The following is a 57,671-nucleotide window of genomic DNA, read 5'->3' on the forward strand; positions in this document are numbered from 1 at the left end:
CACCGCCCCGTCGGCCGCGGACGCCGACGACCTGGTGCTCGCCTACCTCAACCGCGCCGCGATCCTGTGCGACGAGGGCTACGCGAGCGCCCGGGACATCGACACCGCGATGCGGCTGGGCTGCGGTCTTCCGCTGGGCCCGCTGGAGACGCTCGACCTCTTGGGCATCGACTCGGTCCACGCGGCCCTGCTCGCCCGCTGGCGGCGTACCGGCGACTGCGCCTTCGAACCGTCCCCGCTGCTCAGCCGGATGGTCACGGCCGGCCGCCTGGGCCGCAAGAGCGGCGAGGGCTTCGCCGCGTACGACGAACTGGGCGCCGTGGTGACACCGCCGGCCGGCGGCCCGGGCGCGGGCACGGCCCGGCCGGTCACCCGCGTCGGCGTGGTCGGCTCGGGCGCCATGGCCCGCGGCATCGCCGAGGTCATCGCGGCCGGCGGCCGGCCCACGCTGCTGGTGGCGCGCGGCGCGGAGCAGGCCGAGCGGGCGCTCACGGCCATCGGCGACTCGCTGACCCGCCGGGTGCGCCGGGGCCGGATCACCCCCGCGGAGCGGGAGGCGGCCCTGGCCCGGCTGGAGACGTCCCACGACCTGGCGGCGCTCGGCGGCTGCGACCTGGTCGTGGAGGCCATCGTCGAGGACCTCGAGGCGAAACAAGCCCTGTTCGGCCGGCTCGGGGAGGTCTGCGCACCGGGCACGGTCCTGGCCACCACCACCTCGAGCCTGTCCGTCGCCGCCTGCGCCGAGGCCTCGGGCCGCCCGGCGGACGTGATCGGCCTGCACTTCTTCAACCCGGCCCCGGTGATGCGGCTGGTGGAGCTGGCCTACACGCCCGAGGCGCACGAGGACGCACTGGCGACCGCCCGGGCACTCTGCCGCGACCTGGGCAAGACGGCCGTGGAATGCCCGGACCGGACCGGATTCATCGTCAACCGGCTGCTGTTCCCGTACCTCGGCGACGCGCTGGACCTGCTGGAGCGGGCGGACACGGACATCGCGGCGACGGACACCGCCGTCGAGCAGGGCTACGGCTACCCGATGGGCCCGTTCGCCCTGCTGGACACGATCGGCCTGGACGTGTCCCTCGCCATCCAGGAACGCCTCTACGAAAGCTTCGCCCTACCGGAACTGGTCCCCTCGCCCGCGCTGTCCGAACTGGTCGCGGCAGGCGCCCTCGGCCGCAAGAACCACCACGGCTTCCGCACGTCCGAACGCCGCGGCTGACGAACGGCCTGCGCGCGCTCCACCGAGAAGGACCGTCAGACCTCCGCCGGGTGGCCGACCAGCCCGGCGAGGTCCGTGCGGGAGCGCACCTGGAGTTTCCGGTAGACCTTGGTGAGGTGCTGTTCGACCGTGCTCGCGGTCACGAACAGGCGGGCGGCTATGACCTGGTTGGTGCAGCCCTGGGCGGCCAGTACCGCGACCCTTCGCTCCGCCCGGCTCAGGCGGGCGGCGGGGTCCTGGTGACGGGCCGTCGGGGTGCTCCAGTCGAGGGCCTCGCAGGGGGCGATGCCCCAGCGGGCCATCAGGTCCCGGCAGGCGTGCAGGTCTCCGACGGCGGCCACCGGCTGTTCGGCGGCCAGCCGGGACCGGCCGCGGGCGAGCAGGTAGTGGGGGGCGACCCGGCTGCGGAACATCGCCTCCGGGACGGGCACGCGCAGCAGCCGCGCCGCCTCCTCGTGTTCGCCGAGACCCGTCGCGGCCAGCACCGCCGCGGCCAGCGGCATCCCCACGGCGATCCCCCAGGCTTCGGGCGACAGCAGGCCCAGTGCCCGCTGCGCCTCGGCAGCCGCCTCCGCGTGCCGGCCGAGGCGGCCGTGCACCAGGGCCGCGGCGGCCGCGGCCACCGCCCGGCGGGCCGGGGTGTCCAGGGCTCCCGGCGTGGTCCGCGTCTCGCGCAGCAGGGCGTGCCAGTGCTCGGCCCGGTCGCTCTCGCCCACGTACAGCAGGGCGCACAGGGCCGCCGTCACACCGGGAGCCGGGTGCTGGCGCGATACGAGGGCCGCCGCGGCCCGTTCCACCGCGGCCGTGGCGCCGGCTTCGCCGGGCGGTCCGGGTGCCGGGCCCAGTTCCGGGAAGACGTACCCCGCTTCGGCCCGCAGCCGCCCGGTTCCCGCTTCCCCGCCGAGGGCGTCGAGTGCGCGGGCGGCGGCCCCCGGGCGGCCGTGCCACAGCAGCTGACCCAGCGGGCCGGCCGCCCGGTCCGTCTCGAACAGACCCGATTCCAGGGCCTGTTCGAGGGCCGGAAGGTGGCGGGTGACGGCGGCCGGGTCGCTCTCCCATTCGGCGCCGGCCAGCGCGTCGAGCAGCCCCGCCCGGCGTACCGGGTCGGGGCAGCGGCGGTGCGCGGCGTCGAGGAAGCCCGCGGCCGCCTTGGGCCGGGCGGCCCGCAGCGCCTGCCCGGCCGCCTCTGCCAGTACGTCGACGGCCCACGGCTCCGCGGGGGCCGGGCCCGGCCCGTCGGCGGCGAGCAGGTGCCGGGCGACGGTCTCGGCTCCGGCGCCGTCGGCGCGCAGCAGCGCGACGGCCCCGGAGCGCAGCCGGGCGCTCTCCTTGGGCGGGAGCTCCTCCAGAACGGCGGCCCGGGCGGCCTCGTGGCGGAACCGTCCGGACTCCAGCAGCCCCGTGTCGGTGAGTACGTCCATCAGCGGCCCCACGGCCCGTTCGTGGACGCCGAGCAGCCGGGCGAGCGTGGTGAGGGTGGCGGAGGGGCCCAGTACGGCGAGGGCCCGGGCCGCGTCCAGGGTGCCGCCGGGGCGCAGGCAGCCGGTGACGGCCCGTTTGAAGGCGGCGGAGGCCACCGGCCGGTCGGAGCGCAGCGGTCCGCACTGCGGCCGGTCCTCGGCGAGGGCGTGCAGCAGCCGGGGGTTGCCGCCGGTGGCCCGGTGCCACGCGGGGGCGAGCCGGCGGGCCTCGGCGGGGTCCGCGGACCCGCCGTACGGGGCGCGCAGGAACGCCGCGACGCCGTCCTCGTCGAGGGTGGTGAGGGCGATGGCCAGGCACCGCGGGTGACGGGCGAGTTCGGCGACGGGCAGAGCGGCGGGCAGGGCGGCGCCGGGCGGGTGCGGCGGCTGGTGGGCGGAGCCCGTGCCCAGCAGCATGATGCGCGCGGCCCCGATCCGGCCGCACAGGTACAGCAGGCAGCGCGCGGAGAGTTCGTCGGTGTATTCGATGTCGTCGACGGCGACGACGACCGGGGCGGTGGCGGCCAGCTCCGCCAGGACGTCCCGTACGACGGGCAGGGCGGCGGCGGGCTCGGGGGCCGGGTCGGGTCCGGTGAATCCGGGTACGGCGCTCAGCAGCTGTCCGGCGACGCCGAGCGGGATGCCCTGTTCCGCCGGGGAGGCGGAGGCGTGCAGGACGAACGCCCCGGCGTCCGCCGCCTCGGCGGTGAAGGCCCGTACGAGCGCGGTCTTGCCGCTGCCGGGGCTGCCGGTGACCAGGGCGGCCCGGCCCTCCCCGCGCCGGGTCACGGCGAGCAGCTCCCGGAGCCGGCCGAGTTCCCGGTCCCGCCGCACCAGTTCCTGCGGCCTCGGTGTCATCGGCTCTCCCCCCGTGCGGTGCCGCTCCCGGCAGTGTGCCGGGGCGCGGGGAAGAGCCGCTGGTGGGCGGCCGGAGGCTCGCTCGAGCCCCGGGTGCGGGACCCCGGGTGCGGAGCCCCGGCCGCCGGCCCCCGGGTGCGGGGCACCGGGCGGGCCGGCGGTGCGGCCGGGTTCAGCGGTGCGGGCGCTTTTTCAAGGCGCGGGCGCGGGTGCGCAGGCGTTGCTTGTCCTCGGAGCGGGCGCGGGCGTCCTGGCGCAGTTCCAGCATGCGCTGTTCGCGCCGCAGCTTCTCCCAGTTGCCGAGCCGGTCCGCGTCCAGCGAGCCGGTGACGACCGCGGTCCGGACGGCGCAGCCCGGCTCGTCCTGGTGCCGGCAGTCGCGGAACTGGCATTCCCCGGTGAGGGATTCGACGTCCGCGAAGGCCTTGTCGATGCCCTCCTCGGCGTCCCAGACGGCCAGTGCCCGCATGCCGGGGGTGTCGATGAGCAGGCCGCCGCCGGGCAGCGGGACCAGTTCGCGGTGGGTGGTGGTGTGCCGGCCCTTGAAGTCCGAGCGGACCTCCTGGGTGGAGAGCACCTCCTCGCCGCGCAGCCGGTTGGTCAGCGTGGACTTGCCCACGCCCGACAGGCCCACGAGGGCGACGGTCCGGCCCGGTTCGACGTACCGGTCCAGGGCGCCCAGGCCCTCGCCGGTACGGGAGGACACCGTGTGGACGGGGGAGCCGAGCGCGATGCGCTCCACCTCCTCGGCCGCGGCCGCCGGATCGGGGTGCAGATCGGCCTTGCTCAGCACCACGACGGGCTGGGCTCCGCTCTGCCAGGCGACGGCCAGGTAGCGCTCGATGCGGCGCAGCCGCTGCTCGCCGGTGAGGGCGGCGACCACGAAGACGGTGTCGACGTTGGTGGCGACGATCTGGGACTCGGTCCTGCGGTTCGCGGTGCCCCGGACGAAGGCCGACCGGCGCGGCAGGACGTCGAGGATCAGGTGGGGGGCGGGGCCGCCCACCACGACCCAGTCGCCGGTGGCCAGCTGGGCCCCGCCGAGCGGCGGTCCGCCGTCCTTGAACAGCCGGGGTCCGAGCTGGGCGCGGAGCTCCCCGGCGGGCGTCAGGACGGTGGCGGCGCCCCGGTCGACCTGGCCGACGCGGCCGGGGAAGCGGGTCTGGCCGGGCACCTGGCCGCCGAGTGCGGCCAGGTGCCCGGGCCAGGCCCCGGCGAGGTCGCCGCGCCAGCCGAGCGGGGCGAGCGCGGCATGGTCGGGTTCCGGAGCCATCAGCTGTTCTCCGCGGGCGCGGGGGCAGGTGCGGTCGCCGACGCGGGCTTGGCCTGGGCGCTCGGCGCGGGCCGGCTCTCGCAGCCGCAGCCGCCGCGCTGGACGTTGAAGCGGCGGCGCGGCGCCGGGGCCGCGGCGGCCTCCGGGGTGCCGGTGGTGGTGCCGGTGGTGTCGGCGGCGGGGGTGGTGTTCTGCTCGGTCATGCTTCCTGCTTTCGGGTCGGTGCGGGGCCGCCGGTGCGGCTCCGTACGAAGGCGATCTGTGCTGACATGGCGTCCGCGCCGACGTCGGCGCGGGCACTGGCGTGGCCGGTGGAGCGCAGCCGGAAGTCGATGTCCGCGCCGCGGGCGGCCAGCGCCCGTGCGTACGACTCGATCTGGCCGACCGGACAGCGCGCGTCGCGGTCTCCGGCGAGCACCAGCAGGGGTGCGCGGACCGCGTCGGCGTACGTGTGCGGGGAGGCGGCGGCATAGCGCCCGGGGACCTCGTCGGGGGTGCCGCCGAACATGGCGCGGTCCACCCACCGCAGGGTGTGCAACTGCTCGCGGTAGGCCGCCGGGTAGTCGCCGACGGCCCCTTCGGCGAGCCCGCAGGCCCACAGCGCGGGCTGGGTGCCGAGTCCGAGCAGGGTCAGGTAGCCGCCCCAGGAACTGCCCGCGAGCACACAGCGGTCCGGGTCGGTCACGCCGGATGCGACCAGGTGGGCGCGGGCGGCGGCCACGTCGGAGAGTTCGGTGTGCCCGACGGCCTCGCGGTGGGCGAACTGCCAGGCCGTGCCGTTCTCGGCGGAGCCGCGGTAGTTGACGCGGGCCACCGCGTAGCCGGCGTCGTTCCAGGCGGCGGCGGGGCCGTTGTACTCGTCCCCGTCGGCGGTGTGCGGGCCGCCGTGCAGCAGGAAGACCGTCGGGTACGGGGCTTCGCCGGCGGCCGGCACGCTGAGGAAGACCGGGACGGTCAGCTCCCCGTGCGGGACGGGGACTTCGGTGACGGGCGCGGCCGGGACGGCCGGGCCGGGCACCGACAGCGGCTCCCGGCCGGCGAGGTCGCGCAGCACGGCCGGGGCGGACGCCGTGGAGAAGGTGTACCAGCAGTCGCCGTCGGGCCGGGCCGCGGCGGCGTGCACGGTGCCGCGCGGCACGGGCAGCCGCTCCAGGTGCCCGTCGGCGAGCCGGTAGCGGTAGAGCTCGCTGCGCCCGTGGGTGCGGTGGTGGAGCAGCAGCGCGGTGCCGTCGGGCACGAACTCGGCGCGTACGTCGCCGGGCAGGCCGGTGTCGATCTCGCGCACGTCACCGGTGACCGGGTCCCACAGCAGCGGGGCGGGCCGCCCGCCGCGGGTGTGCGTGGCCAGTACGAGCCGGCCGCCGGGCACGAAGGGGGAGCCGTAGGGCACCACGTGCAGCCCGCTGTGCGGCCAGTGGCTCAGCTCCCCCACCAGCGCGCCGGCCTGGTCCAGGACGCGCAGCGAGGGCCGCTGCGGGTCGCCGTACTCGGCGTGCAGCACCAGCACGTACGCCTCGTCGTCGCTGAGACCGCCGAGGTAGAGCGGGGTGTCCGCGCCGTAGAGCGGTTCGGCCCGGTCCGCGCCGGCCCGCAGCAGGTGGATGTCCGTACGGCCGTCCGCCGCGGTGATCCCGGCGACGGCGAGGCCCGACGCACCGACGGCCAGGCCCTCGGGGGTGCCGGGCGGCACGCCGGGCAGGGCGGCGACGGCGGGGCCGCCGCGCAGCGGGGCCCGCATCCAGGTGCCGTGCTCGGTGCCGTCCTCGTCGTGGTACCACCACAGCCAGCGTCCGGCCGGTTCGAGCAGGCCCAGTTCGACCCCGTGCGGGGCGTCCGTGAGCTGCCGGATCCCGCCGCCGGCCCGGTCCCAGAGGTAGAACTGCGCGGTGCCGGTGGCGTTGCCCCGCAGCACGCAGACCTCTGGCCGCAGCCGACCCCAGAAGGGGAGCTCTACGGCGGGAGCGTTGCACCGGTCAAGTGGTCTCGACCCCGGCTCAAGCGCAGCGGTATATACAGTCACCAGGCCATTATGCAGATGACCGGCAGGCCTAGGAAGAGCGAATTTCCAATTCGACCCACAGGGTTGCGGACGAACTCCTAAGGAGCCGTCTCGGGGGCTTTCGCATTCCTTTCCATTCCCCGGAAAAAGAGTCGCGGACCGAGCGCGAACCGAGCTAAAGGAGACCATTGATGCAGATCAGAGGCCTGGAAGGGCTGTCGGTACACGCTCGGTTCGAATCGGCCATAGATGCCGGACACGATTCTCGCCGACGAGGCGGAATCGATGGGGAACCTGCCGCCGGTCGAGTAAGGGACATTACCGCCACTGCCTGCCGTCCGACCGAATTTCTCCGTATTCGTTGAGGCTGACGCAAGGAGACCTCTTATGCCCTCCGCAGTTCTTCCCGGCCCGCTGACCCGTACGGACATCGGAGAGGGCATCCGCAAGCAGGGCTGGGTGTTCGCCCCCGGGGCCGGCTTCGACACCGGCACCCGGGCACAGGAGTTCCGGCAGCTGAGCCAGGCCTACGGGAACCTCGAACCGGACGGATACCTGGCCGACGGCGGGGCGTACCGCTTCCGCCGGCACGTCCGCTACACCCACCGGTCGGCCGCGCAGGGGGTGCTGCGCGCGCATCCGCCGGGCCCCTACCACCAGAGCGCCGAGGTGAACCCGTTCGCGGGCGGCTCGCCGCGCTGGTTCGCGCCCGTCACCGGGGCGGTCCGCGTCAACCCGTTCCTGCAGCGGCTGCTGCTGCACGGCGTCGACGTGTTCTCCGGGCTGGCCGGCGCGGAGCCGGGGCGGACCCTGGACTGGGAGGTGGACGTGCACCTGGTGCGCATCCGGGCCAGCGCCCAGGAGGAGGGCCTGCCCTCGCCCGAGGGCGTGCACCGGGACGGCTTCGACTACATCTCCCTGCACCTGATCGGCCGCTCCGGGGTGACCGGCGGCCGCAGCATCATCTGCGACCCGGAGCAGCGACCGCTGGCCCGCCCCCTGCTGGCGGCGCCGCTGGACTCGCTGTACGCGGACGACACCCGCGTCCTGCACGGCACCGAACCGGTCCGCCTGGACCCGGCGGCCGGCCGTGCGTACGGCTACCGCGACATGCTCCTGACCAGCTACCGCCGGATCGGCTGAGACCCCGAAGCCCCGCGCCCCTGAAGTCCTCCCGGGAAGCCCCGGCCGGCACCGCCGGCCGGGGCTCCGTCACGCGCCCTCCGGACCCGCAGATCGGCGGACCCGCGGATCAGCCCCAGGAGAATCCCGCGAACGCCGGGACACCGGCGGGGGTGTTCGGCGCCGGGGCCTCGGGAACGAGGGAGCGGACCGGGGCCGACGGGTCGGCCGCCGCGAGGCGGCGGGCGGCGCCGGCGGCCTTCTCGGCCAGTGAGCGGGCGGTGTCCGGCTCGTAGAGCGCGGAGTCGTACTGGAGGAGCAGGCTCAGACCGCCCGCGGAACGCGCGAACTGGAACGACAGGTCGAACAGGCCCTCCTCCAGCGGGATCGGACCGCCCGTCAGCCGCAGCGGCCCCGGCCCGGTGTCGATCTCGTCCCAGAGGGTCACCCACACGTCGAAGAGCGGGTTGCGCCCGGGCGGGCGCGGCGGCTCCAGGGCGCGCACGAGTTCGCTGAAGGGCAGCCCGCCGTGGTCCAGTGCGCCGACCGTCGTACCGGCGAGGTCCGCGATCAGCTCCGCGCAGGGCAGTTCCCCGTGCACGGCGGTCCGCAGGACCACGGTGTTGACCAGGCAGCCCACCACGTCGGCGCGCCCGAGGGCCGGGCGGCGGCTGACGGCGGTGCCCAGGCTGATGTCGCCGGCGCCCGTCGCCTCGTGCAGGGTGGCGGCCACTGCGGCGGCCAGTACCCCGAACAGTCCGGTGCGGTGGCCGCGCGCGAGCCGCTCCAGCGCGCCGAGCTCCGCGGCGTCGAGGCGGACCCTGGTGACGGCGGTGCCGCGGCCCGCCGGGCCGGTGCGCGGACGGTCCACGGGCAGCGGGAGGGGGGTCGGGGACGGGGTCAGCGTGCTCCGCCAGTAGGCCAGCTGGGTGTCGTACGGCGGCTCGTGCGGGCCGGGTACGGCGATCCCGGCGGCGGCTTCGGCCCGCTGTCCCCCGGTCCCGGCCAGCGCGCGGGCGACGACCTCCAGCGAGGTCTGGTCGGCGACGATGTGGTGCAGGACGACCAGCAGCCGGTCCTGGCCGCCGGGGCGGCGCAGCAGGGCCGCGCGGACCAGCGGTCCGGCCGCCAGGTCGAAGGGCCGGTGGGCCCATTCCCGTACGAGGGCCTCGCGCGCGGCCTCGTCGGGCAGGTCGAGGACCTCCAGGCGGGCGGGTTCGGGCGCGGGGCGGGGCACCGGCTCGCCGCGCTCCTCGTGGAACACGGTGCGCAGCTGCGGCTGGAGTTCCTGGAGCCGCGCGAACGCGGCGCCCAGGGCGGCCGGATCGGCGGTTCCGTGGCAGTCCAGCAGCATCGGCACGTGGTAGGCGGCGGTGCCCGCCGTCCCCGCGCTCCGGGTGCGGTCCTCCAGCCAGAGCCAGCGCTGGACGGCGGAGGCCTCCCGCGGCCCGTCGGCGCCGGGGGCGTCCTCGGAACCGGCCTCGACGGCCGGGACGGCCCCGGCCGCGGAACCGGCCCCGGCGGCCGGCGCGGTGCCCACCCGGGGGGCGATCCGCGCGGCGAGGGCGGCGATGCTCGGGCAGTCGAACACGTCGCGGATCCGCACCGGAGCGGACAGCAGCCCGGCGGCCTCCGCGGCCAGGGAACCGGCCTTCAGACTGGTGCCGCCGAGCAGGAAGAAGTCGCCGTCGTCCGCGACGGGCCGGCCGAGCTCCTCGGCGAACAGGCCGCGCAGCACCGCCCGTACGGCATGCGCCGCCTCGTCCGCTACTTCTCCCGACACCTCGCCCGACACCTCGCCGGGCGGCCCGGCCGGGGTCTGCGGCAGCGGCCGGGCGGCCAGTTCGCGACGGTCGATCTTCCCGTTGGGGGTGCTGGGCATCCGCTCCACGGGGATCACCGCCGCCGGGACCATGTAGTAGGGCAGCCGCTCGGCCAGCCGGGCCCGCCAGTCGGCGGGCAGCGGGCCGTCGGTGACGACGTACCCGGCGAGCAGCGGCTGCGGCGTCCCCTCGGGCACGACCACGGCGGCGGCGGCGATGCCCGGCAGCGCGGCGAGCGCCGCCTCCACCTCGCCGGGCTCGATGCGGAAGCCGCGGATCTTCACCTGCCGGTCGGCGCGCCCCCGGAAGTCGAGGGTGCCGTCCGCGCGGTGGCGGGCCAGGTCCCCGGTCCGGTAGAGCCGGGCGCCCGGGCGGGGGTCCGCGGGGTCGGGTACGAAGCGTGCCGCGGCCGCGTCGGAGGGGCCCAGGTAGCCCCGGCCCACGCCGATGCCGCCGATCCACAGCTCGCCCTCCACTCCGGGGCCGACCTGCGCCCCGGAGGCGTCGCGCACGGAGTAGTGCAGGTTGGCCATGGGACGGCCGATGGTGGGCGGCTCCTCGGGGAGGCCCGGCGGGCACCGGTGCCAGGACTGGAACACGGTCGCCTCGGTGGGCCCGTAGACGTAGATCAGGTCGCGGTCCGGGGCCCAGCGGTCCACCAGCGCCCGGCTGAAGGACTCGCCTCCGGTCACGACGGTCGTCACGGCCGGGAAGGCGGCCGGGTCCAGCTGGGCCAGCAGCGCGGCGAGCAGGAAGACGGTGTCGGCGCGGCGTTCGCGGACGAGCGCGGCCAGGGCCTCGGCGGAGGCGACGGGCTCGTCGAAGACGACGACGGCCGCACCCGCCCACAGCGGCGCGAGGATCTCCCACACCGAGACGTCGAAGGCGGGGCTCGCGAACTGCAGCACGCGCCGGTCCGGGCCGAGGCCGAAGGGGACGGCGGTGGCCTCGAGCAGGTTGGCCAGGGAGCGCTGCTCGATGGCCACGCCCTTGGGGCGGCCGGTGGAGCCGGAGGTGTGGATGACGTACGCGAGATCGGCCGGGCCCGGCAGCGGACCGCCGACCGGCGGCACGGACGCCCCGGCGGCGGCCTCGGCCGGAATGGCGGGGCCGAGGTCGACGGTGAGCACGCCCGGGCCCGGGAACAGCCCGGCCAGCGCGGTGGTGGTCAGGGTGAGCGGCGCGGGGGCGCTGTCGACCAGCAGGGCGAGCCGCTCGGCCGGGTGGTCCGGGTCGAGCGGCACGTACGCGGCGCCGGCCCGCAGGACCGCCAGCACGGCCACGACCAGCTCCGCGGAGCGGGGCAGACAGACCCGGACCAGCACACCGGGCCCGGCGCCGCGGGCGCGCAGCCGGACCGCCAGCTCCTCGGCGCGGGTGTGCAGTTCGCCGTGGCTGAGGACGCGGTCCCGGGCCACCACGGCGGGCCGGTCGGCGACCGGACGGGCCCGCTCGGCGAGCAGCGCGGCCACCGGCCCCTCCGGGACGGGCGCGGCCGTGTCGTTGAGCGCGGCCAGGGTCCGCTGCCAGGCCGCCGCGGTCCCGGCGGGGTCGGCGGGGGACTCGGTCGCGGTGGTCGCGGTGGTCATGGTGGTCGCGGTGGTCATGGTGGTCATGGTGGTCGCGGGAATCACGGTGGTCGCGGCTCCGGGGTCGGGGGTCACGGCTGCTCCCTCCAGAGCGCGTCGGGGTGGTTCACCAGGCCTTCGAGGGCCTGCCGGGTGCGCGTGACGAGCCCCTGGGCGGTGGCGTCGTCGAAGAGCTCGCCCTTGTAGGTGAGGACGCCGTCCGCGTCGTCCTCTCCGGTCCGCAGGGACCAGACCAGGTCGAAGGCGGTCGCGGTGGGGCGGGCGGCGGCGATCGAGCCGTCGGGGGCGAACAGGGCGCCGGGTTCCGGCGCCGCGTCCTCCTGGGCGACCACCAGCACCTGGCTGAGCAGGGCCCGGTCCACGCCGTACTCGCCCTCGGCGAGCGCGGCGACGGAGCCGAGGGCAGCGGCGGGGCTGTCGTGGGCGGCGAGCAGGGCGTGCCCGACGGCGCGGGCCAGTTCGCGGTGCGTACGGGTGTCCGCGAGCGGCACGCGCAGCAGGGCGGTGCCGGTGAGCGGGCCGACGACGTCGGCGAGGCCGGGCCGGGACCGGGTACTGAGGACGGTGGCGAGCCACACCTCGTCCGGGGTCCCGTCCGTGTCCCCGGCGCCCCGGGCCAGGGCCGCGACCAGCGCGCTCAGACCGAGCGCGAACGGGCTCAGGCCGTCCGCGCGGCCGAAGGCGCCGGTGCCCGGGGCCGGGAAGGCGAAGGGCAGTTCCGTCGGCATCAGCGCGCCGCGCACCAGCCGGGGCCGGTCGTACGGCAGCGGCAGCCGCGGCGGACCGCCGGCGGCCAGCGCCCGCCGCCAGTGCCCGTCCGCGCCGGCCGGGGTGCGCTCCTGCTGCCAGCGGGCCACGTCGGACAGCCGCAGCGGGGGCTCGCCGGCGGAGTCGGCGGGCCAGCGTCCGGCGGCGAACTCCGCGTAGTCGGCCGTGATCTGGCGTACCAGCAGCTCCATGGAGCGGCCGTCGACGGCGATGTGGTGCACGGCGAGCAGCAGGACGTGCTCCTCGCCGGCCAGGCGTACCAGCCGGGCCCGCAGCAGCACTCCGGCCGCGAGGTCGAAGGGCTCCTCCAGGTGCCGCTGGGCCAGAGCGTCGAGCGCGGCGGCCCGGTCGGCCGCGGGGAGTGCCGAGAGGTCGTCCTCGGCCCAGCCGGTCCGCGGCACGGTCAGCGGCTGCCAGCGGGGCCCGTCACCGGTGACGACGAGCCGGGAGGAGAGGGCGTCGTGCCGGGCGGCGGTGTGCTCGACGGCCTGGCGCAGGGCGTGCGGGTCGAGGGTCCGGGCGGTGGCGCGCAGTGCCTCGAACACGACGAACGCGGCCGGGGCGGCGCCGCCCCGCAGGGCCTGCCAGATCTCGGCCTGCTCGGCGCTGAGCGGTGCCGGGCCGGCGGCCGGTGCGCGCACCGGCCCGTCCTCGGCCACCACGGCAACGGCGACGGCGTCGGCGGGAGCGGCGGCGATGGCCTCGGCGATCGCCGCCGGGGTGCGGGAGTCGAAGACGAGCCGGGGCGAGACGTCCCGGCCGAGCACGGTCCGCAGCCGGGCGGCCACGGCGACGGCGTCCAGGGAACCGCCGCCGAGGTCGAAGAAGTCCTCGTCCGGCCCGACCCGTTCGTGCCCCAGTGCCTCGGCGACGGCCCGGGCGACGAGCGCGACGGGCCCCGCGGCCTCGTCCGCCGCGGGCCCGGTCGGCGCGGTCGCGGTCCCCTCCACGGGTACGGCCACCGGCTCCGCCGTCCGCTCCCCCGCGTCCGCGTCCGCCGCCGTGACGTGGACCGTCGCCGGGGTCAGCCGCAGCGGCAGCGCCCGGCGCAGCAGGGTGCGCAGCGCGCCGGGGCTCACGGCCTGCCCGGGGTGCGCGGTGACGTGTGCGGTCAGGGTCCCCGGCTCGCCCGGGGCCGCGGCGCGCACCTCGGCGGCGCGCACCGACGGGTGGGCGCGCAGCAGCAGTTCGGCCTCGGCCGGGTCGAGATGGGTGCCGGGGCGGTCCGGGTCGGGCACGAGCCGGCCGGCGCGGCCGCGCGGCACCAGCTCGCCGCGCTCCGACCAGTGGGCCCGCAGCCCGGTGGCCCCGGCGCCGGTGCTCAGGTCGCCGGGTACGCCGACCGGTACGGGCCGCCCGGCGGCGTCGCTGATCCGGGCCCCCGGGTACGCCGCGCAGCTGTTCGCGAGCGCGGCCAGTTCCGCCCGCTCGGCGTCGGGCAGCGGCGTACCGGCCGGGGTGCGGTCCGGGTCGGCGGCGGCGCGCACCAGCAGGTCGGCCCAGTGCCGCAGCAGCCGGGTGGCACGGGCGGCGCTGAAGAGCGTGCCGTCGTACTCGGCGGTCAGTTCGAGCCGCTCGGCGGAGTTGTCGAGGTGGAAGCTCAGTTCGAAGGCGGCCGCGTGGTCGGCGTACGGCTCCCGGCGGACGGCGAGGCCCGGTCCGGCGTCCAGGTCACTGCCGTCGCCGGTGCCGGCGGCGCCGCGCTCGTCGGCGGTGAACATGACCGTGAACAGGGGGGTGCGGCCGCCGTCGCGGGCGCCCGGCAGCTCGTTCACGAGCTGCTCGAAGGGGTGGGCGCGGTGGGCCATGGCCGAGGCCACGGCGGCGCGGGTGGCCGCGGCGCGCTCGGCGAAGCCGAGGTCCGGTGCCACGTCACAGGGCAGCACCACCGTGTTGAGGAACGGGCCGACGACCCCCGCGTACGAGGGGTCGTCGCGGCGGGTGACGGGGGTGCCGACGAGGATCCGCCGCTCGCCCGTGAACCGCCGGAGCAGTTCGGCCAGGGCCGTCAGCCCGGTGCCGTACATGCTGGTGCCGCAGGTGCGCGCCAGCGCCCGTACGGCCAGGGTGTCCGGTCCGGAGAGCCGGAAGCGGCTGGAGCCGCCGGGGCCGGGCGCGGCGCCGCGCTCTCCGTCGGCGGGCAGCAGCGGGAACGGCAGCGGGCCGGCCAGCTCGGTGTGCCAGTGGGCGCGGTCGCGCTCCGCCTCGGCGCCGTCCCGGGCGGCGGCCTCGCGGGCGATGTGCGTGAGGTAGCTGCCGTCGGCGGGCCGGGGGGCGGCCGTGCCGGTGCGCAGCGACCGCAGCCGGGCGAAGACCCGCTCGGCCAGCAGTACGGCGGATTCGCCGTCGCAGGCGATGTGGTGGGCCGTCAGTGCGAGGAGCGCGCCGGCCGGGGAGAGCCGTAGCAGGACGGCGCGCAGCGGCGGCTGCCGTTCCAGGTCGAAGGGGCGCCGGGCTTCGGCGCGCAGGATCGCCTCGGTGTCGGCGCCGGCCGCGGGCCACAGGACGGTGAGCGGCGGCCGGTCCCCGTAGACGAAGCGCTGGCGGGGTTCGCCGTCGCGGACGAAGAAGCGGGCGCGCAGGAGCTGCGCGCAGGCGGCTTCGTCGGCGAGGGCCTGGGCGACCTGGCGTTCGTCGAGCGGCCCGTCGATCCGGAAGACGTCGGTGAGGTGGTGGACGCTGTCCGCGCCCCCGTCCAGCCGGTCGAGGGTCCACAGCTGACGCTGGGCGGCGGACAGCGGGTGGTCCCCGCCGTCCGCGTCCTCCTCGGCGCCGGTCCCGGCCGCGGCCGGATCGCCGGCGTCCGCCCCGCGGCCGCGCAGGGCGGCGCAGGCCTCGCGGACCGAGGGCCCGTCGAGGAGTTCGTCGATGCCGAGGGCCAGGCCGTGGCGCTGTTCGAGTGTGGTGATGACGTCGATGGCGAGCAGGCTGTGGCCGCCGCAGGCGAAGAAGTTGTCGTCGGGGCCGATCGCGTCGATGCCGAGGACCTCCCGGAAGACGGCGCCGACGCGGTCCTCCAGGCTCTGCGGGGCCTCGGGGGCGGCGGCCGGTCCGGGGTCGGCGGCCGGAGCGCAGGCTCGCACTGCCTGCGCCACCTGTGCCGCCTGCACCGCCTGTGCCGCCTGCGCCGCCTGCGCCCGCTCGGCCAGTTCCCGCCGGTCGATCTTCCCGCTGGTGCCGAGCGGCACCCGGTCCAGCGGCAGGACCCGGTCGGGGACCAGGGGCGCGGGCAGTACGGTGCCCGCGTACGCGTGGACGGCCGCGGGGGTCTCGGCGGCGGGGCCGGTGACGAAGGCGACGAGCGAAGGCTGCCCGCCCGGGCCCTGGCAGACCACGGCGACGGCCGCCTCGACGGCGGGCAGCGCGGCCAGGGCCGCCTCCACGTCGCCGAGTTCGACCCGGTTGCCGCGGATCTTGACCTGGCCGTCGGCGCGGCCGAGGAACTGAAGGGTGCCGTTGGGCTGCCACCAGCCGCGGTCGCCGGAGCGGTAGCGCCGGCCGCCGGGCTGCTCGGGCGCGGCGGGGAAGGCCGCCTCCGTGAGCTCGGGCCGGTGCAGGTAGCCGTCGGCGAGCCCGGGGCCGGAGAAGTGCAGCTGGCCGGGGAAGCCGGGCGGAACCGGCCGGTCCGCGCCGTCGAGCACCTCGACGGCGGTGTGGGACAGCGGCCAGCCGATCGGGGTGCCGGGCAGCGGGTGCGCGGGGTAGTCGAAGGCGGTGGCCCCGACGGAGTTCTCGGTGGGCCCGTACTCGTTGACCAGCCGGGTGCGCGGCAGCTGGAGCTGGTGGCGGGCGACGAGTTCACCGGGCATGGCCTCGCCCGCGACGGTGACCACGCGCAGGGTGCCCGCGGCGGCCAGCTCGTCGAGGACGGCGGTGTAGAGGCTGGGCACGAGCGTGACGTGGGTGGCCGTGTACCGCTCGGCGAGCCCGCGCAGGTGGGCCCCGTCGAGCCGGCGCACCCCGTCGACCAGGACCAGCGCGCCGCCCGCGCCGAGCACGGAGAACACGTCCGAGACGGAGCTGTCGAAGGACAGCGCGGGCACCTGGAGCAGGCAGGTGTCGGCGGACAGCCGGTGGTAGTCGTGCTTCCAGGCGAGGTAGCTGTCGATCGCCGAGTGGCGGATGACGACGCCCTTGGGCCGGCCGGTGGATCCGGAGGTGTAGATGACGTACGCGGTGTCCTCGGGGCGCGGCGGCTCGGGCGCCTCCTCGGGCAGGGCGGCCAGGTCGGCGGTGTCGGCGGCCAGGTCGGCGGCGGACAGCAGGCGCAGGCCGGTGCGTCCGGCCAGCGCGCGGGCCAGTCCGAGGTGTTCGGGCTCGGCCACCAGGGCGGCTGCGCCGACGTCGGCGAGGACGGCGGCGAGCCTCTCCTCGGGCTGCGCCGGGTCCAGGGGTACGTAGGCGGCGCCGGACCGGACCGTGCCGAGCAGCGCGGTGAGGGCGTGCCGGCCCTTGCCGACGAGCAGCGCGACCCGGTCTCCGCGGCCCACCCCGTACGCGTGGTGCAGGCGGCGGGCGGCGCGCACGGACTCGGCGCGCAGCTGGGCGTGGCCCAGTTCGGCGGCGCCCCCGGCCGCTTCCCCCTCGCCCGCCCCGCCCTCGCCCGCTCCTCCGCCGGTGACGATTGCGCCCGCGATTCCGCCCGTGGCGATTCCGCCCGTGACGACGGCCAGCCCTTCGCCGCCCGTCAGGTGGCCGCGGTCCAGGCGCTCCAGCAAGGTGCCCGGTGCGGCCGGCGGCCAGAATCCGGCCCGGCCCCATCCCTTGACCGTCTCCCGGTCGGTGGCGTCGGCCAGGGTGAGGGCCGCGAGTGCGCGGCCGGGGTCGCCGAGCTGGGCCACCAGGTGGGCGACGACGCGCAGCACGGCGTCCGCGAACCAGGTCTCGCAGTGCCCGGTGTCCACGTCGGCGTGCAGGACCCGGTCCTCGCCGGAGCCCTCCAGGGTGAGCAGCAGCGCCTCGCCGGCCGGGGCGGCCTGCGTCGTGCCCTGCGCGGCGACGGTGAGGGCCCCGGCGCGGGCTCCGGCGGGGCGGGCGACGAGCAGTTCGGCGCGGACCCGCCGCAGCAGGGCTCCGGCCGTGTCGGCGTCCTGGCCGCCGGCCGGGGCGGGGCCGGTGGCGACGGGGACCGTGACGCCGACGGGCCCCGCGGGGCCGACGACCGTCAGGGCCGGGGAGTCGGTGTCCTCGGCGGCGGCCAGGGCCAGGGCCGCCGCCGCGCACAGCAGCACCAGTTCGTCCACCGGGTGCCCGGCGGCCCCGCGCAGGGCGGTACGGGCGGCGGCCGGCAGGGGCAGGCTGCGCCTGGTGTGCCCGGGGACGCTTTCGCGGGTCAGCCGGGGCCGCAGCGCCGTGGCCGCGGTGGCCGGGTCGCGGGTGACGGGAACGACGGGAACGACGGGAACACTGAGGGGTGCTGCGGTCATGGCCGTACGCTCCCTGCGGGTTGCAGTCTGTCGGCTTCGTCGGTGCAGGTGGCCGCGCCGTCCGCCGCGGGCCCGTCCGCCGCCCCGTCCGCGGGCCGGGCGACGGCGAGGTACCAGTTCGGGTGGCAGCGCAGGACGCCGACCACGTCGTCGAGCAGTTCCCGCGCCGTGTTCTCGGTGAACAGCGCCCGGTCGTAGACGAGTTCGAGCAGGACCCGGCCGTCGCGCTCGCTCGCGTAGATCCGCAGGTCGTCGCCGAGCGGGGCCTGCGCGGGGTCCGCGGGGAGGAACGCGGGCCCGTCGTCGGGGCGTTCGGCCGTCTCCCAGCTGAGCCCGGCGTCGTAGACGGGGCGACGGCCGGGGGCCGGGCGCTCCGCGATCTCCACGACGGTGGTGTCGAAGGGGAAACGGGCGTGGTCGTACGCCTCGGCGAGCCGGTCGCGGACCTGGGTCAGCAGTTCGGCGGTGGTGTGCGCCTCGCCGGGCGCGAGCCGCACCGGCAGGGCGTTGACGAAGCAGCCGACGACCTCGGCCATGTCCGTACGGTCACGGGTGCCGGCCGGGCAGCCGACGACCACCTCGGCGCTGCCGGAGCGGCGGTGCAGTACGAGCGCCCAGGCGGTGAGCAGGGCGCTGAACGGGGTGGCCGCGCCGGCGTCGGCCGCAGCGTGCAGCACGGCGGCCGGCAGTGCGCGCCGGACCACTCCCGCGCCCTGGCGGCCGGCGCCGGCGCGCGGTCCGCCGTCCGGAAGGTCGAGCCGGGGCAACGGCCCGGACAGGGTGCGGGTCCAGTAGGCGCGCTGGCGTGCGGCCTCGGGGCCCTCGAGCCAGGCGGCCTCCTCGGCCACCCAGTCCCGGTACGGACGGGCGGGCCGTCCGTCCCAGGGGCGCGCCCCCGCTTCGAGGGCGTCGTAGGCGGCCAGCAGGTCGCGGGCGGCCAGGGCCGCGCTGTCGCCGTCGTAGACGACGTGGTGGGCGGTGATCACCAGGACGTCGCCGCCGGGGTGGCCGGTCAGCTGCCGGACGGCGAACAGCGGTCCGGTGGCGAGGGCGAAGGGCGTGGAGTGGGCGGCGGTCACCGCCTCGGCGACCGCCTCGTCCGTGGCGCCGACGCGTACGACGGACAGCGGCGGCCCGTCGGGGAGCCGGTCCATGACGATCTGCCGGGCGGCGCCGCCGATGACGGCCACCCGGGTGCGCAGCGCCTCGTGCCGCTCCGCGAGGGCGGCGACGGCCGCCCGCAGCAGGCCGGTGTCCAGCGGCCGGCCGGCCCGTACGGCGTCGGTGATGTTGAGGGCGACGGGGTCGGGGCTGGTCCGGGCGGCCATCCAGATCCTGCGCTGGGCCCGGGACAGCGGCAGGACGATGCCGTCGGGGGCGGTGGCGGGCGCAGCGGCTGCGCCTGCGGCGGGCACGGGGGACGCGGCGGGCGCGGGGGACCCGGCGGGCACGGCATCGGCCGGGCGGGGCGCGGCCGAGTCGACGAACGACGCGAGGGCCCGGACGGTCTGCTGCTGGAAGACGGTGACCAGCGAGACCCGTACGCCGAACTCCTCCTGGAGGGCGGCGGCGAGCCGGGCCGCGGTCAGGCTGTGCCCGCCGAGCGAGAACAGGTCCGCGTCGGGGTCGGTGACCGGCGCGCCGAGCACCTCCGCCCACACCTTCGCCACCCGCTCCTCGGTGGGGCTCAGGCCCGGGCTCGGTGCGGCCTCCGCACGGGGCGGGGCCGGCAGCGCGCGGCGGTCGAGCTTGCCGTTCGGGTTCAGCGGGAGCTCGGCGATCTCCACGTACGTCCCGGGCACCATGGCGGCGGGCAGCCGCTCGCTGAGGTAGGCCCGCAGGGCGCCCGGGTCGGCGGCGCCCACCACGTAGGCGACCAGGCCCAGTTCGCCGCGTTCGTCGGGCACCGGCAGGACCGCGCAGCGGCGTACGTCCGGGTGCCCGGCCAGGGCGGCCGCCACCTCGCCCGGCTCGACCCGCTGCCCGCGGATCTTGACCTGGTCGTCGATGCGGCCGAGGAAGAGCAGGTTGCCGTCGGGCCGGCGGGCCGCGCGGTCTCCGGTGCGGTACATGAGCCGGCCGGGGCGCAGCGGGTGGGGCGTGAACCGGTCGGCCGTGAGCTCCGGGTTGCCGAGGTAGCCGCGGGCCAGTCCGGCGCCGGAGATGCACAGTTCGCCGGGGACGCCGACCGGGGCCAGGTCTCCGTGGGCGTCGATGACGTCGACCGTCTTGTTGGCGATGGGGTGGCCGATCAGGATGTCGGCGCCCGGGTCGGTGATCTTGTGGACGGTGGTCCACACGCTGTCCTCGGTGGGCCCGTACTCGTTGTAGAGGACGGTGTCCGGGAGCAGTTCGGCGTGGCGGGCGGCGAGGGCCTCGGGGAGCCGTTCGCCGACCAGGACGATCTGGCGGACCGAGGCCAGCCGGGGCGCGCAGCGCTCCAGCATCAGCTGGTAGAGGCTGGGGACCAGCATGATGTGCGTGACCTGGTTGCGCCCGATCTCCTCGGCCACGTGCTCGACGTCGAGGAGCCGGTCCTTGCCGAGGACCACGACGCGGGTGCCGGCGACCAGCGCCGAGAAGATGTCGTTGACCCCGCTGTCGAAGTGCAGCGGAGGCACCTGGAGCACGGCGGCGTCCGGCCCGAACCCGTAGTAGCCGGCCCGGTAGTGGACGGTGTTGACGATGCCGCGGTGCTCGATCATGACGCCCTTGGGGCGGCCGGTGGAGCCCGAGGTGTAGATGACGTACGCGAGGTCGTGCGGGGTGGCACGGGCCGCCGGCGGCAGTGCGGTGGCGGGGCCGTCCGCCGCGGCGGTGCGCGGGTCGAGGACGGGCAGGGCGGTGAGGGCCGCGGTCTTGGCGTGGTAGCCGCCGTCGGCGAGCACCGCGAGGGCCCCGCTGTCGGCGAGGGCGAACGCGAGCCGGTCGCCGGGCTGTTCCGGGTCCAGGGGGACGAACGCGGCGCCGGTCTTCAAGACGGCGAGCGCGCTGACCACCATCCACTCGGTGCGCTCGGTGACCACGGCCACCAGAGCGCCGGGGCCCGCGGCGCAGGCCTCCCGCAGGCGGGCGGCGACGGCTTCGGCGCGGGCGTCGAGCTCGGCGAAGGTGAGGACGGTGGTTCCGTGGACGACGGCGGGCCGGTCCGGGTGCGCGGCGGCCTGCTCCTCGACCAGGTCCAGGAGGGTGCGGTCCTCGGGGAACGGGGCGGCCGTCTCGTTGACCTCGTCGAGCAGGAACCGCCGTTCGGCGGCGGGCAGTACGGGGATCTCGGCGAGCGGGGCGTCCGGGCGGGCGAGCAGGCCGGTGAGGAGCCGGACCAGCCGCTCGCCGATGCGCCGGGCGCTGTCCCGGTCGAAGAGGTCGTCGGTGTAGCCGACCCACATCTCGCCCGCGCCGCCGGCCCGGCCGTCCAGGAAGCTGAAGGCCAGGTCGAAGTCGCTGACGGGCTGCTCGAAGGGCAGGTGGCGCACGGCCAGGCCGTCCGCGCCGGTGACGGTGTCGTCCAGGGCCGTCTCGACGAGCACGTCGAAGACGGGGTTGCGGCTGGGGTCGCGGGGCAGCGCCAGGTCCTCGACGAGCCGCTCGAAGGGGTACTCCTGGTGCGTCATGGCCTCCTGCGCGGTGGTCCGTACGGCGGCCAGCAGCTCGCGGAAGGAGCCGCCGGTGTCCACCGGGGTGCGCAGGACGACGGTGTTCGCGAACAGTCCGACGGTCTCGGCGGAGCGCCGGTCGGGGCGGCCCGCGACGACCGTGCCCAGCACGACGTCCGGCTCGGCGCACAGCCGCCACAGCAGCACGCGCAGCGCCGCGGTGAAGCCCATGAAGGAGGTGGCCGCGCTCTCCCGGCACAGTTCGCCGAGCGCCTGGACCAGCTCCGGGCCGAGGGGGAGGCGTACGGTGCCGCCCGCTGCGCTGCGGGCCGCCGGGCGGCGCCGGTCGGCGGGCAGCTCCAGCGGCTCGGGCAGTCCGGCGAGCCGGTCGCGCCAGTACGCGCGGTGCGCCTCGCCCGCCGGGCCCGACAGGCGGGCGGCGAGCCGTTCGGTGTGCTCGGTGTACGCGGGGGCGGGCCCCGGTCCGGTGCCGTCGCCGGCCGGGCCGGTCAGGGAGCGCAGCAGGTCGCGCATGAGCAGGCCGAAGGACCAGCCGTCGCACACCGCGTGGTGCACGGTGAAGAGCAGGACCCCGCCGGCCGGGCCCTCGGGCACCCAGGCGACCTCGGCCAGGGGGCCCTCGGCGAGGTCGAAGCGGTGGCGGCAGGCCCGGGCGAAGGCCTCCTCCGGCGTGGTGTCGCGTTCGGTGCGCAGGACGCCGGCGGGCGCGTCGAGGACGACCTGGGTCAGGCCCTCGGGCGTCTGGCGCAGGACGGTGCGCAGGGAGGCGTGCCGGGCGACCAGCGCGTCGACGGCTGCCGCGAGCCGCGGTTCGTCCACGACGCCGTCGAGCCGGTAGGCCTCGACCATCGTGTACGGGGGAACGGGCGACTGGTCCATCCGGTCCAGCAGCCACATCCGGCGCTGGGCGTTGGAGGCGGGGAAGGTGTTCCCGGAGCGGGGCGCGGGGGCGGGTGCGGCCTCCGTCACCGCCGGGGCGGACGCGGTGCGGGGGCGGGGCAGCGCCCCGCGTTCGCGCAGTACGTCGGCCAGCGCGGCCGGGGTCCGCAGGTCGAACACCTCGTGGACGCGGGCCGCGTCGGGGCGGCCGGTGCCCTCGCAGAGCGTGGCGACCAGCTGGACGGCGGAGAGGCTGTGTCCCTCGGCCCGGAAGAAGTCCTCGTGGGCGGAGAGCGGCGGGCGGCCCAGCACCTCGGTCCACGCGTCGTGGACCAGCCGGTCGACCGGGTCGACGGGCTGCCAGACGGCGCCCCTCGGCCCGGTGGGCAGTGCGAGCAGCGCCGCCCGGTCCACCTTGCCGTGGACGGTGAGCGGCAGGGTGGCGAGCCGGTGCAGACCGGCCGGGAGCATCGCGGCGGGCAGCCGTTCGCGCAGCCAGTCGGCCAGTGCGGCGGCCTCGACCGGTTCGTGCTCCGACGGGCCGGCCGGGCCGCGCCGGGCCACGTACCAGGCGTGCAGGGTCACGGTGCCGTCGTCGGCGGTACGGGGCACGACCACGGCCTCGACCACGCCGGGGTGTCCGATCAGGGTCTGTTCGACCTCGCCGGTCTCGACGCGGGTGCCGAAGATCTGCACCTGGCCGTCGGAGCGGCCCAGGAACTCCAGTTCGCCCTCGGCGTTCCAGCGGCCCTGGTCGCCCGTGCGGAAGACACGGGCGTCCCCGGCGTGCGGGGAGCGGCCGAAACGGACGGCGGTGGCCTCGTCGTCGCCCCGGTAGCCGGGGGCGACGGCGGGTCCGGCGATCTGGATCTCGCCCAGCACGCCGGGCGGGGCGAGCTCACCGGAGGGGGTGACCACGAAGACGCCGTAGCCGGGCGAGGGACGGCCGACGGGCACCCGGTCGAGCCGCTGGGCGAGCGCGCCCTCGCGGATGAACATGGTGGCCTCGACGGTGGCCTCGCTGGGCCCGTACAGGTTGGCGAAGGTGCCGATGCGCAGCCGTCCGACGGTGCGCGGCAGCAGGCCGCGCGGGATCGTGTCGCCGCCCAGCAGGAGGTGGCGCAGCGGGAGTCCGGCGTCCTCGGGCAGGGCGCGCAGCAGGACGGAGAAGAGGCCGGGCACGCAGTTGACGAGGTTGACCTCGCCGTCGCGCACCCGCCGCCACAGCGCGTCGGGGTCGAGCCGGTCGGGGTCGCCGACGGCGACGAGGGTGCCGCCCGCGAAGAGGGTGGTGAAGACCTGGAAGGCGGTCGCGTCGGAGGTGACCGCGGAGAGCATCGCGGTACGGGTCCGGGCGTCGATGCCGAGCGCGCGGGACCCGGTGATCACCTTGTGGCCCAGCTGGTCGTGGTACACGGCGACGGGCCGGGGGGTGCCGGTGGAGCCCGAGGTGAACAGGATCATCGCGGGCGCGCCGGGCTCGGCCCGGTCCGCCGCCCCTGCCGCGTCCGAGGCGGTCCCTGCCGCGTCCGAGGCGGTCTCGTCCGCGTTCCCGTCCGGGAGCAGTCCGGCGAGATCGGCCACCGGTACGGGCAGTTCCGCGTCGGCGGGTCCGACACCCTCGGCGCGCAGCACGAGACGGGCGCCGCTGAGGCGGGCCAGCAGGGCGACGCGGGCGGCGGGCTGGCGGGGTTCGAGCGGGACGACGGCCGCGCCGGTGCGCAGCACGGCGAGGAAGGCGGTGAGCAGACCGGCGCCGCGCGGGGCCAGGACGCACACCGCGTCACCGGGTCCGATGCCGTGGCGCGCGCCGAGCGCGGCGGCGGCGCCGGCGGCCTCGGCGGCGAGCTGCCGGTAGGTCAGGGTGCGGCCCTCGCCGGTGACGGCGACGGCCTCGGGGGTGCGGCGGACGGCTTCGTCGACGAGCCCGGTGAGGGTGGTGGCAGCGAAGCCGCGGGGGGCCGGCAGGGCGGCGAGGTCCAGCAGTTCGGCGCGCTGTGCGGCGCCGAGCACGTCGATGTCCCCGGGGCGGCGGCGCGGATCGGTCGCGAGGGCCTCGAGGACGGCGGCCACGCAGCGGGGCAGTGCCCCGGTGAGGGCGGCCGTGCCCTGCGCCCCGACGGACAGGCCGCCGTCCGGGGCGTGTTCGACGCGCAGCACCAGCGCGGCCGACGGCTGCGGCGTGCGGTCCCCGTACAGGGCCGGGCAGACGACGGCGAGCTGGGACAGGGCGGCGCCCGCCCCGGGGGTGACGGCGTCGAGCCGGGCACTCAGCGCGTCCCGGTCCTGCCAGGGGCGGGCCGCGGCCTGCTCCAGCTCGGCGTGCAGGGCTTCGAGGAAGGAGGTCGCGGGCGCGGCCGGGTCCAGCGCGGCCAGCAGCGCGAACTCGGGCTGCGGGTCGGCGGGTCCGGCGGCGGATCCGGCGGTGGATCCGGCGGTGGATCCGGCGGCCGGGCCGAAGGCCGGTACCACGACGGGGACGCGCCCCGGCGCGGCCTGGCCGGCCGGTCCGGCGGACCCCGCGCGCCCGGTGAGCCCGGCGAGGGCGATCCGGGTGGCGGCGACGGTGAGCAGCAGCAGGCCTTCGGGGGCGCCGCCGGTCATCGCGCGCAGGGCGGCGGCCGCCGCGGGGGCGACCGCGGCGGGTCCGCCGGCGGCGCCGGCCGGGGTGGCCTCGGGCTCGAGGAGCGGTTCGAGGCAGGCGCCGGTCAGCCGCGGGAGCCAGTACCCGGCCTGTTCGGCGGCTCGGCCCGCCTTAGGGTCATCCCCATGGCCGAACTCTCCGTCACCATCGTTCCGCAGCACCTCTACGTCCTCCCTGACCAGTTGTGGGTGCACCGACTGCCCCCGGATGCCGCCGTGCCCCCGCTGTCGGCCGAGCCGTGGTCCTCGGTCACCCGGGCCCGGGACGGGCTCACCGTGGTGTGCGCCGGTCGCCTGCCGGCCGGCGCCGGGTCCGTGAGCGGTCCCTGGCGCGGGCTGTACGGGGCCGACGCCCACAACCTGGACCTGCCCGGCATGCTGGCGGGCCTGCTCGTACCGCTGGCGGGGGCCGGGATCGGCGTGTTCGCCGCGTCGACGTTCGACGCGGATCTCGTACTCGTACCGGCCGAGAACTACGAGCGCGCCCGGACCGCTCTGGAAGCGGCCGGGCACACTCTCTCGTCGGGCTGAAAGCCGCGGGGGTCAGACCCCGGCGGTGATGCGCTCCGGGAGCACCCGCAGGGCCTGGAAGAGCGCGACGTCCTTGCCCTCGACGCCCCGCATCACCACGTCGATGGCGGTGCTCATCAGGTCGATGTGGTACTGCGTGAAGGTGCCGAGACCCAGGCCCAGGTGGACGCCGGGGTGCCGCTCGTTGGCGAAGTGGTTGCCGGGGAGCAGCGGCGCGCAGCTGGTGTTGGTGCCGAAGCCGATCTCGTGCACCTTGGCGTAGCGGTCGTCCTTCGCCAGCAGCTTCTCGAGGTTGGCGGCGAACTCGCCGCGGCCGGCGACGGCCGGGCGGACGGCGGTGATGCGGCCCTCGGCCAGCGTGATGATCGCCGGCTGGTCCGCCATGGAGGAGAGGTCGCGGTAGACCTGCTCCGTCTCGGCGAGGCTGGTCTCGTGACCGCCGCGGTGGACGATGGGCGCGCCCTGGAGGGTGATCTCGCCGTTCAGCGTGAAGTGGGTGTGGAGCTCGAACTCGCCCGAGGCGTTGACCAGCGAGCTGAGCTCGCCGGTCGGCAGGACGACCTGCTGGCCGGGCAGGAGCGGGCCGTGCAGCGAGAACCAGTGCTCGGAGAGCTGGTGCTGGAAGACGGCCTCGGTGCCGAACTCGCGGCCGAGGAAGAGCATGTCGTCGGCCTGGTCCAGGAGGGTCAGGAACTCCTCCTCGATGCCGAGCTCGCGTTCGTAGTCGACTTCGGACACGACGCGGATGTTGTTGCGCAGGCTCTCGACGGAGAAGGGCACCGAGAAGCTGGAGAAGGCGCCCATGGCCATCCCCACGAGATCCTCGTCCTCGAAGTGGACGAACTCGTCGTCGGCGATCCACAGGACGGAGGCACGGCGGCCGGAGTCGCGGATGGCGGCCATCGCGGCGATCAGGCCGGCGCGGGAATCGGGACCGGTCCAGTTGTATTCCTGCACCGGGGTGGCACTGTTCTCGACGGTGAGCGCGCTGCGCACGCCCGGTGACGTGACCAGGAGGAAGACGTCTCCGAGGTCACCCCCGAACACCTTGCGGAACTGCTCCGGGCTGATCGGTACGGGCTGTGCGGTGCTCAAGGAAACCTCCATGTAAAGGCGTGCCGGGGTGCGAGTGCCTGCACTCGCACCCCGGAACACGACTTGAACTCAGCCCTCGAGGCGGTCGTACTTCCCGTACTTGCTGATGCGGGAGCTGATCGACGCCTTCTCCGGAGTGGCGGCGGACTCGCTGCCGGCCTGGGCGGACTGCTCGATGGCGGACTGCTGGTCCATGTTGTTCTGGGTCATGTCGACTCCTAGTCGTGTTCTGGTGGAGCTCCGGATCCCGCCTGGTGCGGGGTCCGGCGTCTGTGGGTCACGGAGCGGGTCGTCCCGCTTCCGTGAGGCGGAGGAGGGCGGCCGCGGCGTCACCGTGTGCGCGCAGCCGTTCCAGGTCGAGCCCGGCGCCGAGCCGGGCCGCCGCTCCTCGCGCGAGTTCCACGGCGGCCTCCACGAGGTGGCCGCCGATGCTGACGGGATAGAGCGTGGTCCCGAGCGTCTGGCTGGTGATCACCGGATCTCCTCCTCCAGGGCGCGGGCGGCGTCCGCCGCGACGGTGCGCAGGGCCTGGGCGGCCCGCGTGGCGTCCGGGTCGGCCTCCAGCTGCTCGGCGAGCGCGGCGAGTCCGAGGACGGACCGGCGGCGCGGGCCGGGCGGGAGCCGGTCCAGCTCGGCCGTGATCCAGCGCGCCTGCTCGTCGGCGAGCAGCACCTGCTCGTCCTCGACGGTGAGCTGGAGCGCGGCGCGTCCCACCAGGGGCGGGGCGCCGCCGTTGACGGCCTCCAGCACCGGGGCGAGTTCCGCCCCGCACTGCATGACCGCGGCCGCGGCCTGTGCGCCGCCGGGTACCTGCTGGAGGCGGACGCTCAGGTTGAGGAGGAGCACCACGGCGGCGCGCAGCCGCACGGGGTCCGCGATGCGGCACAGCTCCTCGTACAGCCGGGAGACCCCGGCGGGCACCATCGAGACGGCCGCGTCCTCGCCCTCGCCGGTGACCTCGACCCAGCCCGGTACGGGCGCGGGCCGCTCGGGCACGGCGGTGGCGGTGTCCAGGGCGTCCGCGAGTGCGGCGAGCTCCCGGGCGGCGTCGGCGAGTTCCGCCTGGGCCAAAGTCCGTGCGAACTCCCGTACCGGTGCGCCCGCGGTGGGCGCGGCGGGCGGCGCGGCGGCCGGGGGCGGCGCGGGTGGCGCGGTCGCCGCGGATGGCGCGGCGGCCGTGGCTCCGGTGGTCACCGGCTCTCCTCCCTCTCGGTACCGGCCCGGGGTGGCCAGGGCGTGGTGGTCGACCTTGTCGTTGACCGTGCGCGGCAGCCGGTCGTGGAACTCGACGCGGGCCGGCACCATGGCCGCGGGCAGCCGGCCGGCGAGCTCGCCGCGCAGGGCGCCGGCGCGGCGCGCCGGGTCGCCGGGCGGTTCGGCGAGCACCACGTGGGCCACCAGGCGACTGCGGTCCCCCTCACCGGCGACGGTGACGGCGGCGGCCGTGACCCCGGCGCAGTCGGCGAGCGCGGCCTCGACCTCGCCCGGCTCGACGCGTACCCCGGAGATCTTCAACTGCCGGTCCCGGCGCCCGTGGTAGACGAGCACGCCGTCGGCGGACTCGGTGACGAGGTCCCCGGTACGGAAGGCGCGGCGGCCGTCGGGCAGCGTGGGGAAGGCGCGGCCGGTCGCCGCCCCGTCCCCCTCGTAGCCGTCGGCCAGGCAGGGCCCGGTGACGAACAGTTCACCGGCGCCGCCGGGCGGCACGGGCCGCAGCTCCCCGTCCAGGACCAGGCACGAGCGTCCGGGCAGCGGCCGGCCGATGGGCAGGATCTCCCCGGGCGGCAGGGCCCCGTCCTCGCGCGGCACCTCGTACAGCGTGGAGGTGACCACGCCCTCGGTGGGTCCGTAGGCGTTGAGCAGCCGGACCGCGCCCATCGGCGAGCCGAGCCAGCGGCGGGCGGCGGCCGTGGTGGCGGCCTCCCCGCCGATCAGCACGGTGCTCAGCGAGGACGGCGGGCGCAGGTCGCCGCGTACGGCGGCCTCGGCGCCCAGCAGGGTCCAGTAGGCGGTGGGCAGCTGCCACATGGTGATGCCGTGGGCGGCGGTGACGTCGAGCAGCTCGGGCAGCGACCACAGGCCGCCGCCGCGCAGCACGATCCGTCCGCCGGACAGCAGGGTCGGCCAGATCTCCTCGAGCGCGACGTCGAAGCCGGGCGAGGCGAACTGGAGCGTGACGCTGCCGGGGGTGAGTCCGTAGGCCTCGGCTGCCACCTCGCAGTGCCGGGCGAAGGGGCCGTGCGCGACCCGTACGCCCTTGGGCACTCCGGTGGAGCCGGAGGTGAAGAGCAGGTAGGCGGGATCCTGTGCGGCCACCGGTACGGGGAAGCCGGGCGGCTGCCCCGCGTCTCCGGGCGGCTGCCCCGCGTCGCCGCGCGGCGGTCCGGAGCCGACCAGGACGGCCTGCTCCCCCAGTTCCGCGAGCCAGTACGAGGCCCGCTCCGGGCTGGCGACCAGGGCGATCCCGGCGCCGGCCACGCGCATGGCGGTGCGTATCCGGGCCGGCGGCTGCGCGTCGTCGAGCGGTGCGCACACCAGTCCCGCGCCGGCGGTGGCCAGCAGGGCGACGACCAGTTCGGGCACGCTCGCGGCGACCAGCGCGACCGTGTCGCCGGGGCGGGCGCCGCGCCGGTGCAGCTCGGCGGCCAGGTCCCGGGCGGCGCCGGCCAGGGCGCCGTAGGTGAGGCTGTGTCCCGGGGATCCGGGGGTCCGGGGGAGTTCGACCGCGGTACGGTCCCCTTCACGGGCCGCGCGGTCCAGAACGCGGGCTGCCAGGCTCGTGTCCATCAGCGCATCCTCCCGGCCGGAGGTTCGAAGCTGGTGACGTGCACGCCGGGGTGGAGCCCTTCGGCGGGCGAGCGGAAGTAGCGGGTCCAGTCGTGTGAGAAGAGCTCGACGCGGTGGGTGTCGGACTCGGCGACGGTGAACACCGAGGCGCGCTGGTAGCGCAGCAGCTCCTCGAGGCGTTCGTCGATCTTCACGCCGGCGTGTCCGAGCTGGTCGCGCAGTTCTCCGTAGAACCGGTCCAGCTCGTTCTGCACGTACGCCCAGCACCATTCGTAGATGAGCCAGGACTCCTTGTCCGGCACCCAGCGGGCGAGGCGCTCCATCATGTCCGGCTGGGAGGCCACCTTGCCCTCGTTGGGGACGGTGGGCGAATCGATGTACTCCCAGAGCAGTGCGCGGGCCCGGTCGACGGCCTCGCCGAGGACGGTGGAGGTGTCGGCGAGCGCGGCGTCGGCCAGCGAGCGGTAGAAGTCCTCGTAGCCGAGGATTCCCTCGGTGTGCAGGTAGGTGGCGAGCTGCCGGGTGATGCCGCGGTTGTGCAGGGCCTGCAGGACGGCGCCGAACAGGTACATGCGCACCCAGTCCGCGCGGCTCATCGTGGAGTGCCCGACGACGACCTCGACCTCCTCCACGTCGTCCGGGAGGTAGGTGCGGGTGATGGTGTCCAGCTCGTACTTCTCGCGGTGGGCGGCGCTGCCCATCTCGGCGTTGGGCAGCAGGACGCACTCGTAGATCATGATGTCGTCGTGGATGCCCATCTCGAGCATCCGGCACAGACCGCGGGCGAAGGTCTCGGGGGTCTCGTTCGGCAGGCCGACGATGACCTCGGTGTAGGCCTCGACGCCGCGCTCGCGGAAGGCGGCGGCGAGCTTCTCGTAGTTCTTGGCCGGCATGTTGGAGCGTTTGACCTGCTCCAGCACGTCCTGGGTGCCGCTCTGCATCGCGAGGATGGTGCCGTTCGACATGCCGTTGAGCGCGAACATCGAACTGATCTGGACGATCCGGTCGTTGGCGTTCTTGGCGTAGCTCGTGACGAACTTGCCGGGGAAGCCGCTCTCCTGCTTGTTGCGCACCAGGTGCTCGGCGAGGCCGACGTCACGCGGGAGGATGCCGAAGTTGGCGTCGGCGCAGAGGATCGCCGAGACGTTCTGCTCGGTGAAGTAGTCGATCTCGGCGTGCAGCCGGTCCTCGTCGAACTTGCGGATCTTCGACTGGTTCGCGGAGCCCCAGTCGCAGAAGGTGCAGCTGTAGGGGCAGCCCCGGTTGGTCTCCCACAGCACGGTCGGCTGGTAGCCGGCCGCCCGGGCCGCCTCGAAGGAGGGCTCCATCAGGCCGGTCAGCCAGGGGCTGGGCACGTCGATCTCGCGCGGCAGCTGACCGCCGAGCGGATTGCGGCGGACCTTGCCGTCGCGGTCCCGGTAGCTGAGCGAGGGGACCGAGGCGAAGTCGGGCTCGTCCTGGAGCAGCGCCCGCAGCAGTTCGGAGAAGGGCGCCTCGCCCTCCTTGTGGATCGCGAAGTCGATGTAGGGGTGCTTCGCCAGGAACTCGGTCGCGTTGTCCGGCACGTGCGGGCCGCCGACCACGGTGACCGCGTCGGGGAAGCGCTCCTTCACGGCCCGGCAGGCGGCCATGTTCTTGTTGAAGTTCCACAGGTAGCAGGACATCGCGAAGACCGCCGGGTCCGCCATGAGCGAGACCGGGTCCTTGGCCTGCTCGGGCAGGAAGAACGGCTGCTCGAAGGTGTAGGCCTCGACGAGGTCGGGCTGGGTGTCGGCGTAGGAGCGCAGGGCGCCCCAGACCGCGGGGAGGTAGGCGGAGCGGCTGAAGGCGGATACGTAGATCCTGCGCTTCGCCACGTTCGCCGTGACCGTCGGGACCGTCGTGTCCGTCGTGTCCGTCGTGCTCATGTTTTCCTCACCCCTTCCCGTGCCGTGTTCCCGTGGCGGGTTCCCGTGCCGTGTTCCCGTGGCGGGTTCCCGTGTGGCGGCGGTCCCGGCGAAGGGACCGTTGCGTTCTGGGATGAAGCACAACCCGCCCGGCTACAGCACCACTTGAAGAGCGCAAGAGATCCAGGCCAGAGCGGGTCCCGGTGGCCGGAACATGATGTAGGCGGCCTCGCCCCGCGGTCCGGACCGACCGTTTCGAGTGCGATTCGAGTGCGCCCTGAGAGGCTGCGGCAACCTCGCGTCTCCTGAGGAGCCACCATGCACACCATCGCACCGCCTGCCGCGGCGTCCGCCGCGGTGTCACCGCCGGGACCGGGCGTCCCGCGCATCGAACTCCTGCCCGACGAAAGCCACCGGGTGGCCGCGCTCGCGCACGAGTACGCGCGGGACTCGGCGGGCCTCGACGCCCGCCGCTCCCTCCAGCTCGCCGCCCTGATGTCCCACGACCTGCCGCGCTCGCTGCGCCGGGTGATGACCGACTTCCGCCTGGCCGGGACCCCGCACGCGGGATTCCTGCTCAGCGGGCTGCTCATCGACGAGAACGCGCTGGGGGCCACCCCCACGCGCTACCAGGAACGCCCCGACCGCCCCGAACTGCGTCACGCCGACGCCGTGCTGCGGCTGATCGGCTCCCTGCTCGGCGAGCCCTTCTCCTTCAGCAGCCAGCAGCGCGGACGGCTGATCCTCGACCTCTACCCGGTTCCCGGGCACGAGTTCGACCAGCTCGGCTCCGGCTCCACGGCCACACTGGACTGGCACACCGAGGACGCCTTCCACCCGCACCGCGCGGACTGGATGATGCTGATGGGCCTGCGCAACCACGACGCCGTCGCCACGACCTTCGCGGCCATGCAGGACATCGAGCTCTCCGAGGAGCACCGCGCGGTCCTGTTCGAGAAGCGCTTCGCGATCCTGCCGGACCAGTCGCACACCAAGAGCTTCAACCAGGCCACCGGCGCCGCCGACGCCACCGAGGCGACCGAGGGCGAGCAGTTCCGCCGTATCGACACCATGGCGAACCGGCCCGAGCCGATCGCCCTGCTGGACGGCGACCCCGCCGCCCCGTGGCTGCGCGTCGACCCGCCGTTCATGCACAGCAACCCGCTCGACCCGCAGGCCGCCGAGGCGCAGAAGGCGCTGCTGGCCGCGATCGAGGCGAAGCTGACCGACGTGACGATCGGCAACGGCGACCTCTTCGTCATCGACAACAAGCGCGCGGTGCACGGGCGCCGGCCGTTCGCGGCCCGCTACGACGGCACCGACCGCTGGCTCAAGCGCATCAACCTCACCGCCGACCTGCGGCGCAGCGCCGGATCCCGGCGCGGCGACCACGGCCGGGCCGTGGTCTGACCCGGTCCGCGGTCTGACCCGGTCCGCGGGCGGACACCCTCACCCCTTGAAAGGATCAAGGCCTTGGCCGCAGAACCCAATCTGATCCGACGCCACCGGCTGTTCCGCCAGTTCTGGCTGGCACGCTCGGTCTCGCTGATCGGCGACGGTGCGGCCATGGTGGCCCTCGTCCTGCTGGTCAGCCGCGGCGAGCACGCCGGCACCGCCGTCTCGCTGATCCTCCTGGCCGAGTCCGTGCCGCGGTTCTTCGGACCGCTCGCCGGTGCGCTCGCGGACCGGATGGGCGTGCGGCGCCTGCTGATCGTCGCCGAGCTGGTACAGGCCGCGGTCTTCGGCATCATCGTGCTGGCCTGCCCGGGCCTGGCCGTACTGGTGCCGCTGGTCGCGGTGGCCGCCTCCGCGTCCACCGTGTTCTCCGCGGCCGGCCGTACGGTGGTCCCCCGCCTGGTCGACGAGGCGGACCTGATGCCCGCCAACGCGTGGATGGGCACCGCCTTCAACCTCCAGGCCGCGCTCGGCCCGATCCTCGGCGGCCTGTTCACCGCCTGGGGCAGCGCGTACGGGGCGCTCGCGATCAACGCGGGCACCTTCCTCGTTTCGGCCCTGCTGCTGACGCGCATCCCGGCGCTGGAGCCGCTGCGCACCGGCGAACGCCGGACCCTGCTGGGCGACACCGCCGAGGGGCTGAAGTTCGTACGCCACCACCGGGTGTCCCGCGCCATCGTGCTGCTGCTCCTGCTCGGCCTGTTCTTCGGCTCCCTGGACAACCTGGCGCTGGTCTTCCTCGCCGAGCACTCGCTGAACACCGGCGAGACCGGGTACGGCGTACTGTCCGCGTCCTTCGGCGTCGCCATGGTCGCCGCCTCGCTGTGGCTGGTCCGCGCGGCCGAGAGCCGCTCCCCGGTGTGGGTGCTGCTCGCGGGCTGGTTCTTCACGGGCCTCGGCCTGCTGCTGACGGCCGCCGCTCCGGTGCTGTTCGCGGCGATCGCCATGCAGCTGATCGCGGGCCTCGGCAACGGCGTGGCCAACGTCGGCGAGGAGACCCTGCTGCAGAAGGCCGTGCCCGCCGAGGTACTGGGCCGGGTCGGCGGCACGCTGTCCTCGGCCGCCTTCTTCGGCAGCACGGCCGGCTACCTGGCCGGCAGCCTGATGAACCCCGACGGCAACCCCCGGCTGGTCTTCGTGATCGCGGGCGGCGGCATCTTCCTGGCCCTCGCCCTGTGCGGCCCGGCCCTCCTGTCGGCCCGCTCCGCCCTCGCGGGCCCGCCCGCCGACCCCAAGCCGGAGCCGGCCCAGCCCCCGCTCTCCTCGGCCCAGCCGAACGCCACGCCCTGACCCCTCGGCCTCCTCCGCCACCCCGGCGGAACCCATCCGGTCACGCACCCGCGCCCCCTCCCGCCTCCGGGCGAGAGGGGGCGCTTGCCGTGCTCCTGGTCAGCCTTTCTCGCCGATGGCTGCCCGCAGCCAGTCGAGTGGACCTTGGCCGAGGAGCTCGTCGGCGAGCCGCCGGCCGGTCTCCGTGGTGAGCCGCGCCCGGCTGTTGTCGATCCACCTCTGCGCGGCCTGGTACCCCTGGGCTTTGTATTCGATGCCCTGGAGCATGCACTCCAGCTTGTCCGCGTCACGCGCGCACACGGCCTCCGGTGAGTCCTTCGCCTCGTACTCCGCGACCAGGTCCTGAATGGTCGCTGCGAGGAGCTCGGGCATTCCGGCCGTCTGGTCGGCCGTCACCGCCTCCGGGTCCGCACTGGTCGCGTACTTCTTCCCGAGGTGGTTGACGTCCCCGGTGCGTGTCTCCTGGGTGTCGTGCCAGACGGCCAGGAAGGCCGCCCGTGCGGGGTCGGCGCCTTCCAGCTTGGCGATGACGGAGGCGATGATCGAGGTACGCCACGAGTGCTCGGCGATGCTCTCGGGGTCGTTGACGCCCGCCATCCACCAGCCCGTCCGACGGGTGTGTTTGAGCGTGCCCGCCTCGTAGAGGAAGCGGGCCACCGCGGACAGGTCGTCAGCCACTGTGTCTCTCCTTCTCACACCTCGGCGAGGCGGATCGCGTACCGGATGCCCTCCAGCTCTCGGCGCGCACGCGTCGAAGCCGTGGTGCCATCCAACAGCACGGGCAGCTGGGCCCGCAGGGCGTGCCCGGCGTCCGACCCGGTGCGGAGCAGCCCCGGACGCGCGGCGAGCAGCGCCCACAGGGTATGGACATTGAGGTCGAAGAAGCCGTGGTGCGGAACGATCCCTCGCACGAGGTGGTGAAGCAGCCGGTCGCCGTTCCAGGTCAGCGGGCCGGGTGTGGCGATGAAATCGTCGGACAGTTCAGGGTTCGCTGATTCGCCGATCCAGTAGGCCCAGTAGTTCAAGTTCGCCATCTCGCCGGCCTCGTCGTCGTCCAAGGTCGTCGCGATGAAGTGCCGCATTCTTTCCCTGTCGCCCTGTCGCCCTGTCGCCCTGTCGCCCTGGCGCGCGGCCACGGCTGCCACGAAGCGGGAGGTGAGCCACCTGGTCAGCCAGCCGGACGGCCGCTCGGCCTTGCGCTGCTGGGTGATCCAGTCGGAGGTGTCCGGAGAAGCGTCGTAACCGGCGAGATAGAGGGCTTGTCGGCGCAGGAGGAACTGCCGGTCCGTATCAGCCTCTTCGGCCATGCGGCGCACGTGGCCGAAGAACCTGCGGCGCTCTTCCCACGTCAGCTCGGGCCGGCATGCAACGGGGCCGCGGCGAGGCCGTGCCGGGATCTGCAGGGCGCGCATCGGCTCTGGAGTGACACCGGTCAGGGGCCAGACAAGCACCTCGACCAGGTCGCGTTGCATCACCCATGCACCGAGCGGGCTGTCTGCGGGGTCTCCGCCGTCTTCAAGGGCGTGAGCCAGCAGAACATCCGCTTCCAGTCCTCTTTCAAGGGTGTGGAGCAGGGCGGGGCGGGCTCCCATGCGCAGCAGGCGATGCCGGTGCACCAGCATCTGGCCGACCGCGAGCGCGGTCAGGGGGCGGCGGCCGGTTGCCCATCCGGCGACCGTGTCTGCCGAAACGGCGAGGGCCTCCGCGAGGGTCTCCTGCGTATGGCCGAGCTGCTCGCGAATGACGCGGAGAACGTAGCCGGAGACCCAGCCGGCGCGGACTCGTCGGGGGTTTCCCTGACCGGTGGTCAGGGCGGAAGTCGAGGTGGTGCCCATGACGCTCCCTCTGCCGAGGCGGCCGCCAGGAAACCCGTACCGGCGGTCACTTCGGGCGGATCAGCCTGAAATCTACGCTCATGGCTGTAGTCTCCAAGGCCACTCAGCGTAGCGACTGCACAGCCGCTGAGTAGCACGGGAGAACCGATCAACGCCCGCTGATGACGGTAGGGAGCATCCTGTGACGAGCCCGACCCCTCGTGACGTACTGAGCCTCGACACCCCGGAGGGCCAGTGCGCCTGTATCGCCGCGATGAGCGAGCCCAGCGCCGAGCTCCTCGATCGCGCCCTGGTCGGCTTCGAGCGGTTCGCGGCGACCGCGCAGGGCGAGTCCGATGCGTGAGCGCTACGCGTACGTGCCGCACCGGCTGCTGCGTACGCGCGTCCGGGACGTCGCCTCGGGCGTGGAGGGCGAGCTCATGGCCGTCGTCAACGAGAACGTGTCGGCGACCGGCATCGAGCACTGGGTGGAACTCGCGTACATCCGTGTCCCGTCCGGCCGCGAAATCACGACGGCCGCAGCCAACATCGAGTCCGCGTGACGCGCTGCGCGGGCAGGGCGGACAGCGCGGACAGCGCGGACAGCGCGGACAGCGCGGACAGCGCGGACAGCGCGGACAGCGGAACGGCAACAGCCCGGCCCCGGAGGACGGGTTCGTCCTTCGGGGCCGGGCTGCGGGGGGCTGGGGAGCCGGGGGCCGGGGATGGCCGGGGATGGCCGGGGGCCGGGTTGGTCAGTGGGCGGTGGATTCCTGCAGGGCGGGGGTCGCCTTGTCGGTGTCGGGCTTGTCGCTGTCGGTGGGGGTGGGGTTGGTGCCGCGGAGGGGGACTTCCTTGATGAAGACGGCGGCGATGAAGCCGAGGACGGCGATGGCGGCGCAGACGAGGAAGGCCCAGTGGGTGCCGATGGCCACGGCGTGGCGGTAGGCCTCGCGGACGGTGTCGGGGAGGGTGGCCAGGCTCGCGGCGTCGAGCTGGGCGGAGTTGAGGGCTCCGGCCTGCGGGCCGAGACGGTCGGTCATCGCGCTGGTGACCTGGGTGGTGAACAGGGTGCCCATCAGGGCGACTCCGAACGCGCCGCCCAGGGTGCGGCCCAGGGCGGTGGTCGAGGAGGCCACGCCCATGTCCTTCAGCTCGACGCTGTTCTGGGCGACCAGCATCGTGATCTGCATCAGGAAACCGATGCCGGCGCCGAGGACCGCCATGTAGAGGGCGGACAGCGGGCGGGGGGTGTGGGTGTCCATGGTGGCCAGCAGGCCCAGCCCGGTCACCACCAGGGCGCCGCCGGTGACGAGGAACACCTTGTAGCGGCCGGTATTGCTGGTGATCTTCCCGGTGATCATCGAGACGGTCAGCATCGAGGCGAGCAGCGGCAGCAGGAGCAGGCCGGAGTTGGTGGCGGAGGCGCCCTGGACGGTCTGGAGGAACAGGGGGAGGTAGAAGACGCCGCCGACGGTGACGAACCCGACGAGGAAACCGATCAGGGCGATGAGGCTGAAGTTGCGGTTGCGGAAGACGTGCAGCGGCAGGATCGGCTCGGCGGCCCGGGTCTCGGCGTAGAGGAACGCCGCGCTCGACAGGACGCCGAGGGCGATCAGGGTGACGATCTGGACCGAGCCCCAGGCGTACTCGGTGCCGCCCCAGGTCGTGACCAGCACCGTCGAGGTGATCGCGGTGGTCAGCAGCGCCGCACCCGGGTAATCGACCCTGGGGCGCGGGCCGCCGGCGGTCTTGGGCAGGTGCAGGACCAGCGAGACCATCACCAGGGCCAGCAGGCCCAGCGGCAGGTTGATGTAGAAGGCCCAGCGCCAGCCCAGGAAGTCGGTGATCGCACCGCCGATCAGCGGGCCGCCGATCATCGACAGCGCGGAGACCGCCGCCATCAGACCCTGGTACTTGCCGACCTCACGCGGCGGGATCAGACTCCCGATGATCGACATCGCGCCGACCAGCAGACCCCCGCCGCCCAGGCCCTGGACCGCACGGAACGCGATCAGCTGCCCCATGTCCTGCGCCGCGCCGCACAACGCCGACCCGATCAGGAAGATGACCACCGAGGTCAGGAAGACACCCTTGCGGCCGTACATGTCACCGGCCTTGCCCCACAACGGAGTCGAGGCCACCGTCGCCAGCGTGTAGATCGTCACCACCCACGACAGGTGCTCCAGCCCGCCCAGCTCACCCACGATCGTCGGGATCGCCGTACTGGTGATCATCGTGTCCAGCGAAGCCAGCAACATCGCGATCATGACCGCCACCAGGACGACCCCCACACTCCGCGGCTTCGCATCCCCCGAAGTCCCGGCCGTCTTAGCTGCCTGCGCTGCCTGCGCTGCCTTCGCTGCCTTCGCTGTCTTTGCTGTCTTTGCTGTCTTCGCCGTGTCCACCATGTGCCCTCCCCAGGCCCTGAATCCCAAGCGCACTTACTTGCCGCCCGGCTAGTTCTCTTTTAAGGTAGACCCGTAACTAGCCGGGCGTCAAGTAAGTAACTGGAGCGGGGAGAGCCGAATGGCCAACAGCACTGCACAGAGACGTCGCGGTCGCGGGGACACGCGTCAGCGGATCCAGGACGTGGCGCTGGAGCTGTTCGTGGAGCAGGGGTACGAGAAGACCTCGCTGCGCGAGATCGCGGAGCGGCTGGAGGTCACGAAGGCGGCGCTGTACTACCACTTCAAGACCAAGGAAGACATCATCGTCAGCGTCTTCGCGGACCTGACCCGGCCCATCGACGAACTGATCGCCTGGGCGCAGGAACAGCCGCCGACCCTGACGACCAAGCGGGAAATCCTGCGCCGCTACAGCGAATCGATGGGCGCCGGCGCGCAGTTGTTCCGTTTCATGCAGGAGAACCAGGCCACCATGCGCGACCTGAGCATCGGCGAAACCATGAAGAACTGGATGTTCGAACTGGTGGAGCTGCTGCGCACGAAGGACGGGCCGCTGACCGACCAAGTCCGGTGCGTGAGCGCGCTGTTCACCCTGCACGCCGGGCTGATGTACCTCCAGCACGTGGAGGGCGACCCGGAGGAGACCCGCCTCGCGGCCCTGGAGAGCGCGACGGACCTCATCACTCAGGCCCACGCCCGGGCGACGGCGGCGTAGCGGGGCGGGTGGGGCGGTGGCGTGGTGGGGCGGTGGGGCGGTGGGGTGTTCGGGCGGTGGGGTGTTCGGGCGGTGGGGCGGTGGGGCGGTGGGGTGTTCGGGCGGTGGGGCGGTGGGGGGCGGTGGGGTGTTCGGGTGCTGGGCCGGTGGGGGGTGATGTACAGACGTGACCTGCGAGAAGAAGCCTTCGGGGCCTCGGGTGCGCGGTCAGCCGCCGGTTCGGGGGTGGTGTCAGGTACCAGATCGCCTTGGAACCGTGGCTCCCGTGGGAGTCATACAGGCAGCGCCGGGTCGGCGGGGCCGACGGGACGCGGACGGCTGGGCGCCGGCACCCCGCCCCTCACCGCCCACAGGCGCAGGCGCAGAGGCGAGCGCAGGTGCGGGTCGCCCCTGCGGGCTCCGCGCCGCGTGGAGACGAAGGCGCAAGCCTCCCGCCGCGCACAGGCCCAGGCTCAGGCCGCCCGGCTCCCGCCGCCTGCAGGCGCAGGCTCAGGCCGCCCGGCTCCCCGCCGCGCGCAAGCTCAGGCTCAGGCCGCCCGGCTTCCCGCCGTCTGCAGGCGCAGGCTCAGACCTCCCGGCTCCCGCCGTCTGCAGGCGCAGGCTCAGACCTCCCGGCTCCCGCCGCCTGCAGGCGCAGGCTCAGACCTCCCGGCTCCCGCCGCCTGCTGGCCCAGGCTCAGACCTCCCGGCTCCCGCCGCCTGCTGGCCCAGGCTCAGACCTCCTGGCTCCCGCCGCCTGCAGGGCGCAGGCTCAGGCCCCCCGGCTTCCCGCCGCGCGCGAGTGCAGGCTCAGCCCCCGCCGCGCGCGAGCGCGCCCGTTCACCACAGTGGGCGCAGCGGCGGCAGGGCGCCGTTCGACATGGCGCGGATGAGGGCGGCCAGTTCCGCGCGGGGGACCCGGCGGTTCTGGGAGCCCAGGCGTTCGTCCAGTTCGGACTCCATGTCGAACATGAGGCGGCCGGCGACCGCGAGGTGCTCCAGGGCCCGCTCCGTCAGGACGACGAGTTTGCGCCTGCCGCCCGCCGGATGGGGGCGTCGCTCCACGTAGCCGCGGGCGGCGAGGTCGTCGACGATCTGGCCGGCCGCCTGCTTCGTGACGCCGAGCTGCTCCGCAAGCTCGCTGCTCGTGGCGCCTTCGCCGTAGAGGGCCTGGAAGACCAGGCCGTGGACGGGCCTCAGGTCGTCGTACCCCGCCGCGTCGAGCCGGGATACGAATTCGGACAGGACGAGCTGGAAGGACATGCCGAGCAGATAGGTCAGCTCGGCCCTGGCCAGCGGGTCTTCCACCTGGCGTGCTTTCGCTCCGGTGCTTCCGGTCTCTGCTGTGGACTCCATCTGGACATGCTGCCACACCTTGGAAAGACGCTTTACTCCCACGACGCCTCCCGTCCTCCAGCAGGACTCGAGCGGTTCTCCGTTACCCACGGGAACAGTCTCGGCGCGGTCCTCATTTGCCGTTTGACACCCACGACTAAAGCAGCTTTACTCGTGGAGCAAGCGAAGTAAAGCTTCTTTACACAGGAGGTCGCAATGAACGTGGTCAGCGAGAGCGAGCAGCGGACTACCCGTACCCCTTCGGGTGCGATGTTCGGCCTCGCAGCCCCCAGCCAGGGCAGCACGGAGATCAGCACCTGGCGCGTGGAGCTCGGCGCGGACTCGGCGACCCCGGTCCACATCATCGACCGCGAGCAGGTCTGGATGCCTCTGACGGGCGCCTTCAAGGTGACCATCGACGGCGAGGACGGGGAGGTCAAGGCCGGCGAGGCCGTGGCGATCCCCGGTGGCTCCGTACGTCAGCTCACCGCGGTCGGTGACACCCAGGCGCTCGTCGCCATGGCCGTCGGCGGCCAGGCCAGCATGCCGGGCAACGAGGACAAGAAGATTCCGCTCCCCTGGGCCGAGTAGCCGGGCGAGCTGAACCGCGGTCCGTGCCGCCCTCGCGGCACGGACCGCGGCAGCGGCCATCAGAGGAACAACTCAACGAAGGACGGGCAATGAATCCCGAAGTCAGCAGCGGGCGCCGCCGGGCGATCCTGGCTCTGCTCGCATCGACGGTGCTGGTCGTGGTCATGGACCTCACGATCATCAACGTCGCGCTCAACCCCATCCAGCAGAGCCTTGACGCGACCAACGGCGAGCTCCAGTGGGCACTGGACTCGTACCTGATCACCTTCGCGGCGTTCCTCTTCACCGGTGGCGTGTGCGCCGACCGGTTCGGCCGCAAGAAGACCCTGATCACCGGCCTGGTCCTGTTCGGTGTCAGCTCGGTGCTCGGCGCCTTCGCGACCGACATCGTCCAGCTCATCATCTGGCGCGCCGTCATGGGCGTGGGCGCGGCCGTGGTGCCCACGGTCACCCTCGCCATCCTCATGAACGTCTTCCCGCCGGCCGAGCGTCCCAAGGCCATCGCGGGCTGGGCCGCGGCCGCCGGTGTGGCCATGGCGGTCGGTCCGGTACTCGGCGGCGTGCTGCTCGAGGCGTTCTGGTGGGGCTCGATCTTCCTCATCAACGCCCCGCTCATCGCCATCGCCGTCGCGCTGATGATCGTGCTGGTCCCCGAGTCGAAGAACCCGGTCCGCACCGCGTTCGACCCGCTCGGCGTGCTGCTGTCGATCGTCTCCGTCGGCCTGCTGGTCTACGGCATCGTCCTCGCCGGCGAGGACGGCTGGACGAGCACCGGAGCACTCGGCGCCATCGCGGGCGGCCTGGTCCTGCTCGTCGGACTGGTCCTCTTCGAGAAGCGGATCGCCGCCCCCTCGCTCGACGTCAGCCTCCTGAAGAACGCCCGCTTCTCGGCCGGCACCGGCGCCATCGCCCTGTGCTTCTTCGCGCTGATCAGCTCGATCTTCATCTCGCAGTTCTACTTCCAGGCGGTCCTCGGCTTCTCGCCGCTGGAAGCCGGTCTGCTGGTCCTGCCCATGGGCATCGCCTCCATGGTCGTCTCCGCCCGCTGCCCCAAGCTCGTCATGAAGTTCGGCCCCCGCGCCGTCGTCGCAGCGGGCTCCGCGGCCATCGCCCTGTCCGCCCTGGGCGCGGCCTTCTTCGACGCCGGTACGCCGACCTGGCTGCTGGTCGTCGCACAGCTGATCCTCGGTGTCGGCTGGGGCTCGATCATGGCTCCCGCCACCGCCTCGCTGATGTCCGTCGTGCCTCCGGTCAAGGCGGGCGCGGGCCAGGCGGTCTCGCAGACCGCCCGTCAGGTGGCCGGCGCCCTCGGCATCGCGATCATCGGAAGCCTGCTCAGCTCGGGCTACCGCTCCTCGATCGGTGACGCGGTGAACGTCCTGCCGGAGGCCCTGCGCGAGGAGGCCGCCGGATCCATCGGCGGCACCGTACGGGCCATCCAGGCCGCCAAGCTCGGCGACCAGGCCCCGGCCCTGCTGGCCAAGGCGTCCGACGCCTACGTCAGCGGTATGCAGTCCACGCTCTTCGTCGTCGCCGGTGTCGCCCTCGTCTCGGTCCTCGTGGCCCTGCGATGGCTCCCCAAGACCCCGCCGGCCCCGCCCGGACCCCCGCCGGGCGCGGCCGCCCCGGGTGCCGCGGCCCCCGGCGCCACGGCGCCGGGTGCCCAGGCACCGGGTACCCCCGCGGCCCCGCCCGCCCCGGCGAAGGACGAGCCGAGCCTCCGTCCCTGACCCGGCGCGCGCCGCGCCGCCCCTCAGTGCCCGCCCGCCCCTCCGGGGTCGGCGGGCACTGTTGTCCCCCTCCCCGACGGCCTCCGCCACTCCCCCGGCGGAATCGCACCGCACCGCCGCACCACCCGGCGGCAGGCGCCTCCCCGGCGCCGAACGCGGTCGCCATCCCCCCACACTTCCCGCCCTAAACGGAACGCAACTTCCTTTATTCCTGGCCCTGTTGACCGCATGCCGGACATGCCAGGACAACCCGTCCCGCCCTCCGCGGGCGGCCGAAGAACGATCCATCAGCGCTCAAGTGTTTCCACGTTATGTACAAACGGAGGGGGTTCTCATGCAGATGGGCAAGGGTTCCGGGCACATCGACACATCGCACGACGACACATCCCACAGACGCACGTCCCACGGCAACACGTCCCGCATGGACACCGTCGAGGCCGTGACGCGGTGGTTGCGCGCAGAGGTCGCCGTACGGTCGGGACGCGCACCCGGCGAGGTCCGCGACGACGACCTCTTCTCGACGGTCGGCATCGACTCGATACGCGCCGTCGCCCTCATGGGCGACCTCTCGGAGCTGACCGGCACCCGGCTCTCCCCGGCGCTCATGTGGTCGCACCCCAGCATCGCGGCGCTCGCCGCCCGCGTCGTCGAAGGCGAGCCCGAGGCGCCCGCCGAGCTCCCGGACACCTTCCGGGCCGCGCCCGGCGGGGCCCGCGAGCCGATCGCCATCACCGGCATGGCGTGCCGCCTCCCGCAGGCCGACGGCGTCGAGGAGTTCTGGCAGCTGCTGCGCTCGGGCACCGACGCGGTCACCGAGGTCCCGGCCGACCGCTGGGACGCCGCCGCCTACCTCGACGCCAACCCCTCGGCCGCCGGCAAGATGGTGACCTCCCAGGCCGGCTTCCTGCGCGGCCCCGTGGACACCTTCGACCCGCTGTTCTTCGGCATATCCCCGCGCGAGGCCCAGGAGATGGACCCGCAGCAGCGGCTCTTCCTGGAGGTCGCCTGGGAGGCGCTGGAGGACGCGGGGCTCTCCGACGGCCGGCTCTCCGGCACCGCCACCGGTGTCTTCGCCGGGGCCATCTGGCACGACTACGCCGACCTCGGCGCGGCCGACCCGGCCGGCGCCTCCCTGCACTCGGCCACCGGCCGGGCCCTGAACATGGTCGCCAACCGGCTCAGTTACGTCCTCGGGCTCACCGGCCCCAGCGTCGTCCTCGACTCGGCGTGCTCCTCGTCCCTGCTCGCGGTCCACCTGGCCTGTCAGAGCATCTGGGCCGGCGAATCCGAGACCGCGGTCGCGGGCGGGGTGAACCTGCTGCTCAGCCCGGAGACGATGGTCTCGCTCAGCAAGTTCGGCGGCCTCTCCCAGGACGGCCGGTGCAAGGCCTTCGACGCCCGCGGCGACGGCTTCGGCCGCGGCGAGGGCGCGGGCGCCATCGTCCTCAAGCCGCTGTCCAGGGCGCTGGCCGACGGCGACGACATCTGGTGCACGATCCGCGGCACGGCCACCAACAACGACGGCCTGAGCAACGGCCTCACCGCCCCCAACCCGCTCGCGCAGGAAGCCGTGCTGCGCGCCGCCTGCCGCCAGGCCGGCATCTCCCCCGCCGAGGTCCAGTACGTCGAGACCCACGGCACGGGCACCGCGCTCGGCGACCCGGTCGAGGCCACCGCGCTCGGCGCGGTCTACGGCCGCGGCCGCGACGAGGACGCGCCGCTGCGCATCGGGTCGGTCAAGAGCAACATCGGCCACCTCGAGGCGGCCGCCGGCATCGCCGGCGTCGTCAAGACGGCCCTCGCGCTGCGCCACCGCCGGATCCCGCCGAGCATCCACTTCGAGACGCCCAACCCGCACATCCCCTTCGAGGACCTGCGCCTGCGCGTCACCGCGGCCGAGGAGCCGTGGCCGAACACCGGGGAGAGACCGGCCCGGGCCGGGGTGAGCGCCTTCGGCTGGGGCGGCACCAACGTGCACGTCGTCCTCGAAGCCGTCACCGCGCCCGCGCCGCTGACCCTCCTGGAGAGACCCGGCCCCGGCACCGAAGCCGACTCCGCCGGCCGCCCGCAGGTGGCCTTCATATGTTCCCCGTACGGCCAGCAGTGGGTCGGGATGGCCCGCACCATGCTCCGTACGGAACCCGTCTTCCGCTCCGTACTGGAGGACTGCGACCGCGAACTCGCCCGGCACGCCGGGTGGTCGCTGCTCGAAGAGCTGCACGCCGACGAGGCCACCGCCCGCAGCGGCGACGTCGGGGTGATGCAGCCCGTACTCTTCGCCATCCAGGTCGGCATCGCCGCCTGGCTCGAGGCCTCCGGGGTCCGCCCGGACGCCGTCGTCGGCCACAGCCTCGGGGAGATCGCCGCCGCCGTCATCGCCGGCATCCTCGACCTGCCGGACGCGGTCCGCCTCATCCACCACTACAGCGACCAGCAGCGCCGCGTCGCCGGCTCCGGCAGCGGCATGGCCGTCGTCGAACTCTCCGCCGCCGACCTCCAGCAGCGCCTCGACGACCGCGTCGGCGCCGAGGACATCTCGGTCGCCACCCAGAACGGCCCGCGCACCACCGGCCTCGCCGGGCCCCGCGCCGCACTCGAAGCCCTGGTCGCCGACCTGAAGGCCGAGGGCGTGCTCTGCGGCATGATCCGCGTCGACCTGCCGGCCCACAGCCCCGGCATCGACCCGATCACCGCCGACCTCGAAGCGGCCATCGGCACGCTCACCCCGCGGCCCGGCCGCATCCCGATGATCTCCTCCGTGACCGGCGAGCCGCTCGACTGGCGGGAGGCGGACGCCTCGTACTTCGTCCGCAACCTGCGCCGGCCGGTCCTGCTGGCCCCGGCCACCGCACACCTGCTGACCCGCGGGACCGGCGTCCTGGTCGAGATCAGCGCGAACCCGGTGCTGGCCCCGGCGCTGCGCCAGTCCGCCGAGGAGTACGGCGGGACCGCGGCCGTACTGGCCACCATGCGCCGCGAGGGCGAGGACGACCGGTCCGGGCTGGTGGAGACGCTCGCAGCCCTCGCCGGACTCGGCTTCGAGGTGCGGCTTCCGGACGAACACCCGCCCACAGCCGAGCTGTTCACCCTTTCGGCCCGCACCCCGCAGGCCCTGCGTGACCTGTCCCGCGCCGTCGCCGCCACCCTGGCGGACGATGCCGCGGACGGCACGCCGGACAGCCCCGCGGCGGACAGCCCCGCCGACGGCGGCCCGGCCACGCGCCGGCCCGCGCACCGGCTCCCGTCCCTGGCCCGCGCGGGCCTGGAGCGGGCCCACCACCCCTACCGCCTCTCCCTCGTCGCCCGCGACACCGCCGAACTCGCCGAGGCGCTGGCCGCCCACGCGGACGGCGAACGCCCGCCGCAGCTCCACGAGGGCGCGAAACCGGCCGAGTCCCGGCCGCGGATCGCCTTCGTCTTCCCCGGCCAGGGCTCGCAGTGGATCGGCATGGGCCGCGAACTGCTGCGTACGGAGCCGGCGTTCGCCGCGTCCATCCGTACGACCGACGCCGCAGCCCGGGCCTGGATCGACTGGTCGATCGAGGCCGAGCTGTGCGCCGACGAAGAGAGCTCGCAGCTGACCCGCATCGACGTCGTCCAGCCCATGCTGTTCGCCGTCGAAGTCGCGCTCGCCGCGCTGTGGCGCTCCTGGGGCATCGAGCCCGACGCCGTCATCGGGCACAGCATGGGCGAGGTCGCCGCCGCGCACGTCAGCGACGCGCTGGGCATCGAGGACGCGACCCGGATCATCTGCCGCCGCAGTCTGCTGCTGCGCCGCGCCGCCGGACAGGGCGCCATGCTCGCCTGCGAGCTGACGATGGACCAGGCCCGCGAGCTCCTCGCCGGCCAGGAGCACCTGGTGTCGGTCGGCGTGAACAACAGTCCGCGCTCCACCGTGCTGTCCGGCGACCGCGACACGCTCACCGCGATCGCGGCGCGGCTGGAGGCCGACCAGGTCTTCTGCCGCTGGGTCAAGGTGGACGTCGCCTCCCACAGCCCGCAGATGGACCCGCTGCGCGAGGACCTGCTGTCCGCACTGGACGGCATCGCCCCGCGCGCCGGAACCGTCCCCGTCTATTCGACCGTGACCGGATCGGTGGCCTCCGGCACGGAGATGGACATCCGCTACTGGGCCGACAACCTGCGCGAGCCGGTGCTCTTCGGCGACCAGGTGGCCCGCCTCGTCGAGGACGAGGTGACCGTCTTCATCGAGATGAGCCCGCACCCGATCCTGCTGCCCGCCGTGGAGCAGGTCGCCGCCGAGAGCGGTACGGGCGTGGCCGCGCTGCCCTCGCTGCGCCGCCGCGAGGAGGAGCGCGACACCCTGCTCGGCTCGCTGGGCCGGCTGCACGTCCTGGGCGCCCCGGCCCGCGTGGACCGGGTGCTGACCCCGGCCCCCGTGGCCAAGCTGCCCCACTACCGGTGGCAGCGGGAACGTTTCTGGATCGACGCCCCCGGCCCGGGCCGTGCCACAGCAGGCGCCCGGGCGCTGCGCCGCGGCCTGCTCGGCGAGCGCCTCGACTCCCCCGTCACCCCGGGCACGCACTACTGGCAGATGGACCTCGACCAGTCGGCCGCCACCGCCTCCGACCACCGGATCGGCGGCGCCGCGGTCCTGCCGGGCGCCGGATTCGCCGAGATGGCCCTGGCGATGTGCGCCCAGGTCCGGCCCGGTGAACACCCCGTACTGGAGGAGTTCGCCTTCCGCGAGCCGCTGATCCTGCCCGCACAGGGCGTGCGCCGGGTGCAGGCCGTACTGGAGGGCTCGGACGGCGAGGCCGCGCAGATCCGCTTCTTCGTCCGCGAGGACGACGGCCCGCTGTGCGTGGCCGAGACCCGGGTGCTGTTCGGCGCCGCGCAGGACCCGGCCGGGTCCTGCGATCCGGCCTCGCTCGCCGGGCCGCTGACCGAGACCCTCGAAGGACCCGCCTACTACCGGGCCCTCGCCGCCTGCGGCCTGGGCTACGGCCCCGCCTTCCAGGGCATCGGCAGTCTCGCGCGCGGCGAAGGCGCCGCCCTGGCCCGGATCATCCCCGATCCCGCGACCCTGCCCGCCGACCCCGGCTACCGGGTGCACCCCTCGCTGCTCGACTCCGCCCTGCAGTCGGCCGTGGCCCCGCTGCTCGGCGCCGCGTGGGGCGAAGGCGTCACGCAGTGCTTCGTCAGCGAGTCCATCGGCCGGCTGCGGGTGTACGGAACGCTCTCGGGCGAGCTGTGGGCGTACGCGCAGGTGGAGCCGGCCGAAGACGACCGGCACTGGCGGGCCCGCGTACGGATCCTGTCCCCCGACGGCGCCGTGCTGGCCGAGGCGCAGGAGCTGCGCGTCCTGCGGCTCGATTCCGTGCCCGTGCTGGCCGCGGGCCAGGAAGACGACGCGCAGGGCGGACCGGCGGACGGTGCGGTCGCCGCCGGGCTGGCCGGACTGCCCGTGGCGGAACGGCGGGCCGCGTTCGAGACCGCCGTACGGGAGATCACCGCGCAGGTGGTCAAGCTTCCCGCCCGCCGGATCGACCCGGACACCCCGCTGCGCTCGCTCGGCATCGACTCGCTGATGTCGCTGGAGCTCCGCAACCGCCTGGAGGCGGCCTTCGGCGTGGAGCTGTCGGCCACGCTCATCTGGAACTACCCGACCGTACGGGACATCGCGCCGTTCCTGGCCGGCAAGGCGGGCATCGCCCTGGACGGCGACGCGGCCCCGGAGCAGGCGGAGCAGGTCCCCGAAGCCGCAGCCCCCGTCCTGCCCGCGGCGGCGGACGGCGAAGCAGACCCGGAGAGCCTCGAGGCCCTCCTCGAACGTGAACTCGCGGAACTGAGCGAGCGGATGGAGACCTTCTAGTGAGCATCAGCACCGCCGCCGCGGCCGCCCCGGCCGATGACCGCTCCGGAGACCGCTCCGGGGACGCCCTGGTCAAGGCGCTGTCCGCCGTCCGCATGCTGCGGGGCCGGCTGGACGCGCTGGAACAGAAGCGCCATGAGCCCATCGCCATCGTCGGCATGGGCTGTCGACTGCCGGGTGGGGTCTCCTCACCCGGCGAGTTCTGGCAGATGATCAGCTCCGGCACCGACGCGATCACCGGTGTGCCCGGCGACCGCTGGGACGCCGACGCCTACTACGACCCCGACCCGAACGCCCCGGGCCGCACCACGATGCGCTTCGGCGGGTTCATCGACGGGGTGGACGGCTTCGACCCGTACTTCTTCGGCATCTCCCCGCGCGAGGCCGCGCGCATGGACCCCCAGCAGCGGCACTTCCTGGAGGTGGCGTGGGAGGCCCTGGAGGACGCGGGCCTGCCCCGGGAGAAGCTCCAGGGCAGTGCGACGGGCGTGTTCGTCGGCGCCAACGCCACCGACTACCTCCAGATGCAGCTGGAGGACCCGGCCGGCCTCGACACGTACACCGTCGTCGGCGGCACCAACTGCATCATCTCCAACCGGCTCTCGTACCAGCTCGACCTGCGCGGCCCGAGCATGACCGTCGACACGGCCTGTTCGTCCTCGCTGGTGGCCGTGCACCTGGCCTGCCAGTCCCTGCGCACCCAGGAGTGCTCCACGGCGGTCGCCGCCGGGATGAACCTGATCCTGTCGCCGACGATGACGGTCGCCCACTCCAAGGGCCTGCCGCTCGCCCCCGACGGCCGCTGCAAGACCTTCGACGCGAAGGCCGACGGCTACACGCGCGGCGAGGGCGTCGGTGTGCTCGTCCTGAAGCGGCTCTCGGACGCGACCCGGGACGGCGACCGGATCTGGGCCGTCATCCGCGGTTCCGCCGTCAACCAGGACGGCCTGACCAACGGCCTGACCGCGCCCAGCGGCCTGTCCCAGCGCGATGTCATCAGGGCGGCGCTGCGCTCGGCCCGGCTGGAGCCCGCGCAGGTGACCCTGCTGGAGGCGCACGGCACCGGCACCAGCCTCGGCGACCCGATCGAGGTCGAGGCGCTGCACGAGGTGTACGGGACCGCGGACGCGGGCGGCGGGAGCTGCGCGCTCGGGTCGGTGAAGACCAACATCGGGCACCTGGAGGCGGGCGCCGGCCTGGCCGGGCTGATCAAGGTGGCGCTGAGCATCCACCACCGGGCCATCGCACCCAACCTCCACCTCGACGAGGTCAACCCGCACATCGCGCTCGGCGGCGGACGGCTGCGCATCCCGACCGAGGCGGCGAGCTGGGACGAGCCGGCCGAGCGCCGCCACGGCGCCGTCAGCTCCTTCGGCGCGGGCGGCACCAACGCCCACGTGGTCCTGGGCCCGGCCCCGCAGGACGAGGCCGCACCACAGGGCGCAGCCACACCGCAGGACGGCGCCGGCGCGCAGGGCGAGGCCGCACCGCAGGCCGCGCAGGGCCCCTGGCTGCTGCCGGTCTACGCGGGCACCGCCGACGCGCTGGTCCCGATGGCCCGCGCCTGGCGCGACCACCTCCAGGACGAGGCGACGCGGCAGGAGCCGTTCTCCGCGCTGGTGCACGGCGCCACCACCCGCCGCACCCGCCACGCGCACCGGCTCGCGGTCGCCGCGCGCACGCACGCCGAGGCCGCCGAGCGGCTGGACATGTGGCTCGCGGACAAGTCCCCGGCCTCGGTGGTCACCGGCCGCACCGGCGGCGACATCAGCGACAAGGTCGTCTTCGTGTTCCCCGGCCAGGGCGCCCAGCGGGCCGGAATGGGCCGCGAACTGATGCGCACCTGCCCGGTGTTCAGGGCCGCCGTGACCGAGTGCGACGAGGCCTTCAAGCGCTGGACCGACGGCGGGTTCTCCGTCGTCGACGCGGTCATGGGCCTGGAGGACGGGGCGCCGCTGGAGCGGATCGACGTCATCCAGCCCGCCCTGTTCGCCATCGCGGCCGGACTCGCCGCCCGGGCCCGGGCCTTCGGCGTCGAGCCCGACGCGGTCGTCGGCCACAGCATGGGCGAGGTAGCCGCCGCGTACGTGGCCGGCGTGCTGAGCCTGGACGACGCGGCCCGCGTCATCTGCCGCCGCAGCTTCCTGCTGCGCCGCATCAGCGGGCAGGGCGCCATGCTGGTGGCGGGCCTGCCCTTCGACCAGGCCACCGAGTTCGTCGCGGACCACAGCGACCGGGTCTCGGTCGCGGTCAGCAACAGCCCCACCTCCACGGTGCTCTCCGGCGACCCCGGGGTGCTCGCCGAGCTCGCCAAGACCCTGGAGGCGCGCAACGTCTTCTGCCGCCACGTCAAGGTGGACGTGGCCTCGCACAGCCCCCAGGTCGACGCGCTGCGCGCGGACCTGCTGGCCGAGCTGGAGGGCATCGAACCCCGCGCGGGCCGGGTGCCGGTCCTGTCGACCGTCACCGGCGAACTGTGCGACGGCTCCGGCTTCGACGCCGAGTACTGGGCGGGCAACCTGCGCGAGCCGGTGCTCTTCTGGGACGCCGTGGGCTCGCTGATCGACGGCGACCACGGGGTGTTCGTCGAGATGAGCCCCCACCCGACGCTGCTGTCCGCCGTCGAGCAGGCCTTCGAGCACTCCGGCCGCGAAGGCCTGGCCCTGCCGTCCATGCGGCGCGACGAGCCGGACGCGCACGGCCTGCTGGAGATCCTGGGCTCCCTGCACGCGCACGGCCTGCCCGCCCGGCTGGCCGAGCTGCTCCCGGCGGCGCCCGCACGGCCCGTCCCGCTGCCCGCGTACACCTGGCAGCACGAGAGCTTCTGGTTCCGCGCGTCGGGCTCCGCCGGCCCGGTTCCGCTCGACGGCCGTACCGCGGGCGGCGCGCTGCCCGCGGCGCCGGACGCCGCCGAGGGGCGCGGGCACCTGGCCCCGCTGGTGGCGGCCGTGGCCGCGGCCGAGCCCGGCGAGGCCCGTACCGAACTGGTCCGCGCGCAGGTCGCCGCGGCGGTGGCCGGGACCCTGGAGCTGAGCACCGACCGGGTGGACCGGACGGCCGGCTTCTTCCAGATGGGCATGGACTCCACGCTCGCCCGCGACGCCCGTGTGCGGCTGGAGAGCCTGCTCGGCCGCCGCCTCCCGGCGACCGTGATGTTCGAGCACCCGTCGGTGGAGGCGCTGTCCGCGCATCTGCTGGCGCTGGCGGAGCGGGCGGCGGCCGAGGCCGGCCCGCAGGCGGCCGCGGCCCCGGCCGCCGACCCCACCTCCACCTCCGCCCCCTCCCCCACGCACTCCGAATCCCCCGCACCGCAGGCGCCTTCGGACCTTTCCGGGTCCGAGGACGACACATCCCTCGACGACCTTTCCGAAGCCGAACTCCTCGCCGTGCTGGCCGCGGAGTCCGGTTCCACGACGCCCGCAGCCGGAGCAGCCCGATGACCGACAGAGACCACGAGCGGCAGAACGTACTCGCCCAGAGCGTGCGCGAGATCCGCCGCCTGCGCACCGAGCTGGACGCCGCCGAGCGCGCCCGCAGCGAGCCGATCGCCATCGTCGGCCTGGCCTGCCGGATGCCCGGCGGCGCCGAGACGCCCGAGGAGTTCTGGGAGTTCCTGAGCTCGGGCCGCGACGGCATCCGCGAGGTGCCCGAGGACCGCTGGGACACCGCCCGGCACGGCAGCCGCCTCGGCGGTTTCCTCGACCGGGTCGACGGGTTCGACGCCCCCTTCTTCGGGATCTCGCCGCGCGAGGCCGCCACGCTGGACCCGCAGCAGCGCCTGCTGCTGGAGGTGGGCTGGGAGGCGCTGGAGCACGCGGGCATCTCGCCGGCCGGCCTGACCGGCTCCGACACCGGGGTGTACTTCGGCGTCACCACGTACGACTACGTGCAGAGCCAGATGCAGCAGATCGACCCGGCCGAGCTGGAGGCGTACAGCCTCACCAGCAACGCCTCCACCTTCGCGGCCGGCCGGTTCTCGTACTGGCTGGGCCTCCAGGGCCCCAGCCTCTCCGTCGACACCGCGTGCTCGTCCTCGCTGGTCGGCGTGCACCTGGCCTGCCAGAGCCTGCGCTCCGGCGAGAGCGGCATGGCGCTGGCGGGCGGGGTCAACGTCCTGCTGTCGCCCGAGTGGTTCGCCATCGCCGACAAGGCGAACATGCTGGCCCCCGACGGCCACTGCAAGACCTTCGACTCCCGCGCCGACGGCTACGTGCGCAGCGAGGGCTGCGGGGTCGTCGTCCTCAAGCGGCTCTCCGACGCACAGGCGGCCGGCGACCGGATCCTCGGTGTCATCCGCGGCTCCGCCGTCAACCAGGACGGCCGCAGCGCCGGCATCACCGTCCCGAACGCCGCCGCCCAGCAGGACGTGATCCGCGCGGCGCTGGCCTCCGCCCGCGTCGAACCCGCGGACATCGGCTACGTGGAGGCGCACGGCACCGGAACCCCGTTGGGCGACCCGCTGGAACTGCGCGCCCTGGACGCCGTACTGGGCGGCCGGGCGCCGGGCGAGGAGCTGGTCGTCGGCTCGGTCAAGAGCACCATCGGGCACCTGGAGCCGGCCGCCGGCATCGCCGGGCTGATCAAGGTCGTGCTCTCGTTGCAGCACGAGGAGATCCCGGCGCAGCTGGACCTGCGGGAGGTGAATCCGGAGATCGGCGTCGAGGACCTCTCGGTGACCTTCCCGCGCACCGCCGTGGCCTGGCCGCGCGGTGACAGGCCCCGGCTGGCGGGCGTCAGTTCCTTCGGCGCGAGCGGCACCAACGCCCACGTCGTCCTGGAGGAGGCGCCGGCCGGCCCCGCCCGGGAGCCGGCCGGGGCCGAGCGCACCGCCCAGCTGCTGACGCTGTCCGCCAAGAGCCCGGCCGCGCTCGCCGGCCTGGCCGCCCGGCACGCCGCGTACCTGGACGGGCCGGACGCCGCGCCGCTCGCCGATGTCTGCCACACCGCCGCCACCGGCCGCGCCCCGCTCGCGCACCGGCTGACCGCGGTCGCCGGCTCGGCCGCGGAGATGCGCGAGAAGCTGGCCGCGTACGCGCCCGGCGCGCTGCTCCCGGCGGGCGTCCGCACGGGCCACGTGCCCGCCGGCGCACAGCCGAAGGTGGCCTTCCTCTTCACCGGCCAGGGCGCGCAGTACGCGGGCATGGGCGCTGGGCTGTACGCGACCGAGCCGGTCTTCCGGGCCGCGGTCGACCGCTGCGACGCCATCGTCTCGGAGCTGACGGACCGCTCGCTGCTGTCCGTGCTGCACCCCTCGCCCGCCGAGGCCGCCCTGGTCGACGAGACCCGCTGGACCCAGCCCGCCCTGTTCGCCGTCGAGTACGCGCTGGCGGAGCTCTGGCGCTCCTGGGGCATCGAACCGGGCGCCGTGCTCGGCCACAGCATCGGCGAGATCGTCGCGGCCTGCGTGGCGGGCGTGCTGTCGCTGGAGGACGCGCTGACCCTCGCCGTGCGCCGCGGCAGCATGATGCAGGAACTGTCGGTGGAGGGCGCCATGGCGGCGGTCTTCACCACCGAGGAGCGGCTCGCCGCGGCGCTGGCGCCGTACGGGGGCGAGCTGTCGGTGGCCGCGGTCAACGGCCCCGAGTCCCTGGTCGTCTCCGGCGGCGCCAAGGCGCTGGACGTGCTGCTGGCCGCCCTGGCCGAGGACGGCATCAGGTCCAAGCGGCTCACCGTCACCCGCGGCTTCCACTCGCCGCTGATGGACCCGGTGCTGGACGGGTTCGAGGCCGCCGCGGCCGCCCTGACGTACGCGGCCCCCCGCATCCCGGTCGTCTCCAACGTCACCGGGCAGCCGCTGACCGGCCCGCAGGCCTTCTCCGCGGGCTACCTGCGCGAGCACATCCGCCGTCCCGTGGACTTCCTGCGGGGCATGACGGCCCTGCACGGGATGGGCTTCCGGGTGTTCGTGGAGACCGGCCCGCAGCCCGCGCTGTCCGGCATGGCCAAGCGGTTCGTGCCCGGTGCGGGCGACGGCGAACAGGCCCCGGTCTTCCTGCCGTCGCTGCGCAAGGGCCACGACGACGGCCGGGTGCTGCTGGACAGCCTCGGCGCCCTGTACGCGCTGGGCGCGCCGGTGGACTGGGCCGCGTACGACGCGGGCCGCGCCCGGCGGCGCGCCGCGCTGCCGACGTACCCCTTCCAGCGCACCCGGCACTGGTTCACGCCCAGCGCCCGCCCGGTACCGGCCGCGCCCGGCGCCGGCGAGGCCGCGTCCGCGCGCCTGCTGGGCGAGCGGGTGCCCTCGCCGCTGGACTCCGTCCAGTACGCGGCGGTGCTCGACACCACCGGCCACCCCTGTCTGGGCGACTGCGTGATGGACGGGCTGCCCGTCGTCAACATCGGCGTCTACCTGGAGTCGGCCCTTCAGGCCGCCCGGGCCGACGGCGGCGGCGCGGGTGCGCTGATCGAGGAGTGCCTGGTCCTGCAGAGCATGATCCTCGACGAGGACCAGCGGGCCCGCGTCCAGCTCGTCCTGGACCCGGCGCCCGGCGGCCGCACCGCGTACCGCTACTACTCCGCCCGTCGGGACGGCGCCGGCTGGCTGCTGCACTCGCAGGGCAAGCTCGCCGTGCTCCCCGCGGCCGCCCCGGCCCTCACCGACCTGGACGCGCTGCGCGCCCCGCTCGCCGAGGAGACCACCGGCGAGGAGTTCTACCGGCGGATGTGGCGCCGCAAGCTGTACCTGGGCCCCACCGCGCAGTGGATCGAGCACGTGTGGAGCGGCGAGGGCGAGGCCGTCGCGAAGATGCGAGCCCCGCGCCCGGGCGAGGCGGACGGCTACCGGTTGCACCCCGGCCAGACCGACGCGCTGTTCCAGTCCCTGTTCGCCTGCCTGCCCGAGGGCACCCCGGCGGACGCCACGTTCATGCTGGTCGGCATCGACCGGTTCGCCTTCCACGGCTTCTCGGGCGCGCAGGGCGAGACGTACTGCCGGGTTCGGCTGCTGCCGTCGCCCGACCCGCAGGGCATGCTGCTCGCCGAGGCCGCGCTGTACGACGCGCAGGGCCGCACGGTGGTCGAGGCCACCGGGGTGTGCCTGCGCCGCGCCGCGAAGGACCAGCTGCTGCGCACCGGCGCCGCCGAAGCCCCCGCCGCCAGGGCGCTGCCCGCCGCGGCCCCGCCCGTTCCGGCCGCCGACCCGCGGTCGCTGGACGCCGCGGCCGTACGGGAGCTGCTGACGGCCACGGTCGCCCGCGCACTGGGCACCTCGGCCGACCTGGTCGACCGCGACGAGCCGCTGCAGAACCTCGGCCTGGACTCGCTGATGGCCCTGGAGGTCAAGGAGGCCCTGTCGGCCGCGCTCGGGGTGTCGCTGCCGCTGGTGGCGTTCCTGGAGGGCCGCAGCGTCGGCACGCTCGGCGACCAGATCCTCCAGACCCTCGGAACCGCCGAGGATTCCCCGGCCGGCGCGGCCGGTCAGGACCCCGCGGCGCAGGCCACGACGGGCGGCGGGCGACTGCCCGAGCTGGTCCGCGACGAGGCGGCCCGCTACGAGCCGTTCCCGCTGACCGACCTCCAGCAGGCTTACCTGGTGGGCCGCTCCGCCGCCTTCGAACTCGGCAACGTCTCCACGTACTTCTTCATCGAGGTCGACCTCGACGGGGTGGACGTGGAGCGGCTGCAGGACGCCCTGCGGCTGATGATCGGCCGGCACGACATGCTGCGCGCGGTGATGACCGAGGACGGCTACCAGAAGGTGCTGCCCGAGGTCGCCCCGTACGAGATCCGCACCACCGACCTGCGCGGCCGGACGGAGCAGGAGCGCACCGCGCGCCTGGCCGAACTCCACGACGAGGTCGCCGGGCAGGTCTTCGACACGGCCGTGTGGCCGCTGTTCGACATCCGCGCCACCCGGGTCACCGAGGGCCGCACCCGTCTGCACATCGGACTCGACGCGCTGATCATCGACGCGTGGAGCACCTCGCTGCTGTTCCGCGAGTGGGCCGCCGCCTATCGCGGCGAGGCCGGCACGCTGCCCGAGGTCCCGCTGACCTACCGGGACTACGTGCTGACCGCCAAGGCCGTCGAGGAGACCGACCTGCACGCGGCCTCCCTCGCCTACTGGCGCGAGCGGCTCGACACGCTGCCGCCGGCGCCCGAACTGCCGCTGGCCGCCGACCCGGGCTCGCTGGAGGCACCCGCTTTCACCCACCGCTCCAGCCGGATCGAGGCCGAGGACTGGTCCCGGTTCAAGGCGTACGCCTCGGCGGCCGGCGTCACCCCGTCGGCCGCGCTGTGCACGGCCTACTCGCAGGTCCTGGCGTCCTGGAGCAAGTCCAGCCGCTTCACGCTGAACGTGCTCTTCTTCAACCGGCTGCCGCTGCACGAGCAGGTCGGCAGCGTGCTCGGCAACTTCAGCGCCACCACCCTGCTGGAGATCGACTCCACCGCCTCGGTCGCCTTCGGCGAGCGGGCCGGGCGCATCCAGCGCCAGCTGTGGAACGACCTGGAGCACAGCCACGTCAGCGGTGTCGCGGTGCTGCGCGAGCTCAACCGGGCCCGCGGCGGCAACGCCCGCGCCAACATGCCGGTCGTCTTCGCCAGCACCGTCAACTTCGCGGCCAAGGAGGACTCCGCGGCCTCCATGGGCCTGGCCCAGCACCTCACCGCCATCGGCGAGGGCGGCGAAGAGGTCTCCAGCTCGATCCGCACCCCGCAGGTGTGGCTCGACCACCAGGTGGTCGAGGACGCCGGGGCGCTCATCGTGAACTGGGACGTCATCGAGGAGCTCTTCCCCGCCGGGATGATCGACGCGATGTTCGCGGCGTACCTCGACGTGCTGCGCGGCCTGTGCGTCGAGGAGGACGCCTGGCGCCGCCCGGCGCCCGCCCTGGCCCCGGCCGCCGAACTCGACGTGCGCCGGTCGGTCAACGCGACGGCCGGGCCGCTGCCCGCCGGACTGCTGCACGAGCCGTTCGCCGCGCAGGCCGCCGCACACCCCGGACGGGTCGCGGTGATCGCCCCCGGCCGCGAGCTCACGTACGGCGCACTCGACGAGCACACCGACCGGCTGGGCCGCTGGCTCCTGGAGCGGGGGGCCGGGCCCGGCACGTTCGTCGGCATCGTGATGGAGAAGGGCTGGGAGCAGGTCGCCGCCACCATCGGCGTACTGAAGGCGGGCGCCACCTACGTGCCCATCGACGCCGGGGTTCCCGCCGAGCGGCTGCGGCTGCTGTGCGAGAAGTCGGGCATCCGCCTGGTCCTCACCCAGAGCCGCGCCGAGGCGGACGTCCAGTGGCCGGAGCAGACCGTACGGCTGTCCGTGGACGGCCCCGAGGCACTGGCCGTGCCGGCCGGAGCACTGCCCGCCGCGGCCGCCCGCCCGGACGACCTCGCGTACGTCATCTTCACCTCCGGCTCCACGGGCACGCCCAAGGGCGTGATGATCGAGCACACGGGCGCCCTGAACACCTGCCTCGACATCAACGAGCGGTTCGGCGTCACGCACGAGGACCGGGTCCTGGCCCTGTCCGCGCTCAACTTCGACCTGTCGGTGTACGACGTGTTCGGGATCCTCGCCGCCGGCGGCGCGATCGTGCT

29 protein-coding genes (2 of these 29 only partly in view) are annotated in these 57,671 nt (G+C 74.7%); 13 read left to right on the forward strand and 16 right to left on the reverse strand.

Annotated elements, in window-relative coordinates; translation table 11 throughout:
- A protein-coding gene (locus ACTVZO_RS44735; RefSeq protein WP_443304356.1) for a 3-hydroxyacyl-CoA dehydrogenase family protein crosses the window boundary here: on the forward strand, positions 1-1,222 show its 3' portion. Its footprint begins 533 nt before the window's first position; the window shows 1,222 of its 1,755 coding nt (coding positions 534-1,755); its start codon lies off the left edge, out of view; its stop codon occupies positions 1,220-1,222.
- Positions 1,223-1,257: 35 nt separating this feature from the next.
- Here the strand turns inward: ACTVZO_RS44735 and ACTVZO_RS44740 are convergent, their stop codons facing one another.
- The 4 genes from ACTVZO_RS44740 to ACTVZO_RS44755 all read right to left on the reverse strand — a co-directional run bounded on the left by ACTVZO_RS44740 (position 1,258) and on the right by ACTVZO_RS44755 (position 6,725).
- On the reverse strand, positions 1,258-3,540 hold the full coding sequence (locus ACTVZO_RS44740; protein WP_443304357.1) for an AAA family ATPase: 2,283 nt from the start codon (positions 3,538-3,540) through the stop codon (positions 1,258-1,260).
- Positions 3,541-3,712: 172 nt separating this feature from the next.
- Positions 3,713-4,813 (reverse strand): ribosome small subunit-dependent GTPase A, encoded by a 1,101-nt coding sequence (rsgA, locus tag ACTVZO_RS44745; RefSeq protein WP_443304358.1) that lies wholly within the window; start codon positions 4,811-4,813, stop codon positions 3,713-3,715.
- Positions 4,813-5,016: a hypothetical protein gene (locus ACTVZO_RS44750; RefSeq protein WP_443304359.1), complete on the reverse strand. Its 204-nt coding sequence runs from the start codon at positions 5,014-5,016 to the stop codon at positions 4,813-4,815. Before ACTVZO_RS44750 ends, rsgA begins: the two co-directional genes overlap by 1 nt.
- The gene (locus ACTVZO_RS44755; protein ID WP_443304360.1) at positions 5,013-6,725 is read right to left on the reverse strand and encodes a prolyl oligopeptidase family serine peptidase; all 1,713 of its coding nucleotides are present in this window, start codon (positions 6,723-6,725) and stop codon (positions 5,013-5,015) included. Before ACTVZO_RS44755 ends, ACTVZO_RS44750 begins: the two co-directional genes overlap by 4 nt.
- A 474-nt stretch (positions 6,726-7,199) precedes the next feature.
- Here ACTVZO_RS44755 and ACTVZO_RS44760 point away from each other — a divergent pair, with 474 nt between their 5' ends.
- Complete coding sequence (locus ACTVZO_RS44760) at positions 7,200-7,955, forward strand: 2OG-Fe dioxygenase family protein (RefSeq protein ID WP_443304361.1); 756 nt, start codon at positions 7,200-7,202, stop codon at positions 7,953-7,955.
- A gap of 109 nt (positions 7,956-8,064) precedes the next feature.
- On the opposite strand, the gene ACTVZO_RS44765 is transcribed toward ACTVZO_RS44760, so the two are convergent.
- Genes ACTVZO_RS44765 through ACTVZO_RS44775 form a run of 3 tightly spaced genes read right to left on the reverse strand, consistent with a single transcriptional unit; the run spans position 8,065 to position 24,841 of the window.
- Positions 8,065-11,421 carry an amino acid adenylation domain-containing protein gene (locus tag ACTVZO_RS44765; RefSeq protein ID WP_443304362.1) on the reverse strand — a complete coding sequence of 1,119 codons (3,357 nt, stop codon included), beginning with the start codon at positions 11,419-11,421 and terminating at the stop codon, positions 8,065-8,067.
- Positions 11,418-17,540, reverse strand: coding sequence for an amino acid adenylation domain-containing protein (locus ACTVZO_RS44770; RefSeq protein WP_443304363.1), 6,123 nt, complete (start codon positions 17,538-17,540; stop codon positions 11,418-11,420). The genes ACTVZO_RS44765 and ACTVZO_RS44770 overlap by 4 nt, the downstream gene beginning before the upstream one ends.
- Positions 17,537-24,841 (reverse strand): amino acid adenylation domain-containing protein, encoded by a 7,305-nt coding sequence (locus tag ACTVZO_RS44775; RefSeq protein WP_443304364.1) that lies wholly within the window; start codon positions 24,839-24,841, stop codon positions 17,537-17,539. The genes ACTVZO_RS44770 and ACTVZO_RS44775 overlap by 4 nt, the downstream gene beginning before the upstream one ends.
- Between ACTVZO_RS44775 and ACTVZO_RS44780 the strand changes: the two genes are divergently transcribed.
- Positions 24,806-25,210, forward strand: coding sequence for an ACT domain-containing protein (locus ACTVZO_RS44780; protein ID WP_443304365.1), 405 nt, complete (start codon positions 24,806-24,808; stop codon positions 25,208-25,210). The genes ACTVZO_RS44775 and ACTVZO_RS44780 overlap by 36 nt on opposite strands.
- 12 nt (positions 25,211-25,222) lie before the next feature.
- Here ACTVZO_RS44780 and ACTVZO_RS44785 read toward each other — a convergent pair whose 3' ends face one another.
- The 5 genes from ACTVZO_RS44785 to ACTVZO_RS44805 form a co-directional block, all read right to left on the reverse strand.
- Positions 25,223-26,305, reverse strand: coding sequence for a hypothetical protein (locus tag ACTVZO_RS44785; RefSeq protein WP_443304366.1), 1,083 nt, complete (start codon positions 26,303-26,305; stop codon positions 25,223-25,225).
- Positions 26,306-26,374: 69 nt separating this feature from the next.
- Complete coding sequence (locus ACTVZO_RS44790; protein ID WP_443304367.1) at positions 26,375-26,515, reverse strand: hypothetical protein; 141 nt, start codon at positions 26,513-26,515, stop codon at positions 26,375-26,377.
- Between the two features lie 67 nt (positions 26,516-26,582).
- Positions 26,583-26,780, reverse strand: coding sequence for a hypothetical protein (locus tag ACTVZO_RS44795; RefSeq protein ID WP_443304368.1), 198 nt, complete (start codon positions 26,778-26,780; stop codon positions 26,583-26,585).
- Entirely contained in the window at positions 26,777-29,092 is a 2,316-nt protein-coding gene (locus ACTVZO_RS44800; protein WP_443304369.1) for an amino acid adenylation domain-containing protein, read from the reverse strand. Before ACTVZO_RS44800 ends, ACTVZO_RS44795 begins: the two co-directional genes overlap by 4 nt.
- Positions 29,092-30,999, reverse strand: a complete 1,908-nt coding sequence (locus tag ACTVZO_RS44805) for a B12-binding domain-containing radical SAM protein (protein WP_443304370.1) — start codon at positions 30,997-30,999, stop codon at positions 29,092-29,094. Before ACTVZO_RS44805 ends, ACTVZO_RS44800 begins: the two co-directional genes overlap by 1 nt.
- A gap of 297 nt (positions 31,000-31,296) precedes the next feature.
- Between ACTVZO_RS44805 and gntD the strand changes: the two genes are divergently transcribed.
- Entirely contained in the window at positions 31,297-32,388 is a 1,092-nt protein-coding gene (gene gntD, locus ACTVZO_RS44810) for a guanitoxin biosynthesis L-enduracididine beta-hydroxylase GntD (RefSeq protein ID WP_443304371.1), read from the forward strand.
- Between the two features lie 63 nt (positions 32,389-32,451).
- Positions 32,452-33,723, forward strand: a complete 1,272-nt coding sequence (locus ACTVZO_RS44815) for an MFS transporter (protein WP_443304372.1) — start codon at positions 32,452-32,454, stop codon at positions 33,721-33,723.
- Between the two features lie 99 nt (positions 33,724-33,822).
- Here ACTVZO_RS44815 and ACTVZO_RS44820 read toward each other — a convergent pair whose 3' ends face one another.
- Both ACTVZO_RS44820 and ACTVZO_RS44825 read right to left on the reverse strand, forming a co-directional pair.
- A complete protein-coding gene (locus ACTVZO_RS44820; protein ID WP_443304373.1) occupies positions 33,823-34,401 on the reverse strand; it encodes an HD domain-containing protein in 579 nt (192 codons plus the stop codon).
- 14 nt (positions 34,402-34,415) lie between these two features.
- The gene (locus tag ACTVZO_RS44825) at positions 34,416-35,558 is read right to left on the reverse strand and encodes a transcriptional regulator (protein ID WP_443304374.1); all 1,143 of its coding nucleotides are present in this window, start codon (positions 35,556-35,558) and stop codon (positions 34,416-34,418) included.
- 181 nt (positions 35,559-35,739) lie between these two features.
- On the opposite strand from ACTVZO_RS44825, the gene ACTVZO_RS44830 reads away from it, so the two are divergent.
- Together ACTVZO_RS44830 and ACTVZO_RS44835 are read left to right on the forward strand one after the other, a co-directional pair.
- On the forward strand, positions 35,740-35,901 hold the full coding sequence (locus tag ACTVZO_RS44830; RefSeq protein WP_443304375.1) for a hypothetical protein: 162 nt from the start codon (positions 35,740-35,742) through the stop codon (positions 35,899-35,901).
- Complete coding sequence (locus tag ACTVZO_RS44835; RefSeq protein ID WP_443304376.1) at positions 35,894-36,100, forward strand: hypothetical protein; 207 nt, start codon at positions 35,894-35,896, stop codon at positions 36,098-36,100. The genes ACTVZO_RS44830 and ACTVZO_RS44835 overlap by 8 nt, the downstream gene beginning before the upstream one ends.
- Positions 36,101-36,292: 192 nt before the next feature.
- Here the strand turns inward: ACTVZO_RS44835 and ACTVZO_RS44840 are convergent, their stop codons facing one another.
- The gene (locus tag ACTVZO_RS44840; protein ID WP_443304377.1) at positions 36,293-37,948 is read right to left on the reverse strand and encodes an MDR family MFS transporter; all 1,656 of its coding nucleotides are present in this window, start codon (positions 37,946-37,948) and stop codon (positions 36,293-36,295) included.
- A 118-nt stretch (positions 37,949-38,066) separates the two neighbouring features.
- On the opposite strand from ACTVZO_RS44840, the gene ACTVZO_RS44845 reads away from it, so the two are divergent.
- A complete protein-coding gene (locus ACTVZO_RS44845) occupies positions 38,067-38,660 on the forward strand; it encodes a TetR/AcrR family transcriptional regulator (RefSeq protein ID WP_443304378.1) in 594 nt (197 codons plus the stop codon).
- Between the two features lie 819 nt (positions 38,661-39,479).
- On the opposite strand, the gene ACTVZO_RS44850 is transcribed toward ACTVZO_RS44845, so the two are convergent.
- Positions 39,480-39,995, reverse strand: coding sequence for a MarR family winged helix-turn-helix transcriptional regulator (locus ACTVZO_RS44850; protein ID WP_443304379.1), 516 nt, complete (start codon positions 39,993-39,995; stop codon positions 39,480-39,482).
- A 195-nt stretch (positions 39,996-40,190) separates the two neighbouring features.
- Here ACTVZO_RS44850 and ACTVZO_RS44855 point away from each other — a divergent pair, with 195 nt between their 5' ends.
- The 5 genes from ACTVZO_RS44855 to ACTVZO_RS44875 form a co-directional block, all read left to right on the forward strand.
- On the forward strand, positions 40,191-40,565 hold the full coding sequence (locus ACTVZO_RS44855; RefSeq protein ID WP_443304380.1) for a cupin domain-containing protein: 375 nt from the start codon (positions 40,191-40,193) through the stop codon (positions 40,563-40,565).
- 89 nt (positions 40,566-40,654) lie between these two features.
- Positions 40,655-42,295: an MFS transporter gene (locus ACTVZO_RS44860; RefSeq protein ID WP_443304381.1), complete on the forward strand. Its 1,641-nt coding sequence runs from the start codon at positions 40,655-40,657 to the stop codon at positions 42,293-42,295.
- Positions 42,296-42,716: 421 nt separating this feature from the next.
- Positions 42,717-48,131, forward strand: a complete 5,415-nt coding sequence (locus tag ACTVZO_RS44865) for an acyltransferase domain-containing protein (RefSeq protein ID WP_443304382.1) — start codon at positions 42,717-42,719, stop codon at positions 48,129-48,131.
- Complete coding sequence (locus ACTVZO_RS44870) at positions 48,131-51,571, forward strand: type I polyketide synthase (protein ID WP_443304383.1); 3,441 nt, start codon at positions 48,131-48,133, stop codon at positions 51,569-51,571. The genes ACTVZO_RS44865 and ACTVZO_RS44870 overlap by 1 nt, the downstream gene beginning before the upstream one ends.
- Positions 51,568-57,671, forward strand: partial view of a hybrid non-ribosomal peptide synthetase/type I polyketide synthase gene (locus ACTVZO_RS44875; RefSeq protein ID WP_443304384.1) — the 5' portion only. The gene runs 1,969 nt beyond the window's last position; 6,104 of the gene's 8,073 nt are visible here — the first part of the coding sequence; it begins with the start codon at positions 51,568-51,570; its stop codon lies beyond the right edge, outside the window. Before ACTVZO_RS44870 ends, ACTVZO_RS44875 begins: the two co-directional genes overlap by 4 nt.

The organism is Streptomyces sp. IBSNAI002, from assembly GCF_052244475.1.
Lineage (GTDB): Bacteria > Actinomycetota > Actinomycetes > Streptomycetales > Streptomycetaceae > Streptomyces.

Bases quoted from the DNA above. Each gene is read 5' to 3' on its own strand.
- ACTVZO_RS44835 (WP_443304376.1), top strand. From the start codon at position 35,894: ATGCGTGAGCGCTACGCGTACGTGCCGCACCGGCTGCTGCGTACGCGC.
- ACTVZO_RS44750 (WP_443304359.1), bottom strand. From the start codon at position 5,016: ATGACCGAGCAGAACACCACCCCCGCCGCCGACACCACCGGCACCACC.
- ACTVZO_RS44790 (WP_443304367.1), bottom strand. From the start codon at position 26,515: ATGACCCAGAACAACATGGACCAGCAGTCCGCCATCGAGCAGTCCGCC.
- ACTVZO_RS44840 (WP_443304377.1), bottom strand. From the start codon at position 37,948: ATGGTGGACACGGCGAAGACAGCAAAGACAGCAAAGACAGCGAAGGCA.
- ACTVZO_RS44800 (WP_443304369.1), bottom strand. From the start codon at position 29,092: ATGGACACGAGCCTGGCAGCCCGCGTTCTGGACCGCGCGGCCCGTGAA.
- ACTVZO_RS44865 (WP_443304382.1), top strand. From the start codon at position 42,717: ATGGACACCGTCGAGGCCGTGACGCGGTGGTTGCGCGCAGAGGTCGCC.
- rsgA (WP_443304358.1), bottom strand. From the start codon at position 4,813: ATGGCTCCGGAACCCGACCATGCCGCGCTCGCCCCGCTCGGCTGGCGC.
- ACTVZO_RS44740 (WP_443304357.1), bottom strand. From the start codon at position 3,540: ATGACACCGAGGCCGCAGGAACTGGTGCGGCGGGACCGGGAACTCGGC.
- ACTVZO_RS44850 (WP_443304379.1), bottom strand. From the start codon at position 39,995: ATGGAGTCCACAGCAGAGACCGGAAGCACCGGAGCGAAAGCACGCCAG.
- ACTVZO_RS44845 (WP_443304378.1), top strand. From the start codon at position 38,067: ATGGCCAACAGCACTGCACAGAGACGTCGCGGTCGCGGGGACACGCGT.
- ACTVZO_RS44760 (WP_443304361.1), top strand. From the start codon at position 7,200: ATGCCCTCCGCAGTTCTTCCCGGCCCGCTGACCCGTACGGACATCGGA.
- ACTVZO_RS44825 (WP_443304374.1), bottom strand. From the start codon at position 35,558: ATGGGCACCACCTCGACTTCCGCCCTGACCACCGGTCAGGGAAACCCC.
- ACTVZO_RS44805 (WP_443304370.1), bottom strand. From the start codon at position 30,999: ATGAGCACGACGGACACGACGGACACGACGGTCCCGACGGTCACGGCG.
- ACTVZO_RS44860 (WP_443304381.1), top strand. From the start codon at position 40,655: ATGAATCCCGAAGTCAGCAGCGGGCGCCGCCGGGCGATCCTGGCTCTG.
- ACTVZO_RS44780 (WP_443304365.1), top strand. From the start codon at position 24,806: ATGGCCGAACTCTCCGTCACCATCGTTCCGCAGCACCTCTACGTCCTC.
- ACTVZO_RS44770 (WP_443304363.1), bottom strand. From the start codon at position 17,540: ATGACCGCAGCACCCCTCAGTGTTCCCGTCGTTCCCGTCGTTCCCGTC.
- gntD (WP_443304371.1), top strand. From the start codon at position 31,297: ATGCACACCATCGCACCGCCTGCCGCGGCGTCCGCCGCGGTGTCACCG.
- ACTVZO_RS44855 (WP_443304380.1), top strand. From the start codon at position 40,191: ATGAACGTGGTCAGCGAGAGCGAGCAGCGGACTACCCGTACCCCTTCG.